50 protein-coding genes are annotated in these 52,325 nt (G+C 61.1%); 28 read left to right on the top strand and 22 right to left on the bottom strand.

Annotation, left to right across the window (positions count from 1 at the left end):
• Positions 1 to 137: 137 nt before the first annotated feature.
• The 10 genes from GOQ25_RS04570 to GOQ25_RS04525 all read right to left on the bottom strand — a co-directional run bounded on the left by GOQ25_RS04570 (position 138) and on the right by GOQ25_RS04525 (position 9,483).
• A complete protein-coding gene (locus GOQ25_RS04570) occupies positions 138 to 998 on the bottom strand; it encodes an MOSC domain-containing protein (RefSeq protein ID WP_160349271.1) in 861 nt (286 codons plus the stop codon).
• Between the two features lie 52 nt (positions 999 to 1,050).
• Entirely contained in the window at positions 1,051 to 1,971 is a 921-nt protein-coding gene (locus GOQ25_RS04565) for a GntR family transcriptional regulator (RefSeq protein ID WP_160349270.1), read from the bottom strand.
• A gap of 4 nt (positions 1,972 to 1,975) precedes the next feature.
• Positions 1,976 to 3,031: a 4-hydroxythreonine-4-phosphate dehydrogenase PdxA gene (pdxA, locus tag GOQ25_RS04560; protein WP_160349269.1), complete on the bottom strand. Its 1,056-nt coding sequence runs from the start codon at positions 3,029 to 3,031 to the stop codon at positions 1,976 to 1,978.
• A gap of 2 nt (positions 3,032 to 3,033) precedes the next feature.
• Positions 3,034 to 4,326 (bottom strand): D-threonate kinase, encoded by a 1,293-nt coding sequence (gene dtnK / locus GOQ25_RS04555; RefSeq protein ID WP_160349268.1) that lies wholly within the window; start codon positions 4,324 to 4,326, stop codon positions 3,034 to 3,036.
• Positions 4,327 to 4,328: 2 nt separating this feature from the next.
• The gene (locus GOQ25_RS04550) at positions 4,329 to 5,357 is read right to left on the bottom strand and encodes a 2-keto-3-deoxygluconate permease (protein WP_160349267.1); all 1,029 of its coding nucleotides are present in this window, start codon (positions 5,355 to 5,357) and stop codon (positions 4,329 to 4,331) included.
• A 264-nt stretch (positions 5,358 to 5,621) separates the two neighbouring features.
• Positions 5,622 to 6,545: an ectoine hydroxylase gene (gene thpD, locus GOQ25_RS04545; RefSeq protein ID WP_160349266.1), complete on the bottom strand. Its 924-nt coding sequence runs from the start codon at positions 6,543 to 6,545 to the stop codon at positions 5,622 to 5,624.
• 27 nt (positions 6,546 to 6,572) lie between these two features.
• Positions 6,573 to 6,977 (bottom strand): ectoine synthase, encoded by a 405-nt coding sequence (locus GOQ25_RS04540; RefSeq protein WP_160349265.1) that lies wholly within the window; start codon positions 6,975 to 6,977, stop codon positions 6,573 to 6,575.
• Positions 6,974 to 8,281 carry a diaminobutyrate--2-oxoglutarate transaminase gene (ectB, locus tag GOQ25_RS04535; protein ID WP_160349264.1) on the bottom strand — a complete coding sequence of 436 codons (1,308 nt, stop codon included), beginning with the start codon at positions 8,279 to 8,281 and terminating at the stop codon, positions 6,974 to 6,976. The genes GOQ25_RS04540 and ectB overlap by 4 nt, the downstream gene beginning before the upstream one ends.
• Before the next feature lie 96 nt (positions 8,282 to 8,377).
• Entirely contained in the window at positions 8,378 to 8,941 is a 564-nt protein-coding gene (ectA, locus tag GOQ25_RS04530) for a diaminobutyrate acetyltransferase (protein WP_160349263.1), read from the bottom strand.
• Entirely contained in the window at positions 8,938 to 9,483 is a 546-nt protein-coding gene (locus GOQ25_RS04525) for a MarR family winged helix-turn-helix transcriptional regulator (protein ID WP_160349274.1), read from the bottom strand. The genes ectA and GOQ25_RS04525 overlap by 4 nt, the downstream gene beginning before the upstream one ends.
• A gap of 350 nt (positions 9,484 to 9,833) precedes the next feature.
• On the opposite strand from GOQ25_RS04525, the gene GOQ25_RS04520 reads away from it, so the two are divergent.
• The gene (locus GOQ25_RS04520; RefSeq protein WP_160349262.1) at positions 9,834 to 10,157 is read left to right on the top strand and encodes a hypothetical protein; all 324 of its coding nucleotides are present in this window, start codon (positions 9,834 to 9,836) and stop codon (positions 10,155 to 10,157) included.
• A gap of 202 nt (positions 10,158 to 10,359) precedes the next feature.
• Here GOQ25_RS04520 and GOQ25_RS04515 read toward each other — a convergent pair whose 3' ends face one another.
• Positions 10,360 to 11,244 carry a sulfurtransferase gene (locus GOQ25_RS04515; protein ID WP_160349261.1) on the bottom strand — a complete coding sequence of 295 codons (885 nt, stop codon included), beginning with the start codon at positions 11,242 to 11,244 and terminating at the stop codon, positions 10,360 to 10,362.
• Between the two features lie 83 nt (positions 11,245 to 11,327).
• Positions 11,328 to 12,182 (bottom strand): DMT family transporter, encoded by an 855-nt coding sequence (locus tag GOQ25_RS04510; protein ID WP_160349260.1) that lies wholly within the window; start codon positions 12,180 to 12,182, stop codon positions 11,328 to 11,330.
• A gap of 144 nt (positions 12,183 to 12,326) precedes the next feature.
• Here GOQ25_RS04510 and htpX point away from each other — a divergent pair, with 144 nt between their 5' ends.
• Positions 12,327 to 13,208 carry a protease HtpX gene (gene htpX, locus GOQ25_RS04505; RefSeq protein ID WP_160349259.1) on the top strand — a complete coding sequence of 294 codons (882 nt, stop codon included), beginning with the start codon at positions 12,327 to 12,329 and terminating at the stop codon, positions 13,206 to 13,208.
• A gap of 57 nt (positions 13,209 to 13,265) precedes the next feature.
• Here the strand turns inward: htpX and GOQ25_RS04500 are convergent, their stop codons facing one another.
• Positions 13,266 to 14,255, bottom strand: a complete 990-nt coding sequence (locus tag GOQ25_RS04500; protein ID WP_160349258.1) for a quinone oxidoreductase — start codon at positions 14,253 to 14,255, stop codon at positions 13,266 to 13,268.
• Between the two features lie 54 nt (positions 14,256 to 14,309).
• A complete protein-coding gene (locus GOQ25_RS04495) occupies positions 14,310 to 15,260 on the bottom strand; it encodes a DMT family transporter (protein ID WP_160349257.1) in 951 nt (316 codons plus the stop codon).
• A 110-nt stretch (positions 15,261 to 15,370) separates the two neighbouring features.
• Here GOQ25_RS04495 and GOQ25_RS04490 point away from each other — a divergent pair, with 110 nt between their 5' ends.
• The 6 genes from GOQ25_RS04490 to GOQ25_RS04465 all read left to right on the top strand — a co-directional run bounded on the left by GOQ25_RS04490 (position 15,371) and on the right by GOQ25_RS04465 (position 22,310).
• Positions 15,371 to 16,243: a DMT family transporter gene (locus tag GOQ25_RS04490; RefSeq protein WP_160349256.1), complete on the top strand. Its 873-nt coding sequence runs from the start codon at positions 15,371 to 15,373 to the stop codon at positions 16,241 to 16,243.
• Positions 16,244 to 16,305: 62 nt separating this feature from the next.
• The gene (locus GOQ25_RS04485; RefSeq protein WP_160349255.1) at positions 16,306 to 16,809 is read left to right on the top strand and encodes a MarR family winged helix-turn-helix transcriptional regulator; all 504 of its coding nucleotides are present in this window, start codon (positions 16,306 to 16,308) and stop codon (positions 16,807 to 16,809) included.
• Positions 16,810 to 16,926: 117 nt separating this feature from the next.
• The gene (locus tag GOQ25_RS04480; RefSeq protein ID WP_160349254.1) at positions 16,927 to 18,342 is read left to right on the top strand and encodes an efflux transporter outer membrane subunit; all 1,416 of its coding nucleotides are present in this window, start codon (positions 16,927 to 16,929) and stop codon (positions 18,340 to 18,342) included.
• A gap of 20 nt (positions 18,343 to 18,362) precedes the next feature.
• Positions 18,363 to 19,547: an EmrA/EmrK family multidrug efflux transporter periplasmic adaptor subunit gene (locus GOQ25_RS04475; protein ID WP_160349253.1), complete on the top strand. Its 1,185-nt coding sequence runs from the start codon at positions 18,363 to 18,365 to the stop codon at positions 19,545 to 19,547.
• 2 nt (positions 19,548 to 19,549) lie between these two features.
• Positions 19,550 to 21,136, top strand: a complete 1,587-nt coding sequence (locus GOQ25_RS04470) for a DHA2 family efflux MFS transporter permease subunit (RefSeq protein ID WP_202109328.1) — start codon at positions 19,550 to 19,552, stop codon at positions 21,134 to 21,136.
• Positions 21,137 to 21,236: 100 nt separating this feature from the next.
• Positions 21,237 to 22,310 carry a tartrate dehydrogenase gene (locus GOQ25_RS04465; protein ID WP_160349252.1) on the top strand — a complete coding sequence of 358 codons (1,074 nt, stop codon included), beginning with the start codon at positions 21,237 to 21,239 and terminating at the stop codon, positions 22,308 to 22,310.
• A gap of 85 nt (positions 22,311 to 22,395) precedes the next feature.
• On the opposite strand, the gene GOQ25_RS04460 is transcribed toward GOQ25_RS04465, so the two are convergent.
• Both GOQ25_RS04460 and GOQ25_RS04455 read right to left on the bottom strand, forming a co-directional pair.
• The gene (locus GOQ25_RS04460) at positions 22,396 to 23,328 is read right to left on the bottom strand and encodes a glyoxylate/hydroxypyruvate reductase A (protein ID WP_160349251.1); all 933 of its coding nucleotides are present in this window, start codon (positions 23,326 to 23,328) and stop codon (positions 22,396 to 22,398) included.
• A gap of 139 nt (positions 23,329 to 23,467) precedes the next feature.
• Positions 23,468 to 24,997 carry a helicase HerA-like C-terminal domain-containing protein gene (locus GOQ25_RS04455; protein ID WP_160349250.1) on the bottom strand — a complete coding sequence of 510 codons (1,530 nt, stop codon included), beginning with the start codon at positions 24,995 to 24,997 and terminating at the stop codon, positions 23,468 to 23,470.
• A 203-nt stretch (positions 24,998 to 25,200) separates the two neighbouring features.
• Here GOQ25_RS04455 and GOQ25_RS04450 point away from each other — a divergent pair, with 203 nt between their 5' ends.
• The 7 genes from GOQ25_RS04450 (at position 25,201) to GOQ25_RS04420 (ending at position 30,777) form a co-directional block, all read left to right on the top strand.
• A complete protein-coding gene (locus tag GOQ25_RS04450; RefSeq protein ID WP_160349249.1) occupies positions 25,201 to 25,932 on the top strand; it encodes a YebC/PmpR family DNA-binding transcriptional regulator in 732 nt (243 codons plus the stop codon).
• A 175-nt stretch (positions 25,933 to 26,107) separates the two neighbouring features.
• Entirely contained in the window at positions 26,108 to 27,409 is a 1,302-nt protein-coding gene (gene purD, locus GOQ25_RS04445; RefSeq protein WP_160349248.1) for a phosphoribosylamine--glycine ligase, read from the top strand.
• Between the two features lie 126 nt (positions 27,410 to 27,535).
• Entirely contained in the window at positions 27,536 to 28,447 is a 912-nt protein-coding gene (gene hemF, locus GOQ25_RS04440) for an oxygen-dependent coproporphyrinogen oxidase (RefSeq protein WP_160349247.1), read from the top strand.
• Positions 28,448 to 28,488: 41 nt separating this feature from the next.
• Positions 28,489 to 29,079, top strand: a complete 591-nt coding sequence (gene nadD, locus GOQ25_RS04435) for a nicotinate (nicotinamide) nucleotide adenylyltransferase (protein WP_160349272.1) — start codon at positions 28,489 to 28,491, stop codon at positions 29,077 to 29,079.
• Positions 29,080 to 29,163: 84 nt separating this feature from the next.
• Entirely contained in the window at positions 29,164 to 29,553 is a 390-nt protein-coding gene (gene rsfS / locus GOQ25_RS04430) for a ribosome silencing factor (protein ID WP_160349246.1), read from the top strand.
• 63 nt (positions 29,554 to 29,616) lie between these two features.
• Positions 29,617 to 30,087 carry a 23S rRNA (pseudouridine(1915)-N(3))-methyltransferase RlmH gene (gene rlmH / locus GOQ25_RS04425; protein ID WP_160349245.1) on the top strand — a complete coding sequence of 157 codons (471 nt, stop codon included), beginning with the start codon at positions 29,617 to 29,619 and terminating at the stop codon, positions 30,085 to 30,087.
• 63 nt (positions 30,088 to 30,150) lie between these two features.
• A complete protein-coding gene (locus GOQ25_RS04420; RefSeq protein WP_160349244.1) occupies positions 30,151 to 30,777 on the top strand; it encodes a nucleoside triphosphate pyrophosphatase in 627 nt (208 codons plus the stop codon).
• Between the two features lie 74 nt (positions 30,778 to 30,851).
• Here the strand turns inward: GOQ25_RS04420 and GOQ25_RS04415 are convergent, their stop codons facing one another.
• From GOQ25_RS04415 to GOQ25_RS04390, 6 genes are all read right to left on the bottom strand, one after another.
• Positions 30,852 to 31,577: a hypothetical protein gene (locus GOQ25_RS04415; RefSeq protein WP_160349243.1), complete on the bottom strand. Its 726-nt coding sequence runs from the start codon at positions 31,575 to 31,577 to the stop codon at positions 30,852 to 30,854.
• 5 nt (positions 31,578 to 31,582) lie between these two features.
• Positions 31,583 to 32,074, bottom strand: a complete 492-nt coding sequence (locus GOQ25_RS04410; RefSeq protein WP_160349242.1) for a type III secretion system chaperone — start codon at positions 32,072 to 32,074, stop codon at positions 31,583 to 31,585.
• A 203-nt stretch (positions 32,075 to 32,277) separates the two neighbouring features.
• Positions 32,278 to 33,264 carry a tripartite tricarboxylate transporter substrate binding protein gene (locus GOQ25_RS04405; RefSeq protein ID WP_160349241.1) on the bottom strand — a complete coding sequence of 329 codons (987 nt, stop codon included), beginning with the start codon at positions 33,262 to 33,264 and terminating at the stop codon, positions 32,278 to 32,280.
• A 132-nt stretch (positions 33,265 to 33,396) separates the two neighbouring features.
• Positions 33,397 to 34,137, bottom strand: a complete 741-nt coding sequence (locus GOQ25_RS04400; protein ID WP_160349240.1) for a hypothetical protein — start codon at positions 34,135 to 34,137, stop codon at positions 33,397 to 33,399.
• A 5-nt stretch (positions 34,138 to 34,142) separates the two neighbouring features.
• Entirely contained in the window at positions 34,143 to 34,637 is a 495-nt protein-coding gene (locus tag GOQ25_RS04395; RefSeq protein ID WP_160349239.1) for a type III secretion system chaperone, read from the bottom strand.
• A 223-nt stretch (positions 34,638 to 34,860) separates the two neighbouring features.
• Entirely contained in the window at positions 34,861 to 35,829 is a 969-nt protein-coding gene (locus GOQ25_RS04390; RefSeq protein WP_160349238.1) for a tripartite tricarboxylate transporter substrate binding protein, read from the bottom strand.
• Positions 35,830 to 35,952: 123 nt separating this feature from the next.
• Here GOQ25_RS04390 and GOQ25_RS04385 point away from each other — a divergent pair, with 123 nt between their 5' ends.
• From GOQ25_RS04385 to GOQ25_RS04325, 13 genes are all read left to right on the top strand, one after another.
• Complete coding sequence (locus GOQ25_RS04385) at positions 35,953 to 36,909, top strand: LysR family transcriptional regulator (protein WP_160349237.1); 957 nt, start codon at positions 35,953 to 35,955, stop codon at positions 36,907 to 36,909.
• A 71-nt stretch (positions 36,910 to 36,980) separates the two neighbouring features.
• Positions 36,981 to 39,092 carry a hydantoinase/oxoprolinase family protein gene (locus GOQ25_RS04380; RefSeq protein ID WP_160349236.1) on the top strand — a complete coding sequence of 704 codons (2,112 nt, stop codon included), beginning with the start codon at positions 36,981 to 36,983 and terminating at the stop codon, positions 39,090 to 39,092.
• Positions 39,093 to 39,102: 10 nt separating this feature from the next.
• The gene (locus GOQ25_RS04375) at positions 39,103 to 40,830 is read left to right on the top strand and encodes a hydantoinase B/oxoprolinase family protein (RefSeq protein WP_160349235.1); all 1,728 of its coding nucleotides are present in this window, start codon (positions 39,103 to 39,105) and stop codon (positions 40,828 to 40,830) included.
• Positions 40,827 to 42,482: a thiamine pyrophosphate-dependent enzyme gene (locus GOQ25_RS04370; RefSeq protein WP_160349234.1), complete on the top strand. Its 1,656-nt coding sequence runs from the start codon at positions 40,827 to 40,829 to the stop codon at positions 42,480 to 42,482. The genes GOQ25_RS04375 and GOQ25_RS04370 overlap by 4 nt, the downstream gene beginning before the upstream one ends.
• A gap of 4 nt (positions 42,483 to 42,486) precedes the next feature.
• On the top strand, positions 42,487 to 42,789 hold the full coding sequence (locus GOQ25_RS04365; RefSeq protein WP_160349233.1) for a (2Fe-2S)-binding protein: 303 nt from the start codon (positions 42,487 to 42,489) through the stop codon (positions 42,787 to 42,789).
• A complete protein-coding gene (locus GOQ25_RS04360; protein WP_160349232.1) occupies positions 42,780 to 44,156 on the top strand; it encodes an NAD(P)/FAD-dependent oxidoreductase in 1,377 nt (458 codons plus the stop codon). Before GOQ25_RS04365 ends, GOQ25_RS04360 begins: the two co-directional genes overlap by 10 nt.
• A 36-nt stretch (positions 44,157 to 44,192) precedes the next feature.
• Positions 44,193 to 45,305, top strand: a complete 1,113-nt coding sequence (locus GOQ25_RS04355) for an FAD-binding oxidoreductase (protein ID WP_160349231.1) — start codon at positions 44,193 to 44,195, stop codon at positions 45,303 to 45,305.
• A gap of 222 nt (positions 45,306 to 45,527) precedes the next feature.
• A complete protein-coding gene (locus GOQ25_RS04350) occupies positions 45,528 to 46,751 on the top strand; it encodes an alpha-hydroxy acid oxidase (RefSeq protein ID WP_160349230.1) in 1,224 nt (407 codons plus the stop codon).
• 37 nt (positions 46,752 to 46,788) lie between these two features.
• Positions 46,789 to 47,772 carry a tripartite tricarboxylate transporter substrate binding protein gene (locus GOQ25_RS04345; RefSeq protein WP_160349229.1) on the top strand — a complete coding sequence of 328 codons (984 nt, stop codon included), beginning with the start codon at positions 46,789 to 46,791 and terminating at the stop codon, positions 47,770 to 47,772.
• Positions 47,773 to 47,782: 10 nt separating this feature from the next.
• Positions 47,783 to 48,976, top strand: a complete 1,194-nt coding sequence (locus GOQ25_RS04340; RefSeq protein WP_160349228.1) for a CaiB/BaiF CoA-transferase family protein — start codon at positions 47,783 to 47,785, stop codon at positions 48,974 to 48,976.
• Positions 48,966 to 49,748 carry an enoyl-CoA hydratase-related protein gene (locus GOQ25_RS04335; protein ID WP_160349227.1) on the top strand — a complete coding sequence of 261 codons (783 nt, stop codon included), beginning with the start codon at positions 48,966 to 48,968 and terminating at the stop codon, positions 49,746 to 49,748. Before GOQ25_RS04340 ends, GOQ25_RS04335 begins: the two co-directional genes overlap by 11 nt.
• Complete coding sequence (locus tag GOQ25_RS04330) at positions 49,738 to 51,150, top strand: CoA transferase (RefSeq protein WP_160349226.1); 1,413 nt, start codon at positions 49,738 to 49,740, stop codon at positions 51,148 to 51,150. Before GOQ25_RS04335 ends, GOQ25_RS04330 begins: the two co-directional genes overlap by 11 nt.
• Before the next feature lie 7 nt (positions 51,151 to 51,157).
• Positions 51,158 to 52,099 carry a LysR family transcriptional regulator gene (locus tag GOQ25_RS04325; protein ID WP_160349225.1) on the top strand — a complete coding sequence of 314 codons (942 nt, stop codon included), beginning with the start codon at positions 51,158 to 51,160 and terminating at the stop codon, positions 52,097 to 52,099.
• Positions 52,100 to 52,325 lie beyond the last annotated feature (226 nt).

The raw sequence follows: 52,325 nt of genomic DNA, 5'->3' as shown, positions 1-52,325 counted from the left end.
CAGCGTCACCATCTCCAGCTCGTGCTGGTAAGCAGTCGGGGCTTTTAACATCCCTCTATTATGAACAAACCCTCCGTTTTACGGGAGGGTTTGTCAGCAGACTGGGGCGTCTCGGAAGAGACGCCTTTTTTTATACGTCACACCTGGACCTCGTCGCCCACTTGGAGATAACTGCCCGGCCGCGCATCCACAATCGCGTTTTGTCCGAACACAACACCGATATCTGTCATCCGGTAGGAGGCGAGCGTGCGCCCAGGCTCCAAAAACCGCTCTCCCGATCGCTGATCCACATTCGGCATAGGACACCGCGTGCACGGTTTCACCAGCGCAAGTCGCACGTCGCCAATCACGATCAACTCGGTGACGTCTTCATCGAATGCTTCCCAGTCACCCGCTATGACGATGTTGGGCCGGAAACGGTCCATCGGCACAGGAGATTCGCCTCGCGATTGCAGGCGGGCATTGAGGTCATCCAGCGACGCTTGGTTCGTGACGAGCAGCGGAAATCCATCCGCGAACCCAAAGCAGTGATCGCCCTCGAATCCCTGCGCCGCATCCGGGTTCGCCGCCCGCCAGCGGTCTACCCACTCCGAGCTGGCGGCACGTTCCGCTTGGGTATCGATTTTGTAGAGCTTGCACGGCACGCCCAGCAACTCGCTTAACCATGCCGCGGCTTCGGCGCTTTCTTCGCGAGCCGGGACCTTGTCTTTCCACACCGCGATGGATTGTGTGGCTCCGTGTAGTTCGGAGCCATCCAGGGCAATGTTCATCACCGGCATGCCAGGGGCGTGCAGTTCAAGATGCGTCTCGCTGATCGACGGTCGCACGCGTGCCATGGCGGGCCACTGTCGTTGCGTCATGAATTGCCCGTGCTCGGTCACGACCATCCAGCGGCGGTCGTGCCGCAGTCCTGCGCGGTCAATGGGCGATCGTTGCAGGTCGATCGCCGCGCAGGATTTAACGGGATAAATATGCAAACTGACGATGCGTGCAGTCATGATGCTGAGTCGGGCTCATCGTTAAAAGACGAGCCCGAGCTTAACATTGAGACTATTGCTTGGCACGCAGCTGTTGCAGGGCTTGCAGCGCCTGTTGCAGGGTTCTCTCGATGTCGGCCAACGACGGGGGTGATGGCGAATCCGCAGCATTGCTCTGCGGCATGCTCGACGCGGTCAGGGCCACGGCGTCATTGACGGCCGGCAAGGAAGCTTGCACGCGTTCCCCCGCTGGCGTCACGTCTACGTCGAAGACGAGCTTTTCGCCCCGATGCCAGGTGGTGAACCATTCGAGCGGGCGCCCGTATTGATCGAAGCCCTGCCCTTCCAACATCAGCAGCGGGCTACGTGTAGAGACTTCCAGCGCCCGCGACAATGCCGCGTCCGCACCCACCGCGCGGATGCGATTGCGACCGCGTCCCGGGTGCAGCCCATAGTGCTGGACCAAGGTGCGATGCAGCGACGCGTCTTCCAACTGGTTAGCCGTCAATTCGGGCAAACGTTCGCGCGGCAACCACGTGCGCACAAACGCCAGCGGCTCGGCATCCACGCGGCGTAGGCGTTCCAATAGCCACGTGTCATCGGAATTAAAAAACGCCGCGACTTCGGCCGGTGGCGGCGTCGCCACCAAGCGCAGCACTTGGGTGCGCAGGGTCGTGCCGGTACTGGCGAACTGCTCGTATAGACCGGTAGAGCGTTGCACCATGCGCCGATGTTCGACGGGTGGCGCGATGGTCGCGGGTCGCCCCGGTTCACGACGAATCAGCCCTTCCGCGACCAGCGCGGCCAGCGCTTGCCGCACCACGCTGCGGGCCACGCCGAATTGCCGACACAGCGTCGATTCGCTCGGCAAAGCCGTGCCGGTGGCGAGCTGACGCAGCCCGATATCGCGCCGCAGCGCCTCAGCAAGCTGAGCGTGCAGCGGAAGCTCGCTAGTGCGATCTAGTAGCGCGTCGGGCTTAGGCCTGGCTGCCATGCACTCAACCCCCGGTGGTCGAGCGCGCGGTCTCCCACACTTGATGCCATCCCGGTGCCAGATGCGCGGCGCGTTCAGCGGCCAGCACCAAGCTGTCTTCACGTGCAATGCCCTTGCCCGCGATATCGAATGCCGTGCCGTGGTCAACCGACACGCGTACCACCGGCAGGCCGACGGTGATGTTCACGCCATCATCGCCGTAGACCGACTTAAACGGCGCATGCCCTTGATCGTGGTAGCAGGCGATCACGAACTTCCACTTGCCGCGCACGGCTTGCGGGAACAGGGCATCGGCCGGGATCGGGCCGGCGGCGAGGATGCCGGCGGCATTGGCTTCGGCCACGGCGGGGGCCAGAATCTCGGCGTCTTCGGTGCCGAAGATGCCGTTTTCACCGGCATGCGGATTCAGACCGGCCACGGCCACCGGCTCGTCGCTACGGCCAAGGGCACGAGCAAAGGAACCGGCCAGACGCAGCACCGCGCGCATGCGCTGCGGATTGACGTCTTCGATCGCCTGGCGCAACGAGACGTGCGTGGTCGCATGGAAAATGTACAGATCGCCGGCCGACAACACCAGCGAGAAAGTCTTCACGCCAAATTCATGAGCGAGCAGTTCGGTATGGCCGGGCCATTTATGGCCGCCCATGTGCATGGCGGCCTTATTCAGAGGCGCGGTCACGATGCCGTCGATACGGCCTTGGCGTGCCAGCTCACAAGCGGTCGTGACGAAACGCACGGAACCCGCGCCTGCGTCGGCGCTGAGTTGGCCGTACGGCACATGTTCGAGCGACGGGCCAGCCTGGATCACTTCGATCACGCCGGGTTCGTTTTGGACCTGTTCCGGGCCTTCGACCACACGCACGCGCGACGCGTCCGCGCCCAGCGCTTGCGCGGCCTTGCGCAATGCGGCTGCATCGCCTACGACCACCAGACGGGCGCGCTGGCGCAGGTCGTCATGGCCGAGCAGCATCTTGGCGGTGATCTCGGGACCGATACCCGCCACGTCGCCCAGCGTCACCGCCAGGAGGGGAGTACGAGTAGGATTTGCGTCTTGCGTCATGATTAGAACCTCCGTTCACGGACTGCTCGCGCAGCCCGGATCAATACATCGTCAGTGCCAAAGCCACCGGCCTTGGTCACAATGGGCAGGCCTGCGGCCGGCCCACCGGTCAACGTGCCCAAAGGCACGCCACCAGTCACTTCGTCTACCAACGCGATGCCGCCCGCTTGCAGGTCGTTCAGGACCGCGCTGGCGCCATCGCCGCCGGTGGCCACCACACCGGCCACCGTCCGCGTACCCAATAGCTTGGATACCGCGACCTGAACCGGCTCGACGGTGGTATCCCGTCCGGCTTCTTGGGACAAGGCAGGCAAATGGCCACGTATCAGTCGGCCAGCCAATTCGCCCAGGCGCCCAGCGACCTTGTCGGAATCCAGGCCGTCCATCCGGCCTTCCGGAGCTAGCAACAGCCAGATGCGCTCCGCGGGCTGTTGTTCCGCCTCGGCAAATACGGCGTCCGACCATTCAGCCCAGGCGGCGTCATCGGCCAGTTGCGCGAGCGTGGGCGACCAGATTTTGGCGCCATCGGCCTGCAAGGCGGCGGCTTGACGACGCGACGCGCTGTGCTGCGAGGTCACCACCACGAGCACCGCGCCCTGCGTCTCGGCGCCGGCCCACAGGCGAGCCAGCGGCGCAGCCAGGCCGCCCGAGCCCACCGGCAGCGCACGTTCGCCGATCAAGGCGATCGCATGCGCCAGACGGTCCATGTCTTGCGGCGTGGTGGCGTCCACCACGACCACGTCACCGGCGGCGACGATACGATCCGCGAGTGATCGCGGCGATTCATTCGCCTGCACTTCGATTTGGGCACCGCCCAAGAGCGTCGGAATATGGCTTTCGGTGACGGGCGTCACCGGGTCCGTCGCGGCGGATGTCTCCGTCACGGGTTTGTCGTTCACATACAGCACACCACCGCGCACGGTACGCCCCGTGTCAGGAAACGCGGGACATACCACCGCGATGGCGTCTTCGCGCCACGCCTGACGCGCGGCATCGATTTCGGCTTTGAACGCGCCGCGCAAGGTCGAGTCGACCTTTTTGTACAGCCGCTTGACGCCAGCCTGGCGCAAGGCGGCCACGTCTTCGCGCACGACCGCGGCTGCCTCTGCCGCAGGCAGCGCGCGGCTATGCGTTGTCACGGCAACGACCTCTGCCTCGCTAGCCGCAGGGTCGGCCAGCGCCTGTTTAGCGCGACCCACCGACAGCTGTGTGGGCCATCCAGAGCGGACGAACTGCACGGCGGTATCGCCGGAGCCCGTCAGATCATCTGCGACGATAGCGATGAACAAAGTCACATTTACACCTTCGCGTCGGGCACGAGCGCTTCTTTGTCGCCCATCATTGCCGCGACATCATCGGCGGGCTTGAGCTCGCCAGCACGCTTGAGGAAGTACGACGCCAGCACCGGCGCCAGGATCGAGCTGATCAACACGCAGGCGGCGACCTGGGCGGTGGCGGTGGCCACATATTGCTGCAGCGAAGGATCGGCAGCGGCAACAACGGCCGGAGTCGCAATCGCATTACCCGCAGTGGTACCGGCGGCGAAACCGATACCGCTCTTGCCGCCACGGCGGAGGATAAAGCGATAGCCGAGGTAAACCAGGAAACCCGTGATCGGGCTGATCAACAGGCCCAGGATAATCCCGGTCATGCCGCCAGACAGCACAGCGCCCAGGTTGATGCCCGTACCCAGTGCAAAAGCGAAGAAAGGAATCACGATATTGGGCACGGGCTTGAGCACGTTGCGCCATTGCACGTCCAGGTTACCCACCAAGACACCCAGCAGGAACGGGATGAGCGCAGCGACCAGCGCGATCAGCGGAATGTCCGCCAAACCCGAAGCGCCCAGGAACAACATGCTGAAGAACGGGCCATCGTTCACCGCACTGGCGACGTAGGCGCCACGATCACGGCTATCGCCGTATTGACCGGTGTACGCCAGCCACAGACCGCCGTTGCTGTTGTCGAACGCGGCCAGCATGGCCAGGATCGACACGCCCCAGATGCCATCCAGCCCGACAAAGCTGCCCAGGATGATGATCAGCGTCGCGGGCACGATGGTCTTCATCAACAGGATGGTACCGGCGGTCGCCAGGATCGGACCGCCTGTGCGCATGTTTACTTGCGTACCAGTGGCGAAAATCAACAGCGCGATCAAGGGCATGGCGCTGTTCTTAAACAGCGCAGTGGTGAAGCTACCGATCGCCAACGCCTCGGGCGCGAACGTCCCGATCAAGGAGCCCAGGATCAACGGCAGCAACATCAACCCGCCCGGGATCTTCAACATCGCCGAGAACATGGGGAAACGAGAAACTTCGGAGTTCATGAGAGTGCGTCTCCAACGCTTATGTTGTAGCTCGGCTCCGTCCGCCGGAAACCTTTGCCAGTTGTTAAAAACGCGTAGTGTACATCCGTTACGTACAAGCTGTACGTACAACCTAATTCTCAGCCATTTACGTAGGGTTAAAACGACACGGCGCCCGGAAAGCAAAACGGGCGGCAATCTTCTGATTGCCGCCCGTTACTCAGGCATGGCCTGAGGGGCACTCACTGCAGCCCATGGCGATCGGACTGCGGTGAACAAGCACCATCACTGCACCAGCTTTAACTTATCCAAAGGCGTGACCGCCTTGAATGCTTGGCGCGTAGCGATGTGCTCCGGGCGTGGGCTCAGCCCATATTTAGGCGCCCCCAGCGTGTTCTCCATGCTGTTATAGACCATGAACACATTTGAGCGCGGCCAGGGCGAGATATTGCTGTTCGAGCCGTGCATCGTATTGCAGTCGAAGAAAATCACCGAACCCGCTTTCGCGGTCATGGTGCGAATACCGCCCTGCTCGACTAGCAACTGCAGGCTGACGGGGTCAGGAACGCCGTATTCTTGTTTCTTCAACGATTGCTTGTAATGCTCACGCGGCGTCTCACCGACACACGAAATGAACTGACGATGTGAACCCGGCACCAGCATCAGCGGCCCGTTGCACTCGTTGTTGTCCGTCAGCAGCACCGAGCAGCTCAGCGCGCGCATCGACGGCATCCCGTCTTCCACGTGCCACGTCTCGAAATCCGAGTGCCAATAGAACTCTTTACCCTTGAAGCCGGGCTTCATATTGGCGCGCGACTGATGGATATACACTTCGGAACCCAGAATCTGCCGCGCGACGTTGCACAGCCGTGGGTCACGCGTCAGGCGACCGAGCATGGCATTGAGCACATGCACCCGGAAAATAGAACGCACGGCGTTGCTACCGGGTTCGGTAATCGCCTCTTCACGGCGCACAATCGCGGGATCACGCGTCATGCGACCGACTTCAGCGACCAGCGCTTGGACTTCCTCGTCGGAGAACACGTTCTCCAAGAGCAGAAATCCGTCACGATCGTAGCTCTCGACTTGATCAGTCGTCAGAGCGTTTGCATAATCACCGCCACCGTAGACCACGGGGTCCTGGCGCGCGATGATGGCGGAGCTTCGATCCGTACGTGAGGCGTACGGATCCTGAGCAGGTGAGATCATCAATAGCCTCCTGTTAGGTGTTGAGCCTTAAGCGGCTTCGGTGGTTTCGGCGGGCAGCGCGTAGACACCTTCGGCGTCGTGCACTTCTTGCCCGGTCAGCGGGGGATTGAACACGCAGATGACACGCAGCGGCTCCTTACCGCCACACAGCCAATGCTCGTCGTGCTCATTGAGCGCATACACCACACCCGGGCCGAGGTCATATTTCTTGCCGTCGGCAATGGTTTCGATCGAACCATCACCCTCAATGCACCAGACGGCTTCGAGGTGGTTCTTGTAGTGAATGTGGGTGCGGCCACCCGGGAAAATGGTGGTCTCGTGAAAGGAGAAGCCCATGCCGTCCTTCTTGAGCAAGACGCGGCGGCTGACCCAGGTATCGGTACGAACTTCGTCCGGGGTTCCAATCACATCTTTCACATTGCGTACGATCATCGACGTTTTCCTCCAAATTTGAGAACACGGGCACTTTGCCCAGATTCACCCAACGCTTCCGCCACGGACGCTTCGATCGTTTCCAAACCGCGTGTGAGCAGTTCGTCTTCGATCGTCAACGCGGGCAAGAGCTTCAGCACTTCGTCCTGCGCGCCGGACGTTTCGATCACGACACCGCGCTTGAACGCTTGGTGGGCGATACGGTTGGCCAGTGCTGGCTCTGCGGTTGCGACCAGGCCTTGAATCAAGCCGCGGCCACGCACCGCCAAGCCTGCGTCCGGGAAGCTGTGGGCCAGGTTTTCCAGCCAATCGCGCACGATGCGCTCCTTGCGCTGGACTTCACCCGCGAACGCATCACTGGCCCAGTAGGTGTCCAGCGCTTGGGTCGCAGTAACGAACGCGAGGTTGTTCCCACGGAACGTGCCGCTATGCGCGCCCGGCTTCCAGATATCGAGCTCCGGACGCATCATCACCAGCGACATCGGCAAACCGAAACCAGAGAGCGACTTCGATAGCGTAATGATGTCGGGACGGATGCCCGCCGATTCGAAACTGAAGAAGTTGCCCGTACGGCCACAACCCACTTGAATGTCATCGACGATCAACAGCATGTCGTGACGACGGCACAACTTTTCGAGTTCCTTTAGCCAACGCAGCGTCGCGACGTTGACACCACCCTCGCCTTGCACCGTCTCGACGATGACGCCGGCGGGTTTATCCAGGCCACTGCTCGGGTCTTCGAGCATACGCTCGAGATAAGTGATGGTGTCGACGTCAGGACCGAAATAACCGTCATAGGGCATGAAGGTCGTATTGCCCAATGCGTAGCCGGCCGCGTCGCGGAACTTCATATTGGCCGTCGCGGCCAGCGATCCGCCACTGACGCCATGGAATCCATGCGTGAACGAAATGATGTTGGATCGTCCCTTCACCTGACGCGCGATTTTCAGCGCGGCCTCGACGGCATTGGTGCCAGTCGGGCCAGTGAACTGCAGGGTGTATTGCCAATTGCGCGGTTTAAGCAGCACACGGTCGACCGTTTCCAGGAACTGCTTCTTGGCGGTCGTAGCCATGTCCAAACCGTGAACCACGCCATCGGCTTCTAAATACTCCAGTAACTTCTCTTTGAAGACAGGGTTGTTATGCCCGTAGTTCAAGGTCCCGGCACCGCTGAAAAAGTCGATGTATTCACCGCCCTCTTCGTCGATCAGGACTGACCCTCGTGCCTGCTTGAATATCACCGGAAATGACCGGATGTAGCCACGTACCTCCGACTCCATCCGGTCAAAGATTTTCAAGTCCATAGAATCCTCCCTTCGTCTCGTTAAATGAAAAACGTCGCCCACCCACCTTGGAGAGCCAGGTGGTTCAACGTCCTCGGTCCAACAACCGCAGACGCGCTACTCGGGACGCAACGCGAAAGGGCCGATCTTCAGCAGCATCTCGTCGTCATGGTCGGCGCCTCCGAACAACTGCCGGTCAAAGAACGGCTGTTCGGAGATATGCGCACCCAATTCGGCGGCGAGGCCGGTAAACGTGCGGCGCGAAGCCTGGTTATCAGGCCCGACCGTGGTTTCGAGATGGCGAATGTGCTTGAGCTCGTCGCGGCGCAACAGCTCTCGCAGCATGGCGCGGCCTAAACGTTGGCCGCGTGCTCGGGCGTGCACGGCGACCTGCCAGACGAAAATCACGTCAGGCTTGGCCGGCGGCACATAAGCGGAGATAAACCCATCTATACGACCGCCGGCGCTTTCCGCCACCACACAAGTGGACGCGAAATGCTCGCAGAGCAGCAGATAGGCATATAAAGAGTTCACATCGAGCGGCGGGCACTCGGTGATCAATCGGTGCAGCGCGGCGCCATCGGCGCGCCGCGGCTGGCGCAATTGCAGCGCAGGCGCCTGGGCGCTGGCCGGCTGCACGGCAGAGGCATCGTTAGAGGTGGCTAGATCCTGCCCCCTCATACGACCAACCCCGATTCCGGCGGCGTATCGCCCGCCGGCAAGTCCAGGATCGGCGACGTGGTGTCGCCATGTGGTTCAGCCACCCGGCTGTCTCGTTCAATCAAAGTCACTATGCGCTCCAATGCCAACGTAATCGTGGCTTGTTCTAACTCCGGCAAGGCATTCAGGCCTTCGGCCAAGTGTTTCTGCAGCGGCGAAGGCGATGTCGCCTCCAACTCGCGACCGGCGTCGGTAGCCGATACAAACACAATCCGGCGATCCTCGCGACCGCGTTCGCGGCGCACCAGGCCCTTGTCCTCCAAGCGATCCAAGATACCCACGACCGTACTCGGACTAACGTGGATTTCCCGACTGATCGCGGTCGCCGTCATCGGACCATTAGCAATTACCGTGCGCAGACACATCAGCTGCGGCGCGGTGATATGGCTGACCGCCGCCAGCTGGCGCGAATGCAGCGCGATCGCCCGCGTAATGCGGCGTAGCGCCCGCAAAATGCGCAGGTCGTACTGCTGGGTCGAATCGGACGGAGTTACGTTGTTCATGACAGGAATATGTTCAGTAGGATTCATTTCTACTCAAATGATTCTACCCAAATAGTAAGCGCCGTAATGGGTAGGGTCAAACAAATATGTTGTGACAATTGAGTGAGATAGCGCCAACTTCACGGGAGAAGACGGCGATTTCCCTCGAGAATTTGCTCAGAATTGGCACTATCTTTTAGTTACAAATGCAGGATTTGACGTTCGTTAAGTCCGATATTGTGACCAACTGTGAGGGAAGAAGGAAACAGGCGATGGACTTGAAGGCACAGTAGGCCCGCGTCCCACACGGACGCGCTAATCGCCGGATTCGCCGGCATTTCCATTGTCCTAGTACTCCAAAGGAGTTTTGCATGAGCCAGACAGCTAAACCCACGATGAGCAAGACAAACACCTTAGGAATGGTAGCCGCGGGCGCTATCGTCGCCTTGGCAGCCGCTCTGCCCCTGACCGCCGCGGCCCAACAGGCCGATTACGGTAGCCGCAGCGACACTAGCGCCGAGGGTCGTAAGAGCTGCGCCCGCAAGGGCTGCGCTGTGGACTTCTCCGGTGGTGCTGCTGGCCAGGCCTATAAGCCTGTCCAGGAGCGCAAAACCTCCGGTTCGGCTGCGTTCGATACGAGCACGCAGGAGTCGGGACTGGTTGGCAAGATCCGTCGCGTCATCCGTAAATTTTGATTTGCCTTGTCTGTCGCGTCTGGGCGCAGCGCGCCGTTTTGAACAAACGGCGCTCCAGGCCTCGCGGCTGACGTTCGGCATTGGGCCCCTAAAGGGGCTTAGACCTTGCTCGTTCATCGTGAGACTGTGACTGTCGTCACGCTGTGGCGCGCTCCCCCTGGGGCGTCGCCACAGTCCGGCAAGGCTTCGCGTCCGTGCGAGTCTAGGCTTCGCCGCGCGCGACCGGTCGCGAGGGGTCGCTGCACCATTCGCTCCACGACCCCGGATACAAACGCGCGCCATTCAGGCCCGCGATTTCCATGGCCAGCAAATTATGGCAAGCCGTGATGCCCGAGCCGCACTGATGCACGATCGTCGCCGGCTCCCGTCCGCCCAATAAAGCCGTGAATTCGGCACGCAATTGTTCGGGACGCTTGAAATGCCCGTCCGCTTGCAAGTTCTCGCCATTGGGGCGATTCAGAGCGCCCGGAATATGGCCGGCCACCGGGTCCATGGGCTCGACTTCGCCACGGAAACGATTAGCCGCACGTGCGTCGATAACAGTAAACCGCGGGTCCGAGATATTGGCCAGCACCGCATCGGCATCGACGGTTTCGACCAGGGGCGGAGCGAGCAACGAGGGACTTTCCGTCTGTTCGGCATAAGCCTCAGTGGCGGGAAGCGAGGCATTCGGCGCTGTGTCATGGCTGACCGGCAGGCCAGCACCCTGCCACGCCTGCCAGCCGCCGTCCAGCACGGCGACGCGCTCATGACCCAGCCAGCGCAGCATCCACCATAGATGCGCGGCGTACATGCCACCACTGGCATCGTAGGCAACCACGAAGGTCTCGGGCCCCACACCATGGGCTTCAAAAAGCGCGGCCAGTTGCTCGCGCGTGGGCAAGGGATGGCGCCCATTTTTGCCCGTACGAGGCGCCGCCAGTTCTGTCTCGTGATCCAGATACCGCGCGCCGGGAATATGCCCCTGCTCGTAGGCGCGGCGCCCGGCCGCATGGTCCATCAGGTCGTGTCTGACATCGAACACACGCACGTTGGGATCATCAAACATGCCAGCCAACGCGGCCGTTGTAATCAAGGTCGTTGTCATAATCGTTATGGGTTGGAAAACAAGCAGACAGCGTACATCGCTGGCCGCCGTCTCACCAAGCGAAATGTAACGGCGAGGCCGCTTTAGCTTTCCGCCGGCAGGCGCATGGTGCGCCATACCGAGAGCAACCCGGCCGCGATAATCAACCCCATCCCCGCCCAGGCCAGCCAATCCAGCTGGTCGCCCCATAGGCCCATGCCCAACAGCGCGGCAAATATGATGGTGGTGTACTGCAACGCCGCGGTCAGCAATGCCGACCCCACGCCGAACGCGCGCGTCATCGTTAACTGACCCAAGAGCCCCGCCAGCCCGATGCCGACCAGCGCGGCATAACCCTGCCACGAGTCCAAGCCCCAGCCATCGAGAGCCAGCCCGATCGCGCTACTCAAACAGACACCCACCGAGAAAAACAAGACAGTGCGCCACTCGGCCTCGCCCACCCGACCGAGCTGCCGGATTTGCAACATCGCCACGGCGGAGGCGGCGCCAGCGACTAGCCCCAGCGCCGCCGCCAGCCACTGATCTGGATTGATGCTGGGCCGCAAAATGGCGATCACGCCCGCGAAGCCCAATGCCACGGCCAGAATACGGATCGGGTCGCGCTGCGCCCCGCCCCATCCCAGCATCCAGGCCGCGATAAATAGCGGAGCGGTGTAATTCAGGCTGGTGGCCGTGGCCAAGGGCAAGTGCGCGATGGCGAAAAAGCCCAGCCACATCGAGGAAATCCCGGCCACGTTGCGCCATAAATGCAGCTTCCAACTCACCGGGACGATGGATTGCCGCGCGGCTCTCGCCCATATCAACAGGACGACGACCGAAGGGAAACCGCGGAACAACACGATCTGCGGCAAGGACGCACCGTACTCGGTGGCCATTTTTACAAATGACCCCATCAGGGCAAACATGGCCGAAGCGACCAACATCCAAAGAGCCTGCATGGGGAGGCGCGAGCAGAAGAATGGAAGACGGGAAAACGCTACTATACTCCCCGTCCGAAAAAACAACATTGGCCCGCTGGGAACTGGCTCGCCTCGTTACCAGTCAAAAGAGGCCCTCATCGCTCGCAGAGGAAGCTAAACCGCATGAAACGCATTTTTCTGTTCGTCCTCACCAACTTGGCGGTCATCGTGGTGCTGTCGGCCACGCTGCGCATCTTGGGCGTGGACCGCATCATTACGGCTCAGGGCATGGATGTCCAGAAGCTGTTGGTCTTTTCCGTCGTCGTCGGCTTTACCGGGGCGATCATTTCGCTCTTGATTAGCAAGCCCATGGCCAAGTGGAGCACGGGTGCGCAGGTGATCGACCCGAACAATCCGCGCGGCGGCCGTGAGGCGTGGCTGGTCGACACGGTGTATCAGCTCGCTGATCGCGCCGGCATCGGGCACCCGGAAGTCGCCATTTATGAAGGCCCTCCGAACGCGTTTGCGACCGGTGCTTTCAAAAACGACGCCCTGGTGGCCGTGTCCACGGGCTTGCTAGACAGCATGACGGAGGAAGAAGTCGCCGCTGTCCTGGGTCATGAAGTCGCCCACATCGCCAATGGCGACATGGTGACGCTGACGCTTATCCAAGGCGTGGTGAACACCTTCGTCGTCTTCCTGGCGCGCATCGTCGGCTACTTCATCGACCGCACCATATTCAAGAACGAGCGCGGTGTCGGGGCGGGGTATTACGTGACGGTCATCGTCTGTGAAATCGCCTTCGGCATCCTGGCTTCTATTATCGTGGCTTGGTTTTCGCGCCAGCGCGAGTATCGCGCCGATGCAGGTGCGGCGCAGTTGATGGGCTCGCGTGAGCCGATGATGCGCGCATTAGCCCGCTTGGGCGGCCTGGAGCCCGGCGATCTGCCGAAGAACTTCGAGGCTTCGGGCATTGCGGGCAAAGGTGGTGTGGCCGCGCTGTTCGCCTCGCACCCGCCGATTCAGAACCGTATCGCCGCGCTGCAGCGCATGCGCGTCGCCTGATGGCAACCGGCCCGTCCCGCAACGCGCGGAACGGGCCTGGCCTGATGTTCAGGCGTTTCAGTCGAGCGTCAGAACCGTCGCGCCGGTCGTCTTACGCGACGCCAGCGCGGCATGCGCCTCGCCAACTTCGGCCAACGTATAACGTTGATCGATGCGGACCTTGATCTTTTTCTTAGTCACCAGATCGAACAATTCTTTGGCCGCCGCCGCCAGCTTTTCCGGCGTATTCACGTGCACGCCCAACGAGGGGCGCGTGACATAGAGGCTGCCTTTCTGGTTCAGGATAGCCAGGTCGACGCCCTTCACCGGCCCCGACGCGTTGCCAAAGCTGACCATCAATCCGCGCGGCTCGATGCAGTCAAGGGAAGCTTCCCAGGTGTCTTTGCCGACGCCGTCGTAGACTACCGGGACTTTCTTGCCGTCCGTCAGTTCCAGCACGCGTTCCACCACATTCTCGCGCGAGTAGTCGATGGTTTCCCACGCGCCGTGAGCCTTGGCCAGCTCCGCTTTCTCTGGGCTGGAAACCGTGCCGATCAGTTTCACGCCCAGCGCCTTGGCCCATTGGCAGGCGATCAGGCCCACGCCACCGGCGGCCGCGTGAAACAGAATGGTTTCGTGCCCTTGCAAGCGATAGGTCTGGCGGAACAGGTATTGGACGGTCAAGCCCTTGAGCATGATCGCCGCCGCCTCTTCGAAGCTGATTCCCTTGGGGATCTTGACGACTTGCGCGGCGGGTACGTTGCGCGCCTCGGCATACGCGCCCAGCGGGCTTTGACCGTAGGCGACACGATCACCAACTTTCAGATGACGCACGTCGGCGCCGACCGCCTCGACCACGCCGGCGGCCTCGAAACCCAGGCCATGCGGCAGCGGATGCGGATACAAGCCGGTACGGAAATAGATATCAATGAAGTTCAGCCCGATCGCGTGCTGGCGAATCGTGACCTCGTTGGGCGCGGGTGCCGGCACCTCGACGTCGACGAGTTTCAGGACTTCGGGTCCACCGTGCTGTTCAATACGGATTGCCTTGACGACATTGCTGGACATACCAGCCTCCTCTGTTGTGATGAATCGCTAATCGATGCGCGGCAGGACGCCGCATTATTGCTTTGCTTCTTTACGCTTTCCGCCGGCCAGCGCCAAGATGCCGCATAGCACCAGCGCTGTCCCCGCAAGCTGCCACAGGGTGATGGGTTCGTCCAGCAGCCACGCGGCCAGAAATAGCACCGACACAGGTCCGGCCATGCCGAGCAACGACGCGGTCGGCGCGCCAATCAACGCCACGGCCCACATCAGCATGAACACCGGAGCGACAGTATTCAAAGTCGCATGCACAAACGAATACCCATAAACGCCCAAGGGCTGGCTCAGCATAGACGGCGGATGTACCACGAAAAACTGCACAATACAGGCAATGCAGGACACACTCATGGCGTAAGCCACCAACCGGGTTGCCCCCACGCGCTTGACGAGCTCACCCGAACAAATGAGATAAATCGAATACGTCAGCGCGGACCCAAAGACGAACATCGCGCCTAATGCGACATTCGAACCGGCGCCCTGCGACAAATCCTGGAAAAACACGAGCACCACGCCCAGATACGACACGATCATGGCGAACCACTGTCGCCGCGAGATCGCGCGCTTTAACCACCAAGCCGATATCAGAACGACCAGGGTCGGGGATAAAAACAGAATCAAGCGCTCCAGATTCGCCGAGACATACTGCAGCCCCACGAAATCCAAGAAACTCGAGATGTAATAACCCAGCAGCCCCAACAAGCAAAGCTCCACCCTTTCGCGCGCAGTCAGCACCGGTAGCTCGCCACGCGCAGCGCGACGTGACTCCTTCCACGCCATGAAGGCGAAGAACGGCAATGAAAACAGCATGCGGAATGCGATGAGCGTCACCGCATCGATGTCATAGCGATAGGTAAGCTTGACCACAATCGCTTTACCGGCAAATAGCACGGCCCCCAGCGTCGCCAGCAGAAAACCAAGAGTACGAGGCGAGACAAACGCAGGCAAACGAGACTGGGCGAGAGGTTTCATGCGATGATTTTATCTTTGCAGCGGCCAGAATTACCGGCTCTATTCGCATTTTTCTGCCGGCCGGATAGTGTGCCGCACGGTGTTGCCCATTCTTTTTTCCTGGCCCACGCATGACTCGCCAACGCGCCCTCGTCTATATCCATGTTGCCGCTGTGCTGTTTGGCTTGACCGGCGTATTCGGCGAAGTCATTCAAGCCAGCGCTGCACTGATCACATTAGGCCGCGCGGTTTTTGCTGTGTTGTCGCTCATGGCGTTCTCCCGCCTGCAACGCAAACGCCTCTTCAGCGCGCTGACGCCGGCTCAGCTATTTACCCTCATTATTTCCGGTGGCTTGCTGGCGGTGCACTGGGTGACTTTTTTCATTTCCGTGAAAACCGGAGGCATTGCCATTGCCACGCTGGGCTTCGCGAGTTTCCCCGCGTTTATTACGCTATTTGAGGGATTGCTATTCCGGGAAAAAGTGCGTGCAGCGGAGTGGGCCATTATCGGCCTGGTGACCGCTGGGCTTATTTTGGTCACGCCCTCATTTGATCTGGCTAATGCGGGCACAGTGGGACTGGCTTGGGGCCTGCTGTCAGGGCTGGCATTTGCATTATTGGCGGTCAGCAATCGGCACTCGGCTGTCGGTCTGGACGCCATGCAGATCGCTTGCGGACAGAATATTGTCGTCGTACTGGCGATGCTGCCTTTTGCCGCTGGCCAACTGCCGCAACTTGGGGCCATCGACCTATTCTGGATCGCGCTATTGGGTATTTTCTGCACCGGGTTGTCGCATTATCTGTTCGTCTCGAGTCTGGCGAAGCTCAATGCGCGCAGTGCGGGGGTGGTCATCGCGCTCGAACCCGTATACGCCATCGCGTTCGCGTGGCTGCTATTCGCGCAAGAGCCCGGGCTGCGCATGCTGGCGGGCGCGGCACTGATTATTTTGGCAATCGTCTGGTCGGGTTTACGAAAGCCTCACCCCGAGACTATGCTGGTGTAATCTGCCGGCGGCGTTTAAAACACCTGTATTGACAATATCTGCTCAGGCAATAAAATCGCGCCATGACTGCGACCCGCCCCCCTGCCGACCCGGACACTCAGACGCTCTACCGAGCGACTCCGCGCAACATTTCCGATGACAATGTCGGTTTCCTCATCAAGCAGGTCTATAACTCGATCAACCGTCAGTTGGACGCGGAAACTGCGCCATTGGGCCTGACCGCGATTCAGTGGCGGCCGATCGCCCAGTTGGCTCGCGGCCTCGCCGCGACCCCGGCCGAGCTGGCTCGTATCAACGGCGTGGACACCGGCGCGATGACGCGCACGCTGGACCGGCTGGAAACCAAAGGCCTGCTACGTCGCGTACGCAGTCACGAAGATCGCCGCGTGGTGAAAATCGAATTGACCGAGGCTGGCTTGGAGACGGCCAAAGGCATTCCCCCCTGCATTGCCCGCGTGCTGAATCGCCATCTGCGCGGATTCTCCACCGATGAAGTCGCGCAAATGCGCCATCTGCTGGGCCGCATGCTGGCAAACGGCTCAGAGGGTGGTCCGCAAGACACCTGAGATACCTGACGAAACCCTGTTGAGTTCGCGGGTACTGTGCCCAGCCTGCAGGTTTTACGTCATAATCGCTGCCTAGGCAGATACAGCCATGACAAACACATTCAGCAAAACGTAAGGATGAAACCTCTAATCCCCCTGGCACTTGTGCTCGCTTTAGCGGGCTGCGCGCAGATGGACGAGGCGGCAGCCCCGTTGTCGCGCCTCGATGGCGCGCAGCTCGGTTTGCAAGCCAGCGCTGTCGATTGGCCGCAGCAGCAGTGGTGGCACCGCTACGCCGACCCGCAGCTCGACGCGCTGGTCGACGAGGCGCTGGCACGCAACCCGTCGATGACATCCGCGCAAGCCCGCCTGGCCCAGGCCAACGCGGCCGTACGCGGCGCTCGCGCCCCGCTGATGCCAGCGGTGGATGCCAATTACGCTTTGACGCGCGAACATCTCTCGAAGCACTACATCTATCAGCCCCCCATGGCGGGGTCGGTTAGCTCGGATACTCGACTCGCCTTGGATTTCAGCTATGAGCTGGATTTCTGGGGAAAAAATCGCGCCCGGCTGGATGCAGCGATTTCGCAAAGCGCCGCGGCAGAGGCGGACACGCATGCTGCCCGCAATCTGCTTTCTCGCGCGGTCGTGCGCAGCTACTTGAATCTGCAAAACGCCTTCGCGCAACGCAAGGTTCTGCAGCGCATCGTGAAGCAGCGCGAGGAGGTCTTGCAATTGACACGCGACCGGCAACGTGCGGGACTGGATACGCAAGTCGAAGTCAAACAAGCAGAATCGTCGCTGGCCGCCGCCCGTGTCGACTTAACCCAGATCGAGACGACCCTGGCGCAATTGCGCAATCAAGTCGCGGCCTTGGCGGGCACGGGTCCGGCGCGCGGACAGGCAATTCAAGAATCGACGTTGGCCGCCCCCGCCGGCGTGGTACCCAACGAAGTTTCGCTGGATCTTCTAGGCCACCGCCCTGATGTCGTGGCGGCACGCTGGCGAGCCGAGGCCGCGCAGCGCAATATCGACGCGGCGCGCGCGGAGTTTTATCCCAATATCAATCTGGTGGCATTCGCCGGATTCCAGGCCATCGGGACAGGCAATCTGCTCGATGCGGGCAGCCGCATGGCAGGCATAGGCCCTGCGATTTCGCTACCGATCTTTCACGGCGGCGCTTTAAATGCCAACCTCGCCAGCCGGCGCGCGCAGGCCGATCTGGCGGTCTCTGACTATAACCAGGTCGTGCTTGACGCGGTGAATCAAGCCGCTGACGCCATAGTGGCCTTGCGTCTGATTGGCGAAGAACGCACGCAACAGCATCAGGCGCGCACCGCCATTGACGCGGCCTATGACTTGGCGGTGCAGCGCTATCGCGCCGGCATGGGCGACTACCTCACGGTGTTGATCGCGCAAACCGGTGTGCTGACCCAGGCACGGCTGGACACCGACCTGCAATTCCGCGCCTATCAATTAGACGCCGATCTCGCGTATGCGCTGGGCGGGGGCTACGAGCCCGCCACGGACGCACCGAATGCTTCTACTCATTGACCGAACACATCCCCGACGTCATGACTGCGACTTCTGAACATCACCCCGCCCGCAAACGCCTGCTGCTGATCGCAGCGGGTGTATTTATCGTGCTCGCCGTTCTGTATGGAATATGGTGGGCGCTTTTCGGCTCTCATGTTGAGAGCACCGACGACGCTTATGTGCATGGCAACCTCGTGCAGATCACGCCGCAAGTTCCCGGCACCGTGATCGCTATCGAGGCCGGCGATACCGAGCATGTTCAAGCCGGGCAGGCGGTCATTCGCCTTGACCCCGCCGACGCCGAGGTCACGCTCCGACAGGCCGAAGCACAGCTGGCGCAAACGGTTCGCCAAGTGCGCACGCTGTATGTGCAAAATGAGTCGCTGGAGGCCGACATTCATGTGCAGCAAGCCAACATTGATCGCGCGCAGGCCGACCTGAAGCGAGCGCAAAGCGATCTGCAACGTCGGCAAACGCTCGCCAAGACCGGCGGCGTAAGTGGAGAAGAGCTGCTGCACGCGCAAACAGCGGTTAAGACCGCACAATCCGGGCTGGAACAAGCCCGGGCATCGTTGGCCGCCGCGCAAGCCCGCCTGACCACGAATCAGGCGTTGACCAACGGCACCACGGTGGCCACCCATCCCGATGTGCTGCTCGCGGGCTCCAGACTGCGGGAAGCATGGCTCGCCCACGCGCGCACCGTCATCCCTGCCCCGGTCGATGGCGTCATCGCGCGCCGCAGCGTACAAGTCGGTCAGCGTGTCGCGCCTGGCGCCACGTTGATGAGCGTCGTGCCGCTGGACCAAGTCTGGGTTGAAGCGAATTTCAAGGAAGGCCAACTACGCCACATGCGGCCCGGTCAGCGTGTCACGCTGGTATCTGATCTGTATGGCAGTGACGTTACCTACCACGGCAAAATTGTGGGCCTGGATGCCGGCACGGGCAGCGCGTTCTCGCTCTTGCCCGCGCAGAATGCCACCGGCAACTGGATTAAAGTGGTGCAGCGCGTGCCGGTGCGTATCGAGCTCGACCCCAAAGAACTTCAGGCGCACCCATTACGCGTCGGTTTGTCGATGGAAGTCGAAGTCGATCTGAGCCAAGCAGTGGACGAAAACGCCCCCGCGACTCCCAGGCATGAACCCGCGTGGTCCACCAAGGTCTATGCGGACACCCACGACGGCGCGGACGCCTTGATTGACCGCATCATCCAGGCCAATCTCTGATCATGAGCGCCTCCCGTTCCCCTGCTTCGCGCGAAGCCTTGCCGCCGCTGGAGGGCGCGACGCGCATTATCGGTTCGATCGCCCTGTCGACCGCAGTGTTCATGAATGTGCTGGACACCTCGATCGCGAACGTATCGATTCCCACGATCTCTGGCGATCTGGGCGTGAGTTCCAGCCAAGGCACTTGGGTCATCACCTCGTTCGCGGTGGCCAACGCCATCACGGTGCCGTTGACAGGGTGGCTGACCCAGCGTTTTGGCCAGGTGCGGCTTTTTATTATTTCTACCCTGCTCTTCGTGCTGGCCTCGTGGCTATGCGGATTCGCGCCTTCGCTGGAAGCCCTGATCGCGTTTCGCGTGCTGCAAGGCGCGGTGGCGGGGCCGATGATCCCGCTGTCGCAAGCGCTGATGCTTTCGAGCTTTCCGAAGGCAAAATCCGGCATGGCGTTGGCCATCTGGTCGATGACCACGCTGGTCGCGCCAGTGGCCGGGCCATTACTCGGCGGATGGATTTCGGATAACTATTCCTGGCCGTGGATTTTTTATATCAACGTACCGGTAGGCTTGCTAGCCGCGTGGATCAGTTGGCGGGTCTACCGCGATCGCGAATCGGTCACGCGCAAGTTGCCCATCGACAAACTCGGATTGGTGCTGTTGGTGGTGTGGGTGGGCGCGCTGCAAATCATGTTGGACAAGGGCAAGGAGCTTGACTGGTTCGCCAGCCCGGTTATCCAGCTGCTGGCACTGACGGCTTTCGTCGCCTTCGTATTCTTTCTGATCTGGGAACTCACGGATGCGCATCCAATCGTCGATCTACGCTTATTCAAGGTCCGCAACTTTACTGTCGGCGCGCTGACGCTGGCCGTGGCCTACGGCGTGTTCTTTGGCAACGTGGTGCTGTTGCCGCTGTGGCTGCAAAGCACAATGGGCTATACCGCCACCTACGCGGGGCTGGTCACCGCGCCGGTTGGCTTGATGGCCATCTTGCTGACGCCCATCGTCGGCAAACTGCTCGCCACACGCGACCCACGGCAGCTGGTGACCGTTGCGTTCCTGGTGTTCGCGCTGGTGTGCTTCATGCGCTCGGGCTTCAATACCGATGCGGATATGCGTACGTTGATTCTCCCAACGTTGGTGCAAGGGGCAGCCATGGCGGCTTTCTTTGTCCCGTTGACATCGATCACGCTGTCTGGGCTGGAGCCCTGGCGCATCCCCGCCGCCTCGGGATTATCGAATTTCTTGCGGCTGACGGCGGGGGCATTCGGAACGTCGATCGCCACCACGGTATGGGAAGACCGCGCCACCGAACATCATGCGCGGCTCACCGAAATCGCGCGGCCCGGTCATGCGCCGTTTGATCAGGCACTGGATACGTTGCAGAACACCCTGGCGATGCCGCGGGATGCCGCGCTCGCCCGGCTGGATGGGATCATCAATACGCAGGCCTACACCATGTCGGCAACAGACGTGTTTTATGCCTCGGGTGTCATCTTTATCTTGCTGACGGGCTTGGTTTGGTTCGCGCACGGGCGTCGCAAAACCGCCAATGCGGGCGGCGGCGCTGCCGAAGCTGCAGCCGGGGCTCACTAAAGCGGTCGGACTGCGATTAAACTGCGCATTCGATGGCCAACATGTCATACGTCGTGTCCGGCGCACTGGCCATCCATCGAAAAACATTGGGAGAACATTGGTGGCAGGTACTAAGCATAAAATCGCAGTCATTCCCGGCGACGGCATTGGTAAGGAAGTAGTCCCCGAGGGATTGCGCGTACTTGACGCTGTCGCGACACGCTTTGGCATCGATTTTCAGTGGGACCATTTTGACTGGAGCTGCGACTACTACGCCAAGCACGGCAAGATGATGCCCGACGACTGGGCAACACAGATCGGCAGCCATGAAGCGATTTTCTTCGGCGCTATCGGCTGGCCCGCCACGGTGCCGGATCATGAAGCCCTGTGGGGTTCGCTGTTTCAGTTCCGCCGCCACTTCGACCAGTACATCAACTTGCGTCCCGTGCGCTTGATGCCGGGTGTGCCCTCGCCGCTGGCCAATCGCAAGCCGGGCGATATCGATTTCTTCATCGTCCGCGAGAACACCGAAGGCGAATACTCCAATAGCGGCGGCCGCCTCTTTGCAGGGACCGAACGCGAAGTCGTCATTCAGGAAAGCGTGTTCACCCGCATCGGCGCCGACCGTGTGTTGAAGTTCGCCTTCGAATTGGCGCAGAAGCGTGGCAAGCATTTGACCGCTGCCACGAAGTCCAACGGCATCTCGATTTCCATGCCGTGGTGGGATGAGCGCGTCGCCGACATCGGTACGCAGTATCCGGACGTGCGCTGGGACAAGTATCACATCGACATCCTGTGTGCGCATTTCGTGCAGCACCCGGACTGGTTCGATGTTGTCGTGGCATCGAATCTGTTTGGCGACATTCTGTCGGATCTGGGCCCGGCCTGCACCGGCACGATCGGTATCGCGCCCTCGGCCAACCTGAATCCTGAACGCAAGTTCCCGTCGTTGTTCGAGCCGGTGCACGGCTCGGCGCCCGACATCTATGGCAAAAACATCGCCAACCCGATCGGTCAGATCTGGAGCGGCGCGTTGATGCTGGATTTCCTGGGTTATCCGGAAGCCTCGAAGGCCGTGGTCAGCGCCATCGAAACGGTGCTGGCCGAAGGCCCGCGCACGCGCGATATGCAGGGCACGGCATCCACGACCGACGTGGGCCGCGCGATCGCCGAGATCATCGCCTCGGGCAAGTAAGACGATGACAGGCCAGCCTTTCGGGGCTGGCCCAGACGGGCTGGCCTGCCCGGGTCAGCCCATCAGTGCTGACGCAGACGCGAGCTCAATAGCCGCGATCGCGCTGCACCACCCCGGACAACGGCTCGCCACGCATCAGACGCTGGATCTTATTGATGATCTGCGCGACCGTTTCGTGCTGAAGGCTGATCGCCGCCACATGTGGAGTGATCGTGACCTTGGGATGTTTCCAGAACGGATGGTCTTTGGGTAACGGCTCTTGGCGAAACACGTCGAGCGTCGCACGCTCGATATGTCCTGCATCCAACAACGCCAGCAGGTCTTCTTCCACCAAATGCTCGCCGCGCCCCATATTGATGATGTGGGCCTGGGGCATGAGCTGTTCCAGCGTTTCACGACGCAGGATATCGCGCGTCTCGGCCGTCAAGGGCAGCGTGTTGATCAACACGCGCGAACGGGCGAGAAACGCGGGCAATTGGTCCAAGCCAGCAAAGCTTTCCACCCCCGCCGGCACCTTGCCGCTGCGCGACCAGCCCGCCACGGGATAATCAAGCGCGGCCAAGGTTTGCGCAACCTTGCTCCCCATGACGCCCGCACCCAACACGCCCACTGGCCATTGCGCACGGCGCAGTTCGGACAATGTTGCCCAAACGCCGGCTTGCTGTTGGGCGACGTAGTCGTCGAACTGGCGGCTTGCCCGGGTGATCGCCCACACCGCATATTCCGCCATTTGCACGGCCATGCCCGCGTCTTCCAGCCGGACGATGGGGGTATCCGCAGACAAGGTTGGCAGCTTTAGCAGGCCGTCGACGCCTGCGCCCAGATTGAATACCGCGCGCAGGTTGCGCTCGCGCTCGAAGAGTTCAGCTGGTGGCGACCAGACCACCGCGATGTCCGCATTCTGCGGTGGCAGATCGGGGTGCCACAGGGCAACCTCTGCTTCGGGGATGGCGTTAGAGATCGGTTCCACCCACCGCTCTTGCGTGGCGGGATGCGACGAAACGACGAGAATCTTCATGAATTACGCTCTCAGCTGCGGATTTAGTCCGCTATGCTGCCACAAACAGCGCGTTGCCAAGGGGTCAATCTTGCTGTGATCAGGAGATTTCCAGGCCTAGCGCGCGAAGACCCATGCGACTCCGCGCGCGAGCTTGTGCTCAGCGGCGCTTAGAGCCGAGCAACGAACCCAATACGCCGCGCACAAGCTGTCTGGCCATCGATCGCGCAGTGCTCTTGACGACCGATTGCACCACGCCATCGCGCTTGCCGCCGCGCGGGCCGGTGGAACCAAAGAGCAGCTCATTCAAACCCTGCATTAACCCACCAGAGGCTTGCTCGTCGGCGGCGGTCTTGGACTTCCCTTCCGTGCCGCCCGACTTGTCGTTCGCGCCCGATTGCGCGACTTCTGCGCTGGCTCGCGCGGTCAGGACCTCGTAGGCCGATTCGCGGTCGATGGCCTTGGCGTACTTGGCCGACATGGTCGGGTCATCGCGCAGTGCCTGGCGTTCGGCATCCGTAGCCGGGCCGATGCGACTGCCCGGCGGCATGATCCAGGCACGTTGCGTGGGCTCGGGACGCCCTTTGGCATCGAGCAAGGACACCAGCGCCTCGCCCACCCCCAGCTCCGTGATCGCGGCTTCGATATCGAGCCCTGGATTCGGCCGCATGGTCTCTGCTGCGGTTTTTACGGCCTTCTGGTCACGGGGGGTAAACGCGCGCAATGCGTGCTGAACGCGATTGCCCAATTGTCCCAGCACGGAATCGGGGATATCCAACGGATTTTGCGTGACGAAGTACACGCCCACGCCTTTTGAACGCACCAGGCGCACGACCTGCTCGATCTTGTCTAACAGCGCCTTGGGCGCATCGTTAAACAACAGGTGTGCCTCGTCGAAAAAGAACACCAGCTTGGGCTGATCGCGATCACCGACTTCGGGCAGCTTTTCATACAGGTCGGCCAGCATCCACAACAAGAACACACTGTAGAGACGCGGCGACTGCATCAGCTTGTCAGCGGCGAGGATATTGATGATGCCCCTACCCTTGGCGTCGGTACGCATCAGATCCAACACATCCAACATGGGCTCGCCGAAAAATTTCTCGGCGCCTTGAGACTCCAGCCGCAACAGACTGCGCTGGATGGCGCCCACCGAGGCGGCGGACACATTGCCGTACTTGGTCTTGAGCTGCGCCGCGCGGTCTGCGACGTTTTGGAGCATCGCGCGCAGATCTTTTAGATCGAGCAGCAGATGTCCCTCGTCATCGGCCACGCGAAATACCAAGGTCAGCACGCCTTCCTGGGTGTCGTTGAGCTCCAGCATGCGCGACAGCAGCAAGGGCCCCATGTCGGAAATCGTGGCGCGAACCGGCAAGCCCTGCTCGCCAAACACATCCCACGCGACCGCGGGATTGGCGCCCCAGACAGGCTCGGGCAAGCCGTTTTGCTGCAAGCGCGCTTGCAGCTTCGGATTGGATTCCCCGGCTTGAGAAATTCCCGTCAAATCGCCTTTGATATCGGCCAGAAATACCGGCGTGCCAATGCGCGAAAACGCTTCGGCAAGCACCTGCAGCGTCACCGTCTTGCCCGTGCCCGTCGCGCCAGTGATGCAGCCATGGCGGTTCGCCAGTGCCGGCAGCAAGTGCAATTCTGTATGTTCGTTTTTTGCGACGACGATGGGGTCGGACATCTATGCTCTCCGGCATGCAAGAATTGTGACAAGTGTAGAGCGAACGCGCGAAATTGTGCGGCATGCGTGCCCAGGCACAGCGTAAAACGGCCCGCGACATGTGTAGAAGCAATTCGGCGCGTCGCATCCTGGCCTCGCCGCGCGCCCGCGCGCGTCAACCACGGTAAAATGCCCGTTTTGCCGACAATTTTATTTGGGACACCATGGCCGGACACAGTAAATGGGCCAATATCCAGCACCGCAAAGGCCGCCAGGATGCCAAACGCGGGAAGCTTTGGACCAAGATCATTCGTGAGATCACCGTCGCCGCGCGAGCCGGCGGCCCTGACCCCGACAGCAATCCGCGCCTGCGGATGGCGTGGGACAAGGCTACCGACGCCAACATGCCCAAGGACAACATCCAGCGCGCGATTCAGCGCGGGGCCGGCGGCGCCGATGGCGCCAACTACGAGGAAGTCCGTTACGAGGGCTACGGCATCGGCGGCGCGGCCGTGATCGTGGACTGCATGACCGACAACCGCACCCGCACGGTCGCGGAGGTTCGCCACGCATTCGCCAAAAATGGCGGCAACCTGGGCCAAGAGGGCTCGGTCGCATTCATGTTCAAGCATTGCGGCCAGTTCGTTTTCGCGCCTGGCACCGCGGAAGACACAGTGATGGAAGTCGCGCTCGAAGCCGGCGCCGAGGACGTTGTCACGGACGAAGAAGGCGTGATCGAAGTCATTTGCGCGCCTGCCGACTACGCCGCCGTGCGCCAGGCATTCGAAGCCGCCGGCCTGAAGGCCGAAGTCGAAGGCATCATCATGAAGCCGCAAAACGAGACCGAACTGACGGGCGAAGATGCGGAAAAAATGCAAAAGCTCCTCGATGTGCTCGAGGGCTTGGACGATGTGCAGGAAGTCTATACGAACGTCGTCTTCGACGAGTCGCAGTAATCAGTATGCCGCGTGGATTTCCCTTTAAGGAACTCCATCGCGGCGACCCGTGCGGCGCGCCGGTCGCGTCGCGCGGGGCAGCAGTCAAGACACACCAACACGGCGGATCAGCCCGCCAACCTTTTGTGCCTAGCCTGGGACGGCAACGCCCGGCTATTTTAAGAACTCACCGAACATGAAACTCCTGGTAATCGGCTCTGGTGGCCGCGAACACGCCCTGGCTTGGCGCCTGGCCCGCTCGCCCCGCGTCCACAAGGTCTTTGTCGCGCCCGGCAACGGCGGCACCGCGCAGGGCGACCTGCTGCAAAACGTGCCCATCACCGATCCGGAAGAGCTGGCGGATTTCGTCGAGCGCGAAGGCGTTTCCCTCACGGTCGTCGGCCCCGAGGCGCCCTTGGCAGCGGGCGTAGTCGACGTGTTCCGCGCACGCAAGCTAAAGATTTTTGGCCCCACCAAGGCCGCCGCGCAGCTGGAGAGCTCCAAGGACTACGCCAAGGCTTTCATGGTGCGCCACAACATCCCGACGGCGCGCTATCAGACTTTTACCGATCCCGCCGAGGCACACGCCTACGTCGACCAGGAAGGCGCCCCCATCGTCATCAAGGCTGACGGCTTGGCCGCTGGCAAGGGCGTGGTCGTCGCCGCCGATCTGGCCGAGGCCCATGCCGCCATCGACGCCATGCTCGGCGATGGCAGCCTCGGCCAGGCAGGTGCGCGGGTCGTGATCGAGGAATGCCTGGTCGGCGAAGAAGCCAGCTTCATCGTGATGTGCGATGGCCGTCACGTACTGGCGCTGGCGACCAGCCAGGATCACAAGCGTTTGAAAGACGGCGACGCCGGCCCCAACACGGGCGGCATGGGCGCCTATTCGCCCGCCCCGATTGTCACGCCGGGCCTGCACCACCGCATCATGCGCGAAATCATCTTGCCCACGGTGCAAGGCATGGCGCGCGACGGTATTCCGTACACCGGGTTCCTCTACGCGGGGCTGATGATCGGCCCGGGCGACGATCAAGACCGTTCGATCAAGACGCTGGAATTCAACTGCCGCATGGGCGACCCCGAAACACAGCCCATCATGATGCGGATCAAGAGCGATCTGCTCGATACGCTTGAACACGCCGTCGAAGGCACGCTGGACCAAGCCGACATCACCTGGGATCGCCGTACCGCCCTGGGCGTGGTGCTGGCCGCGCACAACTATCCTGGTACGCCGCGTCAGGGCGATGTCATCGCCGCGTTGCCGGCCGAGACCGAAGACTGCATGGTTTTCCATGCGGGCACGCGTCTGGAAGATGGCGAGCTCAAGACCGCCGGCGGACGTGTGCTGTGCGTGACGGCGCTTGGTGATTCCGTGCGAATGGCACGCGAGCGAGCCTACGCCGCGGTCGATGGGGTGCATTTCGACGGCCGCCAGTATCGCTCCGACATCGGCTGGCGTGCATTGAAGCCTTCGCAGCAAAAGGCCAAACCTTAATTAATCTCAAAGCACGGATGGGTTGTCAGGGCTAAGCTTACCCAAGCACGCGCGGTGTCAACCCTGGCAGCCGCCTGAGCTCGCCGCCTGATCGGCGGCGACAGCCCTCACCCATCTGGACATAGCATGAGCAAACTCCCCGTTTCCGACGTACGAAATTATCTGACCGGTCTGCAGACGCGTATCGTGCAGGCGTTGGAAGAAGCTGGCGGCGAAGCGTTCCGCACCGACGAATGGCAGCGTGCCGAAGGCGGCGGCGGCGTTTCGCGGTTGATCGAAGGCGGCCAGTTTCTAGAGCGCGGCGGCGTATTGTTCAGCCATGTCAAAGGCAGCCAGCTGCCCCCATCAGCCAGCGCGCATCGGCCAGAGCTGGCCGGCCGCCCTTGGGAAGCCATGGGCGTGTCGATGGTGCTGCATCCGCGCAACCCGTATGTGCCCACCACGCACATGAACGTGCGCATGTTCATGGCCGCAGCTCGGCCGGGGCAGGACGAAGAAGATATCTTCTGGTTTGGCGGCGGCCTGGATCTGACGCCCTACTATCCGTACGAGGAAGACGCGCGTCATTTTCATCAGGTCTGTCGGGACGCCCTGGCGCCGCACGGCGCGGACTACTACCCCAAGTACAAGCGCTGGTGCGATGAGTACTTCTTTTTGAAGCATCGGCAGGAAACGCGTGGTATTGGCGGCGTGTTCTTCGACGATTTGAACGAGCCCGGCTTCGACGCCTCGTTCGCATTGCTGCGGTCGGTAGGCGATGCATTTTTGCCTGCCTACATGCCCATCGTCGAACGCCGTAATGCCCTGCCCTACGGCGACGCGCAGCGCGAGTTCCAGGCGTACCGGCGCGGCCGTTATGTTGAGTTCAACCTGGTCTTTGACCGCGGCACGCTGTTTGGCTTGCAATCGGGCGGGCGCACGGAGTCCATCCTGCTGTCCATGCCGCCCGTCGCGCATTGGCGTTATGACTGGCAGCCACAACCGGGTACGCCCGAGGCCGAATTGGCCGCGTTTTTAACCCCACGGGATTGGGTGTGACGCGAAACGAGCTACCGTCCCCCGCTGACACCGCGGCACCGCTGCCGCGGGTAGGCCTGCTGGGCGGAAGTTTCGATCCGATTCATGTGGCCCATCTCGCGTTGGCACACGCCGCCCTCGTCGGGCTGGACTTGAACCAGGTTCAATTCATCCCGGCCGCAAACCCCTGGCAGCGCGCGCCGCTGGCCGCGTCGCCGGAACACCGCCTGCGCATGATCGAGATCGCCATCGATGGCGACCCGGACCTGGGCGTCGACGCGATCGAGATCGAGCGCGGCGGCGCCACCTATACGGTGGACACCATCCTGGCCCTGCCGCCCATCGCGCATTATGTCTGGATACTGGGCGCGGACCAGCTCGCCAATTTCTGCACCTGGCATCGGTGGCAGGACATCGTCCAGCGCGTGGATCTGGCGGTCGCCGTGCGTCCAGGCTCACCGCTTGCGCCCCCGGCCGAACTGCAGGACTGGCTCGCCGCTCACCCCGAGCGGCAGCTAGCCACCTTGCCTTTCACCCCGATGGACGTCTCCGCCTCGGAAATTCGCGCGCGCTTGGCTCGTGGTGCGCCAACCGAAGGCTTGTTACCCCCCAAAGTCGCCGACTACATCGCGGCCCACGATCTCTACCGCTGATAGCCCGCGTTTTGGCGTAAAGGGTGACGTATCGGCGCCTCATCTCGCCCCCGTGCGCTGCCCTCGCGGGTTATATTTACAAACATGGATATTCAAAAACTGCAACGCGCCGTCATCGACGCCCTTGAAGACGTCAAGGCGCAAGACATCAAGGTGTTCAACACCACGCATCTGACCAGCCTGTTCGATCGCGTCGTCATCGCCAGCGGCACCTCCAATCGCCAGACGCGTGCGCTGGCCTCCAGCGTGGCCGACTGCGGTCGCGCGCTCAAGCTCACCGGCATTACCGTGGAAGGCGAAGACACGGGCGAATGGGTCGTCGTGGATCTGGGCGATATCGTGGTGCACGTGATGCAACCGGCGATCCGCCAGTATTACAACCTGGAAGAAATCTGGGGCGATAAACCGGTGCGCGTCAAATTGTTGCCCGCCTCCGGTGGCCAGCCGGGTCAGCTTGACGACGCCGAAGACTGATCGGGACGACGCGATGCCTGTTTTTTGCGCGGCGCCAACGCCGTTGCGAGGCACAGCCAGCTTATGAAACTCATCGTTATTGCCGTGGGCCATCGTATGCCCGACTGGGTCGAAACGGCTTGGGATGACTACGCCAAGCGGCTGCCCGCGGATTGCGCGCTCGAACTGCGCGAGGTAAAGCCCGAGCCGCGCACCACGGGTAAAACGCCTGCGCAGATGATGGCGGCCGAAGCGCGTCGCATCGAGGCGGCGCTGCCGGCCGGCGCGCTGCGGCTGGCGCTGGATGAGCGTGGTCGTGACCTGACCACGATGGCACTGTCTCAGCGCCTGGAACAATGGCGCGGCGACGGACGTGACGTCGCGTTTATCGTGGGCGGCCCCGATGGATTGGACGCATCGCTGAAAGCCGCCTGTGATGGGCAGATCCGCCTGTCATCGCTGACCCTGCCGCACCCCATGGTGCGAGTCGTGCTCGCCGAGCAGCTTTATCGCGCCTGGGCGATCATGACGAGTCACCCCTACCACAGAGCCTGATGCACATCGCACGGCATCCAGCTCTTATCGGCCGTCCTGCGTTCTGATTTCTCAATACACACCATGACGTCATCGCCTTCTTCCTCCGCCGTCTCGCCCCGTCTCTACCTCGCATCCGCGAGTCCGCGCCGGCGTGAACTGCTGACACAGATAGGCTTGGCACATACCGTGCTGCAAGTGCCCGCGCCGCCGGGCGAAGACGAACCGCAATTGGCGGGTGAAAGCGCCGCTGATTATGTCCGCCGTACCGCGCGCGAAAAAGCCGAACGCGGCGTGCAATGGTTGCTATCGCAACAATTACCCGAGCTGCCGATCCTCGCCGCCGACACCACGGTGATCCTGGGTGGCGATGTCCTGGGCAAGCCCGTGGACCGCGCTCATGCGGTCGCGATGTTGCGCCGCCTCAGCGGCACGACTCACCACGTGCACACCGCCGTCGTCGTGGCTTATCGTGGTGAACTCCATACCGAAGTCTCCATTTCCGAGGTTCGTTTCCGTGTACTGAGCGAGGAGGACGTCGCCCGCTATTGCGATAGCGACGAACCTTACGGCAAAGCCGGTGCTTATGGCATACAGGGGCTGGCCGCCACGTTCATCGAGCACCTCTCGGGGAGCTATACCGGCGTCATGGGATTACCGTTGTTCGAAACGGCCACGCTGCTGCGCCGGGTGGGCATCGCACTACCCTGACTGCGAAAATCCGGCGATTCCAAGATGATGCACGCCGTGGCCCCAGCGGCGAACACCCGATTGCAGACCCCCTATCAGACCGCGGCCGGCGGAATCGGTATCTCAGGGGCCGGCAAGGATTCCAGGCTGCCCGGCCGCTCGCGGTCCGGCGTCCTCGCAGGCTCATCCGCTGGCTTGTTAGCGAGTTCGTGCGTGCCCTCCGCTGCCGCGTGACGATGCTTGGCTGATTCCTCGGCGACCTTCATATAAGTACTGATCAAGGCATAAGCCGCATTAGCGCCCAGCACAATTGCCAGCGCTACGGGGTGGCCCGTCAGCGCGACCGTGGCTGCGAGCTTGGCACCGGTGAGTATGGCGCCGGGAACATCGCCTGCCCGCACTTGCTTGGCAAACGTCACCAAGGAAACTGCAACACCCACCACTCCGCTGAACTCGGCAAGGCCTAAGCCCACGCCCGCCGCAACGTTGAGTACCTGGTCAAGCGACACCAACGCTTTGAGACCACTCGTGAGCATGGCCGCGCCGTCAAGACTGAAAAAGCCTTCCTTCATGCACGTATGCAAAGCAGAAACCGCTGAAAGGAAACTCAGTGTCCCTACGGTTGTGGTAGAGGCGAAGTCGGCGATGCTGAGAAACGCGTCCTCGGCGGTGTGGAGGACCGACGCTATCTCGACCGCGGTAACGGCCGCATGTATCCAAACCTCGACGCATTCAAACGCTTCCTTTACGCTACTGACCGGGGGTGCAATCGATGCCAGCGCTTCGGCGGAAAAGGGCAGAGAAAAAGGGGTGATCTGCATGGTTATCAGGCCTTGGGCGTTAGGTCATAACCGGAATCGGGCTGCGCACCTTCATCTGGAGCCGGCAACAGTAACTTTTCGATCTCATCCGCAGCGAACGCCTTCGCCAGCACATCGACGTGCTGACAAAAAGCGACGAACATCGCGCCAAAAGCCTCGCCCGTCCAGCCTTCATCACGCGGCATCCACATGAGACGGAAACGGATCTCACGAGTGCTTGGATCCATGCCCACAAACCCCATTCCAGTGAGGTTCGCGCTGATATTGAGCGCCAGTAACTCGCATAGCGTGCGCGCACTGGTCTTCTCATCGGCAACGCCAATGACGGCGGTGAACACCAGTGCCGGCAAACCAGGCATTGGCGTGACGCCAAATAAGGTTCCTCCCTTGGTCTTCAACATCAAGCCGCGATCATTCGCGAGCATGATGGGAACACCCATGGCTTCTTCCAGGCCATGGCCCCATTCGCGTAGCTTTATCACTGAATCTATGCTCATCTTCGCTTCCCAAAAATGGATCGAAGACTTGGTAACCCTAGATTTCTCTCAGTTCCCAGAGTGACAAACAAAAACGCCCGACGAGGGGATCGTCGGGCGTTTTTTTGATGAATCGGTGACTGCGTGCGAGTCGATTCGTTGCGATAGCAGTGGCCTGCCGCCCGGCTAAGCACAGCGCCGGGTCACGAGTTCAGGTGGGCGGGTTATTCCTTCTTCGCGCCGGAAATGCGCACCAATTCCGCGGCTTCGCCCATGCCTTTTTGCACCATATCCCAGTAGGCATCGATCGAGATCGGCTCGGCCGGCACGGAGCCCGCAGCGATGAATTTTTGACGCAGTTCCGGGCTTTGCAATGCCTTCGCCAGCGCTTCGTTCAGCTTGATCAGGATAGGCCGGGGCGTGCCGGCCGGGGCTACCAAGCCATACGCGGAATCCATGTAAAAGCCTGGTACACCGGCCTCATCAAAGGTCGGCACTTCGGGCAAGGCGTCGATACGCGCCTTTGACGTGATCGCCAGCGGGCGTACCTTGCCGGAAGCGATCGGAGCCATGGCGCCCGTCGTAATGATCATATCGACACGGCCCGCCATCACGTCCGTCAGCGCGGGCGCGGTGCTTTTGAACGGCACGTGCAAGATGTCGATGCCCGTACGGGTCTTGAAGCTTGCACCCGCCAGATGCTGTGACGAACCAACGCCACCAGAGGCATACGTCAACTTACCCGGGTTCGCCTTGGCGTGGTCGACATAATCCTTCACTGATTTAAACGGGGAGTCCGCCGGCACGAGCATCGTCGAAGGCGAGGTGTTGATCAACCCCACCGGCGCGAAGTCCTTGATCGGGTCATAGCCGATGTTGTCGTAAAGCGCCGAATTCAGCCCGTGTGAGGCCACGGTGGACAACATGATCGTGTAGCCATCCGGGTTGGCGCGCGCAGCCGCGACCGAGCCGATATTGCCACCGGCACCGGCCTTGTTGTCGACCACGATCGATTGCCCGAGATGCTTACTCATCTCTGCCGCGACCATGCGCGCCACGCCATCGGCTGGGCCACCCGCTGCCCAGCCCACAATCATGTTGATCGGTGCGGCCGGATAGTTGTCGACCGACGCTGCTTGCGCTCCTGCAGCAGATAAACCAAGAGAAAGAGCCAGTACAAGGTCTTTATAACGGCGCAACTTCGAGAACATGGGAACGATTCCACTCTGGAAAAATGATGGGAACGTTAACATAGCCCATGAATCAGCGACGCAGACAAATTCGCATTGGTTGCGCCGCGACTTCGCCTTGCTTCGTTGTAAAAGACTAACGTTGACCGAGGATCAAATCCCTGCCGCGGGTAACGCGGTAAAGAAGTTCGGCAAATCCCAGCCCTCGTCGAATGCCTTGGACACGGACGAGACGTCAGCATCAGCTTGATTATCCGAGGCGGTATTGTCGACTTGCGTCGCCTCTGGGGCGTCCGTGCCTTGTTTCTCCGCCTGGCCCGCAGCATAAGCCTTATAACTGCAGTACATCGAGTAAACGGCATTGGCCCCCACCACAATGCCTAACGCCACGGGGTGACCCGTTAAAGCGACCAGGGCGACAAGCTTTGCGCCCGTCAAAAGCGCACCTGGCACGTCTCCGTCGCGTACGTACTTGGCAAACGTCACCCCCGTCACCAGCAAACCGGCCACCCCGCTGAACTCCGCGAGGCCCAGGCCCACACCTGCCGCCACCGTTAGCAGGCCATCGAGCGACACCAACGCGCTTGCGCCACTGGTCAGAATGCTCAGGCCTTCCAGACTAAAGAAGCCATGCTCCATGCAGTGACGGAATGCCCCCACCATCGACATCAAACTCAGGCCGGCGAAAGCGGATTGTTTCGCCATGCCGGTGATACATTGAAGCACTGCATTATCGGGATGAATTACCGACTCCACCGTGATCGCGGCTGCGATGGTCGCAATCCAAGGCGCTGCGGACTTCAGGACGTCCCGCACACTGTTGACCGACGGTACCAGCGAACTCAGTTGTTCGACCGTCGGCGCAAAAGGAACCGGCAAGGCGTTGAGATTCATCGCAATCAAGCCATATTGGTAAAGTTTGGACTCAACGGCTGTTCCCGTGATCCCCCCGCCGGCGCCACGGCGGCAAGTTTCTCAAGCTCGCCGTTAGCCAGTGCTTTTGCCAACTGATCGACATGTTCTGAAAACGCCGCGAGCACAGCGGCGAAGGCCTGTTCGGTCCATCCTTCATCACGAGGCATCCACATCAGGCGATAGAGGATCTCGCGTGTCGAAGCGTCCAACCCGACGTATCCCATGGCTGACAAGGTAGCGTTGAGGTTGATCGCCAATAAACTACAGAGCGTCTGCGTGCTCGTGTGTTCATTCGCCACACCGATAACGCCGGTAAACACTAATCCAGGTAGACCCGGCACTGGCGCGACGCCGAACAGGTTGCCACCCTTGGTCTTTAGCATCATGCCGCGGTCATCAGCGGTCATGATGGAGATACCCAGCGCCTCCTCTAAGCTGCGCCCCCAATCCCGTAATTGCTTGGCCGAATCTATGGTCATTCTTCAGTCCTCAAAAAATCGGATTGAAGGCTGAGTAACGTATGATTTCAGTTGGTTCCGAATACCGTGTGTCGCGGAGCATGCCTGCCTGCGCCCCGCCATCGAAAGCCACGTAAAGAACCCCCAGGGGTGTGCTTCAAGCACCAAAAAAAAGCCCGACGAAATGGCATTCGTCGGGCGTTGCTAGCTTCTCATCGCCGCTCACGCGGCGCGCGCACTGGCGTTACATGGGCTGCAGATCGATTTCCTTGGCGATCTTGCCAAAGGTTTGCAGATCCGCCTTGACCCGCTCGGTGGTCTCAGCGGGTGTGGACGCCTTCGGAATCATCGCAACGTCCAACAGTCGCTGTTGCATTTCTGGCTTGGCGAAGGCTTCGGCCACGGCTTGTTGAATTTTTTCCACCACGGCCTCTGGCGTACCGTGCGGAGCGGCCAGACCAAACCACGCAACAGATTGGAACCCGGGTAGGCCAGCTTCCGCTGCGGTGGGCACGTCCGGCAGCGCCGCAACGCGTTCCGGCGCGGTCACAAACAACGGGCGCACTTTGCCCGATTTAATAAACGGCGTCTGCACGCCCGTGTTATCGAGCACGGCATCGATATGGCCGCCCAGCAAATCATTCATCGCGGGGCTGCTGCCTTTATAGGGAACGATGTTGAGCTGCACATCCGCCGCGCGTCCGATCATCATTTGCGTCAGATGCTGCTGCGTGCCCATGCCCGCATTGCCAAAGCGAATGGCATTGGGGTTGGCGCGTGCATAGTCGACGAATTCCTTGAGGTCTTTGGTCGGGAACTCGTTGTTGGTGACGACAACAAACGGCAAGTCCACCAACACCGTTACCTGTTCGAAATCCTCTAGCGGCCTGTAGCGCAGCTTGTACACATAGGGATTCACCGCCATGGTGCCGCTGGCCGTCACCAACAGCGTATAACCGTCGGGCTTGGCGCGAGCCACATATTCGGTACCCAGCACGCCGCCCGCGCCCGGCTTGGACTCAACGATCACGGACTGGCCGAGTTTGTCCTGGATGGCTTGGGCTGCCAGTCGCGCCAGCAAGTCGGCCGAGCCGCCCGTGGCATACGGCAGAACAATGGTGATTGGCTTGGTAGGATAGTCTTCTGCCGCGGCGGCTGACAGACTCAATGCCGCCATGCAGGCAGCGAACATCACTTTCAGTTTTTTGACCATGGACCCATTCCCCTGAATTTACGGGCAACTTCAAAACGCTCGTAAGCTTAAGGCTGGTTGCGTCATCAAGACTAATCAACAATTAAAATAAAACATCATCACGGAAATTGATAACGGTCCGACATGCTGGGCGCCATAGACTTAAACCTGCTGCGTATCTTCAACGCCATCATGACAGAGCGTAATGTCACGCGCGCGGCCGCCGCCCTGCATATGACGCAGCCGGCCGTGAGCAACGCCATCAACCGGCTGCGCTTGACGCTCAAGGATCCGCTATTCGTCAAGGTTCCCGGCGGCGTGCTGCCGACGCAACGCGCCGAATTGCTGTGGCCTCCGATCCGCGACGCCCTGGCCCGCATCGCCGACACACTCGAGAGAAACGATTTCGAACCGGCGCGCTCGGAAGCGGTGTTTCGCTTGTCCATGTCGGATTATGTAGCCGATCAGGTCATACGCCCACTCTTTGTCCAACAACAGACCGTCGCCCCGAATATCCGCATTCACCTGCATCCCTATTCCCTGGATAACGCCGGACAGATGCTGGAAAAAGGCGAAGTCGATATGGCCGCCGGCGTCTATTCCAACCTGGGCTCTTCGCTGCGCACCTTGCCGCTGGAGACGCTTACCTATGTGTGCGCGATGCGCAAGGGTCATCCCCTGCTGTCGCAGTCCCGACTGACCTTGGATAATTTTCTGCGCGCCCGACATCTGATGGTGAGCCTCTTGGGCGTCTCGTCGCTGGTCGATCACGAGCTTGCCGCGCATGGCTATCGCCGTAATGTGGTGTTGACCGTTAACCAGTTCTCGCTCGCGCCCCGGCTGCTTGCCGAAACCGATCTGATCTGCGTGCTACCGCACAACGCGGTGCGCAATAGCCCTTACAACCACTTGCTGGAAGCGGTAGAAGCCCCCTTTCCTTTTGCGCCGCGCACGGTCAACCTGATCTGGCACGAACGCTCGGACGATATTCCGGCGCACCGCTGGTTGCGCGAGGAAATATTGACCGTTTGTCAGGCGCAGGGCATGCAATTCGAGCAGACGAAAAAACCGCAGCCCCCAGGCCTCGACAGTCATTCATAACAGTGATGACGAATAATACTAATCTTTGATTAGACCGAATGACGGGGCATCGATAGCATTCCGGAATCTTGATGGCGCATGTCGCGCCGGTATTCCTGGAGATACGCGTGACCCAGAACGCTTCCGCTACGGGCGCACGCCGTTACCGCGTCGGCTTCGACGTGGGCGGCACTTTCACTGATTTCACGCTGCTGGCCGAGCACAGTGGCGAGCTGCATTACTTCAAAGTGCCTTCGACCCCGCACGATCCTTCCGAGGCGATTCAAACCGGCTTGGCGCATCTGATGCAAGCGCACGACATCGCCGGTTCGGAGCTGGTGCACGTAGGCCATGGCACGACCGTCGCCACGAATATGGTGATCGAGCGCCGTGGTTCGCGTTGCGCACTGGTGACCACGCGAGGCTTTCGCGATGTGCTGGAAATCGCCCGCCAGACGCGCCCGCATCTGTACGACTACAACGTCACCAAACCAGCCCCTCTCGCGCCCCGCGAATTGCGCTTCGAAATCACCGAACGCGTCGCCGCAGACGGCACGGTGCTGCAAGCGCTGGATGAAGCGGAAGTCATTGCCGTCGCGCAACAGCTCGTTGAAGCGAAAGTCGAGGCCGTGGCGATCTGCTTCATGCACAGCTATCGCAACCCGACGCATGAACAACGCACGCGCGACATCCTCGCGCAATATCTGCCCGATGTGTACTTGAGCGTATCGAGCGAGATCCTGCCGGAGTTCCGTGAATATGAGCGTATGTCCACGACGACGCTTAACGCCTACGTCGGGCCACGCATGGCGTCGTATATGCGTAATCTCGTGAGCTCGGTGCGCGACATGGGCGTGATCACACCGCCCACGACCGTGCATTCGAACGGCGGTTTGATGTCTGTCGAGGCCGTTCTTACCGCCCCCGTGCGCACTTGCGTATCGGGGCCGGCCGCCGGCGTGATCGGCGCGGCCGAACTCGGACGCGTGGCTGGGATTCCGAACCTCATTACCTTCGATGTAGGCGGCACGAGCACGGACGTATCGTTGATCGCGGACTTGCAGCCGCTATTCACGTCCAGCCGCCTCGTGGCCGATTACCCGGTCAAAACGCAGATGGTGGACGTGCACGTCATCGGCGCCGGCGGTGGCAGTATCGCTCGCATCGACGATGCCGGCGCGTTGAAGGTGGGCCCGCAAAGCGCGGGCGCCGTGCCCGGCCCCATTGCCTATAACCGTGGCGGCACGATCGTCACCATCACCGATGCCCACGTGGTGCTCGGCCGCCTTAATCCCGTCTCGTTACTCGAAGGCCGTATGGCGGTCTACGCGGAACAGGCGCGAGAAGCCATGCGTAAACAGATCGCTGAGCCGCTGGGCCTGAGTCTGGAAGACGCGGCCTACGGCATTTTGCGCATTGCCAACTCCAACATGGCGCGCGCCGTACGCGCGGTATCCACCGAACGTGGTCACGATATCCGCCAGTTCGCGCTGTGTTCGTTTGGCGGCGCCGGCGGCCTGCATGCTGCTGAACTCGCGCGCGACTGCGGCATCACCACGCTGCTGATTCCGCAAGAGCCCGGCACCATGTGCGCACGTGGCATTTTGCTGTCTGATATCTCGATGGACTTCGTACAGACCTTGATGGCGCATGCCACCGACACGCAATGGTCTACCGTACAGCAGGCCCTCGACGCGCTCGCCGCGCGTGCGCGCGAGTGGCTGGACGGCGAAGGCGTCGCGGCATCGAACCAGCGCTTGTCCGCCGTCATCGACGCCCGCTATCAAGGCCAGAACTTCGAGATCCCCATCCCACTCGATGGCATGACCTTGATGCAGCTCGAAACCTTCCTCGCCACGTTCCGCAATGCACACGTCCGTGAGTACGGTTACGACGCCGAAGGCCGGCTGGTCGAGATCGTTAACTGCCGCGTGCGTGCGGTAGGCATCGTTCCGCGCGCACCGCTGGCCAAAGTCGCTGGCGGCACGAGTCTGGATTCCGCGATCAAGGAACGGCGCCAAGTCTATTTCGAGCAGACCGGTTGGGTCGACACGCCGATTTATCGCCGCGCGGCCCTGCCAGTCGAAACGCCGATTCAAGGCCCCGCCATCATCGAAGAAATGAGTTCCACCACGGTGGTCCTGCCCCAGCAAGTGGCCCAGGCGGATCAATACGGCAACCTCATCATCAACCTCCATGCCTGACGCGACTGCCATGACCAAGCAATCAAATTCCGCCGCGGACGCCTTCGATCCCATTGAAATGGAGGTGTTTAGCAATCGGCTGCTGTCGATCACCGAGGAGATGGGCAACACGCTGATCCGCTCCTCGTTTTCGACCAACATCAAAGAACGCAAAGACTGCTCGGTGGCGCTTTTCGACGCCGCGGGCCGGCTGATCGCACAGGCTGCGCACGTGCCGGTGCATTTAGGCTCGCTGTCGGGCGGCATCGACGCCGTGCTGCGCCGCTATGGCGCCGATGGCATCAAACCCGGCGATGCCTTTCTGTGCAATGACGCCTACCTGGCCGGTGGTACGCACGCTCCGGATATCACCGTCATCAGCCCGATTTTCTGCGACGGCGTGCTGCGATTTTTCGCGGCTAACATCGGCCACCATACCGATGTGGGCGGCGCGGTTCCCGGCTCGACCTCGCATCATCTGAAAACGGTGTGGGAAGAAGGCATCCGCCTGCCCGCCATGCGCATCGTGCGCCAAGGCGAGCTCGATATCGACTTGCTGGAAATGATCGCGCACAACACGCGCGAACCCGACAACCGCATGCACGATATCCGTGCGCAGATCGCAACCAACGACAAGGGTGCGAAACTGATGCTGGAACTGGTCGAGCAATCCGGCTTGCCCACCGTGCTGTCAGCGATTGAAGGCATCTTGCAATACACGGAGCGGCGACTGCGCAATCGCATACGCCAGTTGCCGGATCAAACGGTTTCGTTCATCGAGCGCATGGACGACGATGGTCTGGGTGGCGACCCGGTGACCATCCAGGCCAATGTACATGCGCGCGATGGCCAACTCTATGTCGACTTCACGGGCACCAGCCCGCAGGCGCGCGGCGCGTTTAACCTGCCCGCCAGTGCGCTCAACGCAAGCGTCTATTTCGCGGTCAAGGCCACGCTCGATCCGGAGCTGATGCCTAACAATGGCCTGTTCCAGCCGATCACAATCAGCGCCCCCGCCGGCACCATCACCAATCCGATCTTCCCCGCCGCCATCGGCGCGCGCGTAACGACCGCGCAACGCGTCGCGGGCACGGTCATCGGCGCGATCGGTCAGCTATTACCCGGTGATCGCGCGATGGCTTCGTGCAATGACGTGATGCCGTCGATGCTGTTTTCCGGGCCTAAACGCGATGGCAACGGTACATTCGTTTATCTGGAAACGCTCGGCGGCGGCGCTGGCGGCCGAGCACAGGGCGACGGCATGGACGGGATTCAGGTTCATGTGACCAACACCTCCAACCTGCCCGCCGAAGCGCTCGAAATTGAGTACCCCTTGCTCGTCGAGGAGTATGCGTTAGTGGAAGACAGCGGTGGCGCCGGCCGTTATCGTGGAGGCATGGGCATCGCTCGCCAGATCCGGTCCCTCGACGATCGTCTGACCTGCTCGGTGCGCTGTGATGCCGCGCTGTTTGGCGCGGCCGGTCTGAATGGTGGCTTGTCCGGCGGAACCTCGCGGGTCGTGCTAAATGCCGGTCGCAGCGACGAGAAACGCCTGTCCAACAAAATATCGGGGTACGCTCTACCCGCGGGTCAATCCGTTCGCCTGGAAACCCCGGGAGGCGGCGGATACGGTGCCCCGGCAGAGCGCGAGCTCTCCGCCATTCGCGATGACGTACTGGGCGGCAAAGTCAGCCGTGCAGCCGCGGAGCGTGACTATGGCGTCGAACACGTCGCCCGCGCGCTGGGGAACCAAGCATGATGAACGGCGGAGAGCTCCTCGTCGCGCAACTACAGGCCTACGGCGTGCGCCGCGTCTTCATGGTGCCAGGCGAAAGCTTTCTGCCTTGCATCGACGCGCTATACGGACGGCGCGATGTCATCGAATCCGTCGTGTGCCGCCAGGAAGGCGGCGCGGCCTACATGGCCGAGGCGCACGGCAAACTGACGGGTGAACCTGGCATTTGTTTCGTGTCGCGCGGCCCGGGTGCCACGAACGCCGCCATTGGCGTACACACCGCACGCGAAGACTCCACGCCAATGATTTTGTTCATTGGCCAGGTTGGCACAGACACGGTAGACCGCCAGTGCTTTCAAGAGGTGGACTATCGCGCCATGTATGCGCCCCTGGCGAAATGGGTGGCGCAAATCGAACGTGCGGACCGCATTCCTGAGTACATCGCGCGCGCCTGGGCCATCGCTACCAGCGGCAGGCCCGGCCCCGTCGTCCTCGCTTTGCCCGACGACATGCTGGCGCAGACCGTTGATGCGCCGCTTGCTCCGCTGCCCAGGGCCTCACAAGGCAGTCCCGCAAGCAACGATATGGTGCGGCTGCGCGAGCTCATCGAATCGGCAGAGCGTCCCTTACTATTACTAGGCGGCGCGCGCTGGTCGGATTCTGAACGTGACACCATCCGCGAGTTCGCCGAACGTTTCGATCTACCAGTTGCCACTGCGTGGCGGCGTCTCGAACTGTTCGACAACGATCATCCCAACTTCGTGGGCCAAGTCAGCGCCAGCATGCCGGCGCACCAGAAAGATGTCGTGACGCAGAGCGATCTGGTCATCGCACTCGGCACGCGCTTATGCGAACCCACCACGATAAATTATCAGTGGCTTGCTTCGCCCGTACCGAAACAAACGCTCGTGCATATCTATCCCGATGCCAACGAGATCGGCCGCCTCTGCGTGCCCGCTCTCGGTATCGTCGCAAGCGTGAGCGGTTTCGCCGATGCCGTGCAGACCCTGCATCCTACGGCAGGATGGCAACCTCGCCGCCGCGGCTCGCAAGCATTGCAAGCGGCCGCCGAGATGCCACCCATGCCGGGTCCCCTCGATCTGAACGTCGCCGCGCGTCATGTCGCCAGCACCTTGCCGGCCAACTCATGCGTGACCGTCGGCGCAGGCAACTACGCGCTCTATGCGCATCGCCACATTGCGTTTAAAGGCTTAGGTAGCCAGCTCGCGCCAGCCGTGGGCGCCATGGGCTATGGTTTGCCCGCCGCGATCGCGGCCAAGCTGAACAAGCGCGATGCCTCCGTGATCTGTTTCGCCGGCGACGGTTGTTTCCAGATGACGATGCAGGAAGTCGGTACCGCCGCACAGTATCGTTTGGGTATTGTGATCCTGGTGTTTAACAACGGCCTGTTCGGCACGATACGTCTGCATCAGGAACGCGCTTATCCGGGCCGGCCCCTGGCCACCAATCTGGTTAACCCCGATTTTGCGCTCCTCGCCCAAAGCTATGGCGGGTTCGGTCGCGTGGTGACCCGTACCGAGGACTTTGCCGCCGCTTACGATGCCGCGCTTGAATTTGCACAAAGCGAACACATGCCGGCCATCCTGGACCTGCGCTACGATGCCGACCTGATTCTGCCGGATCGCACGCTCTCTCAAATTCGCCAGACGAGTTAATCGCATGACTGCTCTGCTGCAACGTGTGCGCGCGCCCGATGCCCCTCGCGTGACATTCACCTGGAATGGGCAACCACTCATTGCCCATGAGGGAGACACCATCCTGACCGCCCTCTTGCTTGCGACCGACCACGTCCGCCGCACGATCGGCGACAACAGGCCACGTGCGGGATTCTGTCTCATGGGCGCGTGTCAGGACTGCTGGGTACAGACTGAGCAGGGACAGCGGCTACGCGCCTGCTCCACACCGGTCGAATCCGGTATGGCGCTGGTCAATGCCTTGCCCGGAGAATTGCCATGTCGATAGAGACCACAAGCGCTGCACAAATGGTCATCGTCGGTGCAGGTCCCGCCGGTGTACGCGCTGCTCAAACGCTGCTGCAACATGGCGTGCGTCCCGTCATCATCGACGAGGCGGCACTCCCTGGCGGACAAATCTATCGTCAGGGTCCAGCCGGTCGTGCGCACGCGCGCCACCGCTACGGCTTTGAATGGAAACGCGCGCAAGCCATCCATGCGGCCGGCGCGGACAATGCTGCGCGTGCGGACTATCGTGCACAAACGACCGTGTGGAATGCCGTGCCCGGCCAGCTCGACGTCATCCACAACGGACATATCGATTCCATTCCATACACGCATCTGCTGCTCGCCACGGGCGCAACGGATCGCGTACTGCCGTTTTCCGGCTGGACCTTACCGGGAGTCTTTACGCTGGGCGGGGCGCAGATCGCATTGAAGAGCCAAAACTGCCTGTTTGGCCCGCGCATTGTTTTCGCGGGCACCGGCCCCTTGCTGTATCTGGTCGCCTACCAATACGCGCGGGCGGGCGGACAGGTTCTGGCGGTTCTGGATAGCGCACCACAATCCGCACAGATTCGCGCGATGCCCGCCTTGCTGAATGCCCCGCTGACGCTGGCCAAGGGCATGTACTACCTGTCATGGCTGCGCACGCATGGCGTTCCTATCCACCATGACGCGCACATCACCGCCGCGACGGGCACTGGCCGTGTCGAAGGCGTGAACGCTTTGATTGGCGGCTCCACTCGGTTTATCGCGTGCGACGCTATCGCCGTCGGTCACGGACTGCGTTCGGAAACACAATTGGCCGACCTGCTCGACTGCGATTTCGACTTTGACGACGCACAGCGTGCGTGGCTGCCACGCCGTGACGCGGACGGCCGCAGCACGACGCCCGGCGTTTACCTCGCGGGCGATGGTGCGGGCATCCAAGGCGCCATCGTCGCGGAATGGGCCGGCGAACGCGCCGCGCTAGCAATGCTGGATGATGCCGGTGTTCCCATCGACAAACATCGGATCGCGCCGCTGCAGCGTAAACAAGCCGCCTACGCGCGTTTTCGCCAGGGCCTGTATCAAGCCTTTCCGCAGCCCGCGGTCCCAAAGTCCTGCGACGATAACGTCACGGTATGTCGCTGCGAGGGCATCACCGCTGGCGCGCTGCGCAAGGCGGCGATCGAATACAACATCACCGACCTCAATCGACTCAAGGCCTTGACCCGCATCGGCATGGGCCTATGCCAAGGTCGCATGTGTCACACGGGCGCCGCCGAACTCCTGGCTCAATGCCAAAACGTACCGTTGTCATCCATCGGTCGCCTGCGCAGCCAAGCACCCATCAAACCGCTAAACCTCGCTGCATTAGGCGAAGCCTGCTGATCCACGCGCGCGTCGAACCTCTATCGTTCATCCATCATGACAGTCATCCACACGGAAGTTGCCATCATCGGAGCCGGTCTGGTCGGCTCGAGTGCGGCCCTCGCGCTGCGCCGCGCCGGCGTGCCCGTGGTCTTGATTGAACGCGGACTCTGTGGCGCGCGTGCCAGCGGCGTGAACTTCGGCGGCGTGCGTCGCCAAGGCCGATCAATCGAACAACTGCATCTTGCCCAACGGGCTCATACCATTTGGGCACGCCTGCCCGAGCTCCTTGGTACAGACGGCGAATACATCCGGTCGGGCCATCTCAAGTTAGCCCGCTCCGAAGCGGATCTCGAAAAGCTCATTGCCTACCGCGACAAAGTGCGCGACTTCGATCTGGGTCTGGAGATTCTGGATGGCGCCACGCTACGACGCCTTTTCCCCGCGCTTAGCCCCTCCATCGTCGGTGGCTCGCTCTGCCCCGAGGATGGCCAGGCCAACCCTCGCCTCGTCGCACCAGCTTTCGCACAAGCGGCCGTGCGCGCGGGTGCACGCTTGCTAGAACATTGCGCCGTCACGCAGATCGAACCCGTCGGCAACGGCTATCTCATCACTGCGGAGGATGGCCGACGCATTCAAGCCGAACGCGTGGTGAATGCGGCTGGCGCCTGGGGCGCCGTGATCGCGCGCCATTTCGACGAAGAGATCCCGCTGCAGATTAAATACCCCACGATGTTGGTGACCGAGCCGCTAACGCCGCAGATATCGGTATCTCTCGGGGTCGAAGGCGGGGGCTTCTACGCACGCCAGGTGGCACGCGGCAACGTGGTCATGGGCGGAGGCTATGGATTCGCCATCCCGGGTGACCGTTCTCGGCCCGGCCCGGGCGCTCTCGTGGAGCTCGGGCGCACCGCACCCACCATCATTCCGGCGCTCGGCCATGCCCAAGTCATTCGCTGCTGGTCCGGCATCGAAGGCTATTTCAGCGACAAGAACCCCGTCATAGGCTTTAGCGCCAAGGCGCCACAAGTGATTCACGCATTCGGCTTTTCCGGAGGTGGCTTCCAAATATCGCCAGCCGTGGGCGAAGTCGTGGCAGAAATGTTAACGGGCACGGGAACACTCATGATGGCGGAACGATTCGCCGTCGATCGCTGGGCGGCGAAGTAATTGTCCCGGCCGTCTCGCACATCCGGTCTTCCGCCTCCAGGTTCAGGACAAAACTACCTGGAGGACGTTTCATTTTTTTAGACGCATCCACGGTCGCAAATCTCCTGCACTAATCCCCAAAATGCGTGGAAACAGACACCGCCCGCTATTTCGATTTTTTAGAAGTAACCAGACCGAATAATTTCACTTTTTCAAATCGATCGGTGTCGGTAGTCTTGCGGCATGACGACGACGTACCCTCCGACAACACCGTCCAGCCAGGCCGCTTACGAAGCTCGCACCGACGGGCTTCCCGCAGCAATTCGCAATGCGCTCAATCTCAATGATTTCGAGCGTGCCGCCGCCCGCTATCTTCCAGGACCATTGCGTGAATATGTGCTGGGTGCGGCCGAAGACAACCGGTCGCTGGCGGCCAATCGCGCGGCATTTCAGCAATATCAGCTGATCACACGGGTGCTCGCAGATGTTTCTCGTCGTTCTACTCAGACCACCCTCTTTGGCCGCAGCTACCGCGTACCCTTTGGCGTAGCGCCCGTTGGCATCAGCGCCTTGCTGGCTTATGAGGGTGATCTGGCGATGGCCCGAGCCGCACAACAAGTCGGCGCCTGCATGATCATGAGCGGCTCATCGCTGATGCGCCTGGAAGATATTCACGAGAACGCTCCTGGCAGCTGGTTCCAGGCATACCTGCCCGGTGACGCCGCGCGCCGCTCGGCCTTGATCGAGCGTGTCCGTCGCGCTGGCTATGAGACGCTGGTCATTACCGTGGATATCCCCGTGTGGGCCAACCGCGAGAACAATATTCGCGCCGGCTTTTCCTTGCCGCTGCGACCATCGCTCCGTCTGGCATGGGAGGGCGTTACCCATCCGGGCTGGCTGACGCGCACGCTCTTGCGAACCTTGGCTACGCGCGGCATGCCGTATTTCGAAAATTCCTTCGCCGAACGTGGCGCGCCCGCCTTTTCCGCGAAGGCCGTACGCGATACCACGGGCCGCGATCATCTGACCTGGGTCGACATTGCAACGATACGCCGTCAGTGGCGCGGCAATCTCGTCATCAAAGGGATTTTATCGGTCCCCGATGCCCGTCAGGCACTCGCCGTAGGTGTGGACGGCATCATTGTTTCGAACCATGGTGGCAGGCAACTCGACGGGGCTGCCGCACCGTTACGTGTATTGCCCACCATCGCCGATGCCGTTGGCCACCGCATGACGGTCATGATGGACGGTGGGATCCGTCGAGGCAGCGACGTGCTGATCGCTCTCTCACTGGGAGCCCGCTACGTCTTTACCGGCCGCCCCTTTATATGCGCCGCGGCGATAGGTGGTCAGATCGGCGTAGTTCGCGCCAGCGAACTGCTCCAAGCCGAGATCGATCGCAATATGGCCATGTTGGGGGTCAGCCGTCTGAACGAGCTCGGGCCGCACTGTCTTCTACAGGTATAAAACGCACTCAAAAATTTCAAATGATGAGGAGAACTTCATGAAAAAGACCACTTTGACCGTCCTGCTGGCCGCATTAGGCGCCGGACAGATAACCCCCGCCGTCGCAGAGTCGTTCCCCAACGCGCCCATCACGGTTGTCGTGCCGATGGCCGCGGGCGGCCCCACCGACACAGCGGCGCGAGCCATTCAGCAAGCCATGGGCGCGGCCCTGGGCCAGTCGGTCGTCATCGAAAATAAAGCCGGCGCCGCCGGCCTGATCGCCATGAATTTCGTCCGGCGAGCCACACCCGACGGCTACACGTTGGGAGTGGCCTCGGCAACGACCCATGCCATCGCGCCAAACATCTATACCGAATCGCCCTACGATTCCGTGAAGGACTTCACTTTCATTGGCGGCCTCATCACCGCGCCTGGCGTGCTGGTGGTCGATAAAGCGGTTGCCCCCAACTGCGAGATGAAGGCATTCCTGGAAACGCTCAAGGCCAGTCCCGAGAAATACTCCTATGGTTCAGCAGGCGTGGGCTCGCTCTCGCATCTGAACGGCGCTCGCTTCCTGCAGGCCACCGGCACCAATATGCTGCATGTGCCCTATCGCGGTCTTTCCAACGCGATGAACGACTTGTACGCGGGGCAGGTTCACGCAGTGTTTGACAATGTCAGCTCGGCGATGACCCATATCAAGAGCGGCAAAGTGTGTGCGCTGGCGGTGCAAGCCCCCAAGCGCCTGGAAAGTCTGCCCGACGTGCCGACCTATGCCGAACTGAATATGGAAGAGCTGAACAAGCCGACTTGGTACGGCTTAGTTGGCCCAGCCGGAATCCCGAAAGAGCGTGTCGAGGCCTTGAATCAAGCATTGAACAAAGCATTGGCCTCTCCCGAAGTCGTGACGCTGTACGAGCGTCAGGGCGTAGCAGCAGCGCCCGGTTCCGCGGACGACTTCGCCAAAAAGGTAGCCAGCGAGCGCCAGATGTGGGCGGATACGACCGCCGAAATGAACTTCGAAAAATTCTCAGTGAAGTAAGGAAAATCAAATGTCTGAACAACACGACCGATTGTCACTGAGTGGTGTGCGCGTACTCGACCTGACCCGTGTGCGCGCGGGCCCCACGGCCGTGCGCGTCCTGGCTGACTGGGGCGCCGATGTGGTCAAGATCGAAGAGCCTGTCGATCCCGAGCACGAGAACGAGATGGGCGGAATGCGTCTGGGCCCTGACTATCAGAACCTGCACCGTAACAAGCGCAGCGTCACCCTGAATCTGAAATCCGAAAAAGGACGCGCGTTGCTGCTGGAACTGGCGGCGAACGCTGATGTGCTGGTCGAGAACTATCGTCCCGACGTCAAGCAACGCCTGGGTATCGACTACGAAACGCTGCGAGAGCGCAACCCTCGCCTGATTTACGCCAGCATTTCCGGCTTCGGTCAGGACGGCCCCTACGCGCGGCGGCCTGGCTACGACCAGATCATTCAGGGCATGAGCGGCATGATGTCGGTGACCGGATTGCCGGGCCAAGGCCCGGTGCGGGCCGGCATCGCCATCGCCGACACGACTGCCGGCTTGTATGGCGCCTTGGGCATTTTGACCGCGCTATACGAACGCGAAAAAACCGGTCACGGCCAATGGGTTCGCACCTCGCTGCTCGAATCCATGCTTGCGACCATGGATTTTCAGTGTGCCCGATATCTGGTGGCCGGCGAAGTACCGAAGCAGGTGGGCAACGACCACCCAACCATCATCCCGACCGGCGTTTTCGATACGTTGGACGGCAAAGTCAACATTTGCGTATCCGGCACGGTGATGTGGAAACGCTTCTGCATGGCGATGGGCCGCGAAAGCTGGCTCAGCGATCCGCGCTTTGCCACCAACAAAGCGCGCTCGGCCAATCGCCACGAGCTGAACGCGGAAATCGCACAGATCTTCGCCACGCAGACCAATGGATATTGGATCGAACACCTCAACGCCAGCGGTCTGGCATGCGGGGCAGTGAATAACGTGCAAGAGGCCTTCGAGGACGAGCAGGTACAGCACCTCGGCATCGCATGGCCGGCCAAACACGAAAAACTGGGCGATATCCGTCTGGTGGGCCAACCTTTCCGTATCGGCGATCATCAGCCCGGAGTCCGGCGTGTGGCCCCCATGCCAGGGGAAGACAATGCATCCATCCTGGCCGAGATCGGCATCGAGGGCGAAGCCCTGCAGCAACTGAGGAACGAACATGTCATCTGATAACCACGGCCGCATCCGTATCGAAGTCGATCAACACCTGGGCCGCGTCATCATTGACCATACGGTCAAGCACAACGCACTCACCTTCGACATGTGGCAATCGCTGCCGGGTCTGCTCGACGAGCTCGAAAACCACGACGGAATACGCGTCATCCTGTTCGAAGGTGCGGGCGACCGCGCCTTCGCGGCCGGCTCGGACATCTCGCAGTTTGGGGAAAAACGCGACTCCGAAAAAAACGTACGCCTCTATAACGCCACGGTAGAACGCGCCATGCATCGTATCGGCGCGGTGCGTAAACCGACCATTGCATTTATCAATGGATACTGCTTCGGTGGCGGCGTAGCGATCGCCTTGCACTGCGACATGCGCTACGGCCTTGAACAGGCGCAGTTCTGCATCCCGGCCGGTAAAGTCGGTGTCGGCTATCACGAACTGTGGCTACACCGTCTGACGCAGTTGGTAGGCCCGGCCAATGCCAAAGAGATCATGTTTACCGCCCGCCGCTACTCTGCGACCGAAGCCTGCGCAATGGGCCTGATCAATCGTATTCAGTCGCGCGAAGACACGATCGCGTTGGCCCATACCATTGCGGGTCTGGCGCCCTTGACGCATCGCGCCAGCAAACTGGCGATCGAGACTTCCGCTTCCCCCGAGACACGGGACTGGCAGGCTTGCAAGGACGCGATCTTCGATTGTTTCCGCAGCGGCGACTATATCGAAGGGCGCGAGGCATTCACGGCCAAACGCGCACCGGTGTTCCATGGAAAATGAAGGCGCCATCACGTCCGAGCAGCGCATCCTCACGATTGCTAACGATGTGCTGAAAAGCGCGGGCCTGCCTGGCGTGCCTGCGTTCACCTTGACGGCACCGTGCCCGCGTTTGGATTCGCCGTTGCCGCTGGCAGAAATCGCGGCAGCCTTCCAATTGGCCGTCGCGCATGCAACGGCCGTGGTTGCCACCGAGGCCGGTGCCAGCCCACCCGCAACCCAAGCAGATCGCTACGAAGTCTCGCCCGCGCAAGCGCTGGCGGGATTAGAGCCGACCCATTTTCAGCGTATCCATCGCCACCGGTTTCCCCAGTCATCGCACAGCCGAGAACTGAAATCGGATTTCTATGCGACGGCGGACGGACACTGGTTTTTAACTTCAGGGTCGTACCCTCATCTGCGCGATGGCACGCTGGCATTGCTGAACTGCGCAAATACGAAGTCTGCGATCGCAGCAGCAATCAGCCGGTACAGCGCAGATGAATTGGAGGCAACGGCCGCCGAGCGCGGGCTGCCGGGCGCGTACGTCCGCACACCAGAATCCTGGCTGAGCAGCGAAGCAGGAAGGGCTACGGCGGCCTCACCGCTGTTGATGCAGCGCGCGCTGCGTCCCGGCGCGGCGGTCCGCGCAGATCTGGCGAGTCAACGCGTGCTTGATCTATCGCATGTGATCGCCGGCCCCATAATCGCCCGGCATTTCGCATTGTGCGGCGGTGATGTTCTACGAGTATCCTCACCCGCACAACCAGACCCTTTGCCACAGATCCTCGATACCGGAATCGGCAAGCGCAATGCGTTCGCCGATCTGCATGAGCCGGGCGATCTGGCCCACGTGCAAGCGTTGGCTGAACAGGCTGATGTGATCGTCGACTCATGGAGACCCGGCGCGCTCGCCCAGTTCGGGCTTGACGCCGATGGCGTCGCACGTCGTGGCGGACGCGACTTTATCTATGTTGCCGTCAGTGCATTCGGACCTGCTGGCCCTTGGGCGACCCGCAAGGCATTCGATCAAGTTGTACAAGCGGCCACGGGCATCGCTGCGCTACATGAGAAAGATGGCAAACCGTCCTTGTCCCCCACGCGCTTGCTGACTGACTACCTGACCGGCCAGTTGGGCATTGTCGGCGTGCTAGGCGCGCTGCGCCAGCGTCAACGTCACGGCGGCAGTTGGACGGTACAGGTATCATTAGCACGCGTAGCGACGTATTTATTAGCCTGGGCAGACCCTGCGCATCGGGGCGACGACAAATTCGATGCTCTTGAGCCAAGGATGATTACGTACCAAGGCGCATTCGGCGCGACGCATCATGTCGCCCCTGCCGTCAATTCCCTCGGGATGAAGACAGGGGAAATTTGCGGTTCGCAACCACTGGGCAGCTCGCCGGCGACTTGGCGCAGCCCTTGATTTCCCGATGACACTCAAACAGCTCGAAGCGTTCTACCTCGCGGCCACCAGCCCAAACTTCATGGTGGCCGCCGAACGCTTGCACATCTCTGTCTCGACACTATCCAAGCGCATCACCGACCTCGAGCACAGCTTGCGCAGCATTCTCTTCGACCGAAGCTCGCTACGCGCTCGTCTGACCAGCGAGGGAGAACAGTTATTGCCCCACGTAGAACAGCTACTCAAACAAGCGAACTACATCGTTGGCCTTGGCCGGCAAACTGAAAGTTTACGGGGACGATGCCATTTCGGCGTGGGGGAATTAAGCGCACTGACCTGGCTTGCGTCCTTCATTGCCCAACTGCAAAAAGCGCATCCCAATTTGCAACTCGACCCCGTGGTGGAAGCCGGCAGCTCATTAGGTAACCTGGCCCGCCGCGTGGCGGAAGGGGATCTTGATTTTGCGGTAGTGGCCAACCGTCCAACGGATACTCGTATCAAAGCCGAATTCCTGGGCAGTGCCGGGTTCGTCTGGGTCTGCGCGCCGGACCTCGCACGCGAGCGCGAAGGCAGGCTCTCAGCCATGTTGCCCGATGTGGCTTTGATCTCCCTGCCCCCCTCCAGTGGCACTGCACTCATCATCGAGCAGTCTCTGCGTTCCATTGACGCCCTGGTAACCCGACGTCTGCACTGCAACAGTTGGGCGGTCATTGCCCAGTTGCTTATACAGGGGTTAGGCTTGGGTGTACTGCCGGAATCTTGGGCGAATCAACTTGTTGAAGCCGGCACGTTAGTACGGCTTCGCGGCGTGCCACCACTCGCAGCGTTAGATTACTTCCTCATTTCGCGCGAACGCGATTTACGGCCTTTGGTAGGTGCATGTCTCGATATCGCCTGCCAAGTGGTGAACTTCAAGCCGCAGGACGTCAGCGTTTTGCATAGCCCCGTGAACGGACACACTGTATCCTGAGGCGCACTTCAAATAAATAAAGCCCGACGAATCGTTTCGTCGGGCTTTTTGCATGGCTTTTAGGATGCGTTATAGCGTGTATATGCCGAGTCTTTGGGCGTGTCTAAGGCACCGCCGCAAAGACAAAACCCCACCGGAGATCTCCGATGGGGTTTTGAGGATAAGAGCCTGACGATGACCTACTTTCACAAACGAATGTTCACTATCATCGGCGCTAAGGCGTTTC

Origin of the sequence: Bordetella sp. 15P40C-2, assembly GCF_009763235.1 — a bacterium.
GTDB lineage: Bacteria > Pseudomonadota > Gammaproteobacteria > Burkholderiales > Burkholderiaceae_B > Bordetella_A.
The sequence above is the reverse complement of the archived record's forward strand: the minus strand, read 5'-3'. Positions and strand labels throughout refer to the sequence as shown.

Bases quoted from the DNA above. Each gene is read 5' to 3' on its own strand.
- GOQ25_RS04490 (WP_160349256.1), top strand. From the start codon at position 15,371: ATGACTCGCCAACGCGCCCTCGTCTATATCCATGTTGCCGCTGTGCTG.
- GOQ25_RS04480 (WP_160349254.1), top strand. From the start codon at position 16,927: ATGAAACCTCTAATCCCCCTGGCACTTGTGCTCGCTTTAGCGGGCTGC.
- GOQ25_RS04330 (WP_160349226.1), top strand. From the start codon at position 49,738: ATGGAAAATGAAGGCGCCATCACGTCCGAGCAGCGCATCCTCACGATT.
- GOQ25_RS04410 (WP_160349242.1), bottom strand. From the start codon at position 32,074: ATGAGCATAGATTCAGTGATAAAGCTACGCGAATGGGGCCATGGCCTG.
- GOQ25_RS04405 (WP_160349241.1), bottom strand. From the start codon at position 33,264: ATGTTCTCGAAGTTGCGCCGTTATAAAGACCTTGTACTGGCTCTTTCT.
- GOQ25_RS04390 (WP_160349238.1), bottom strand. From the start codon at position 35,829: ATGGTCAAAAAACTGAAAGTGATGTTCGCTGCCTGCATGGCGGCATTG.
- GOQ25_RS04375 (WP_160349235.1), top strand. From the start codon at position 39,103: ATGACCAAGCAATCAAATTCCGCCGCGGACGCCTTCGATCCCATTGAA.
- GOQ25_RS04385 (WP_160349237.1), top strand. From the start codon at position 35,953: ATGCTGGGCGCCATAGACTTAAACCTGCTGCGTATCTTCAACGCCATC.
- rlmH (WP_160349245.1), top strand. From the start codon at position 29,617: ATGAAACTCATCGTTATTGCCGTGGGCCATCGTATGCCCGACTGGGTC.
- GOQ25_RS04450 (WP_160349249.1), top strand. From the start codon at position 25,201: ATGGCCGGACACAGTAAATGGGCCAATATCCAGCACCGCAAAGGCCGC.
- GOQ25_RS04325 (WP_160349225.1), top strand. From the start codon at position 51,158: ATGACACTCAAACAGCTCGAAGCGTTCTACCTCGCGGCCACCAGCCCA.
- GOQ25_RS04550 (WP_160349267.1), bottom strand. From the start codon at position 5,357: ATGAACTCCGAAGTTTCTCGTTTCCCCATGTTCTCGGCGATGTTGAAG.
- GOQ25_RS04520 (WP_160349262.1), top strand. From the start codon at position 9,834: ATGAGCCAGACAGCTAAACCCACGATGAGCAAGACAAACACCTTAGGA.
- GOQ25_RS04485 (WP_160349255.1), top strand. From the start codon at position 16,306: ATGACTGCGACCCGCCCCCCTGCCGACCCGGACACTCAGACGCTCTAC.
- GOQ25_RS04415 (WP_160349243.1), bottom strand. From the start codon at position 31,577: ATGCAGATCACCCCTTTTTCTCTGCCCTTTTCCGCCGAAGCGCTGGCA.
- GOQ25_RS04510 (WP_160349260.1), bottom strand. From the start codon at position 12,182: ATGCAGGCTCTTTGGATGTTGGTCGCTTCGGCCATGTTTGCCCTGATG.
- GOQ25_RS04475 (WP_160349253.1), top strand. From the start codon at position 18,363: ATGACTGCGACTTCTGAACATCACCCCGCCCGCAAACGCCTGCTGCTG.
- pdxA (WP_160349269.1), bottom strand. From the start codon at position 3,031: ATGACGCAAGACGCAAATCCTACTCGTACTCCCCTCCTGGCGGTGACG.
- GOQ25_RS04340 (WP_160349228.1), top strand. From the start codon at position 47,783: ATGTCTGAACAACACGACCGATTGTCACTGAGTGGTGTGCGCGTACTC.
- thpD (WP_160349266.1), bottom strand. From the start codon at position 6,545: ATGATCTCACCTGCTCAGGATCCGTACGCCTCACGTACGGATCGAAGC.
- GOQ25_RS04365 (WP_160349233.1), top strand. From the start codon at position 42,487: ATGACTGCTCTGCTGCAACGTGTGCGCGCGCCCGATGCCCCTCGCGTG.
- GOQ25_RS04400 (WP_160349240.1), bottom strand. From the start codon at position 34,137: ATGAATCTCAACGCCTTGCCGGTTCCTTTTGCGCCGACGGTCGAACAA.
- GOQ25_RS04570 (WP_160349271.1), bottom strand. From the start codon at position 998: ATGACTGCACGCATCGTCAGTTTGCATATTTATCCCGTTAAATCCTGC.
- GOQ25_RS04540 (WP_160349265.1), bottom strand. From the start codon at position 6,977: ATGATCGTACGCAATGTGAAAGATGTGATTGGAACCCCGGACGAAGTT.
- GOQ25_RS04395 (WP_160349239.1), bottom strand. From the start codon at position 34,637: ATGACCATAGATTCGGCCAAGCAATTACGGGATTGGGGGCGCAGCTTA.
- GOQ25_RS04500 (WP_160349258.1), bottom strand. From the start codon at position 14,255: ATGTCCAGCAATGTCGTCAAGGCAATCCGTATTGAACAGCACGGTGGA.
- hemF (WP_160349247.1), top strand. From the start codon at position 27,536: ATGAGCAAACTCCCCGTTTCCGACGTACGAAATTATCTGACCGGTCTG.
- GOQ25_RS04335 (WP_160349227.1), top strand. From the start codon at position 48,966: ATGTCATCTGATAACCACGGCCGCATCCGTATCGAAGTCGATCAACAC.
- rsfS (WP_160349246.1), top strand. From the start codon at position 29,164: ATGGATATTCAAAAACTGCAACGCGCCGTCATCGACGCCCTTGAAGAC.
- GOQ25_RS04515 (WP_160349261.1), bottom strand. From the start codon at position 11,244: ATGACAACGACCTTGATTACAACGGCCGCGTTGGCTGGCATGTTTGAT.
- GOQ25_RS04495 (WP_160349257.1), bottom strand. From the start codon at position 15,260: ATGAAACCTCTCGCCCAGTCTCGTTTGCCTGCGTTTGTCTCGCCTCGT.
- ectB (WP_160349264.1), bottom strand. From the start codon at position 8,281: ATGGACTTGAAAATCTTTGACCGGATGGAGTCGGAGGTACGTGGCTAC.
- GOQ25_RS04370 (WP_160349234.1), top strand. From the start codon at position 40,827: ATGATGAACGGCGGAGAGCTCCTCGTCGCGCAACTACAGGCCTACGGC.
- GOQ25_RS04360 (WP_160349232.1), top strand. From the start codon at position 42,780: ATGTCGATAGAGACCACAAGCGCTGCACAAATGGTCATCGTCGGTGCA.
- GOQ25_RS04420 (WP_160349244.1), top strand. From the start codon at position 30,151: ATGACGTCATCGCCTTCTTCCTCCGCCGTCTCGCCCCGTCTCTACCTC.
- GOQ25_RS04380 (WP_160349236.1), top strand. From the start codon at position 36,981: ATGGCGCATGTCGCGCCGGTATTCCTGGAGATACGCGTGACCCAGAAC.
- GOQ25_RS04350 (WP_160349230.1), top strand. From the start codon at position 45,528: ATGACGACGACGTACCCTCCGACAACACCGTCCAGCCAGGCCGCTTAC.
- GOQ25_RS04525 (WP_160349274.1), bottom strand. From the start codon at position 9,483: ATGAACAACGTAACTCCGTCCGATTCGACCCAGCAGTACGACCTGCGC.
- GOQ25_RS04470 (WP_202109328.1), top strand. From the start codon at position 19,550: ATGAGCGCCTCCCGTTCCCCTGCTTCGCGCGAAGCCTTGCCGCCGCTG.
- GOQ25_RS04460 (WP_160349251.1), bottom strand. From the start codon at position 23,328: ATGAAGATTCTCGTCGTTTCGTCGCATCCCGCCACGCAAGAGCGGTGG.
- GOQ25_RS04455 (WP_160349250.1), bottom strand. From the start codon at position 24,997: ATGTCCGACCCCATCGTCGTCGCAAAAAACGAACATACAGAATTGCAC.
- htpX (WP_160349259.1), top strand. From the start codon at position 12,327: ATGAAACGCATTTTTCTGTTCGTCCTCACCAACTTGGCGGTCATCGTG.
- purD (WP_160349248.1), top strand. From the start codon at position 26,108: ATGAAACTCCTGGTAATCGGCTCTGGTGGCCGCGAACACGCCCTGGCT.
- GOQ25_RS04345 (WP_160349229.1), top strand. From the start codon at position 46,789: ATGAAAAAGACCACTTTGACCGTCCTGCTGGCCGCATTAGGCGCCGGA.
- ectA (WP_160349263.1), bottom strand. From the start codon at position 8,941: ATGAGGGGGCAGGATCTAGCCACCTCTAACGATGCCTCTGCCGTGCAG.
- GOQ25_RS04565 (WP_160349270.1), bottom strand. From the start codon at position 1,971: ATGGCAGCCAGGCCTAAGCCCGACGCGCTACTAGATCGCACTAGCGAG.
- GOQ25_RS04355 (WP_160349231.1), top strand. From the start codon at position 44,193: ATGACAGTCATCCACACGGAAGTTGCCATCATCGGAGCCGGTCTGGTC.